General features: G+C 53.3%; 57 protein-coding genes. 26 read left to right on the forward strand and 31 right to left on the reverse strand.

The genetic code is table 11. The features are described from left to right. Nucleotides 1–399: 399 nt before the first annotated feature. From WCK51_01575 to WCK51_01590, 4 genes are all read left to right on the forward strand, one after another. Nucleotides 400–1008 carry a hypothetical protein gene (locus tag WCK51_01575; protein MEI7575553.1) on the forward strand — a complete coding sequence of 203 codons (609 nt, stop codon included), beginning with the start codon at nt 400–402 and terminating at the stop codon, nt 1006–1008. 6 nt (nt 1009–1014) lie between these two features. Further along, complete coding sequence (locus WCK51_01580) at nt 1015–1587, forward strand: N-acetylmuramoyl-L-alanine amidase (GenBank protein MEI7575554.1); 573 nt, start codon at nt 1015–1017, stop codon at nt 1585–1587. A 207-nt stretch (nt 1588–1794) separates the two neighbouring features. Beyond that, complete coding sequence (locus WCK51_01585) at nt 1795–3123, forward strand: metallophosphoesterase (protein MEI7575555.1); 1329 nt, start codon at nt 1795–1797, stop codon at nt 3121–3123. Between the two features lie 656 nt (nt 3124–3779). Then, nucleotides 3780–8069: a hypothetical protein gene (locus tag WCK51_01590; protein ID MEI7575556.1), complete on the forward strand. Its 4290-nt coding sequence runs from the start codon at nt 3780–3782 to the stop codon at nt 8067–8069. Nucleotides 8070–8179: 110 nt separating this feature from the next. Here the strand turns inward: WCK51_01590 and WCK51_01595 are convergent, their stop codons facing one another. After that, nucleotides 8180–9058: a hypothetical protein gene (locus WCK51_01595; GenBank protein MEI7575557.1), complete on the reverse strand. Its 879-nt coding sequence runs from the start codon at nt 9056–9058 to the stop codon at nt 8180–8182. A gap of 425 nt (nt 9059–9483) precedes the next feature. Between WCK51_01595 and WCK51_01600 the strand changes: the two genes are divergently transcribed. Continuing rightward, nucleotides 9484–10281, forward strand: a complete 798-nt coding sequence (locus WCK51_01600; protein ID MEI7575558.1) for a hypothetical protein — start codon at nt 9484–9486, stop codon at nt 10279–10281. A 509-nt stretch (nt 10282–10790) separates the two neighbouring features. Next, the gene (locus tag WCK51_01605; protein ID MEI7575559.1) at nt 10791–12740 is read left to right on the forward strand and encodes an alpha-amylase family protein; all 1950 of its coding nucleotides are present in this window, start codon (nt 10791–10793) and stop codon (nt 12738–12740) included. On the opposite strand, the gene WCK51_01610 is transcribed toward WCK51_01605, so the two are convergent. The 4 genes from WCK51_01610 to WCK51_01625 form a co-directional block, all read right to left on the reverse strand. Then, nucleotides 12737–14098 (reverse strand): MBL fold metallo-hydrolase, encoded by a 1362-nt coding sequence (locus WCK51_01610; GenBank protein MEI7575560.1) that lies wholly within the window; start codon nt 14096–14098, stop codon nt 12737–12739. The genes WCK51_01605 and WCK51_01610 overlap by 4 nt on opposite strands. Before the next feature lie 181 nt (nt 14099–14279). Beyond that, complete coding sequence (locus WCK51_01615) at nt 14280–14420, reverse strand: hypothetical protein (protein MEI7575561.1); 141 nt, start codon at nt 14418–14420, stop codon at nt 14280–14282. Nucleotides 14421–14580: 160 nt separating this feature from the next. Next, the gene (locus WCK51_01620; GenBank protein ID MEI7575562.1) at nt 14581–14895 is read right to left on the reverse strand and encodes a hypothetical protein; all 315 of its coding nucleotides are present in this window, start codon (nt 14893–14895) and stop codon (nt 14581–14583) included. Further along, entirely contained in the window at nt 14892–15200 is a 309-nt protein-coding gene (locus tag WCK51_01625; protein MEI7575563.1) for a hypothetical protein, read from the reverse strand. Before WCK51_01625 ends, WCK51_01620 begins: the two co-directional genes overlap by 4 nt. A gap of 224 nt (nt 15201–15424) precedes the next feature. Between WCK51_01625 and WCK51_01630 the strand changes: the two genes are divergently transcribed. Together WCK51_01630 and tyrS are read left to right on the forward strand one after the other, a co-directional pair. Next, on the forward strand, nt 15425–16567 hold the full coding sequence (locus WCK51_01630; GenBank protein ID MEI7575564.1) for a heavy metal-binding domain-containing protein: 1143 nt from the start codon (nt 15425–15427) through the stop codon (nt 16565–16567). A gap of 10 nt (nt 16568–16577) precedes the next feature. Next, nucleotides 16578–17768 carry a tyrosine--tRNA ligase gene (gene tyrS, locus WCK51_01635; protein ID MEI7575565.1) on the forward strand — a complete coding sequence of 397 codons (1191 nt, stop codon included), beginning with the start codon at nt 16578–16580 and terminating at the stop codon, nt 17766–17768. Here tyrS and WCK51_01640 read toward each other — a convergent pair. After that, a complete protein-coding gene (locus WCK51_01640; GenBank protein MEI7575566.1) occupies nt 17765–18358 on the reverse strand; it encodes a TetR/AcrR family transcriptional regulator in 594 nt (197 codons plus the stop codon). The two genes, tyrS and WCK51_01640, sit on opposite strands and share 4 nt — an antisense overlap. Before the next feature lie 180 nt (nt 18359–18538). Beyond that, a complete protein-coding gene (locus tag WCK51_01645) occupies nt 18539–19141 on the reverse strand; it encodes a TetR/AcrR family transcriptional regulator (protein MEI7575567.1) in 603 nt (200 codons plus the stop codon). Nucleotides 19142–19208: 67 nt separating this feature from the next. On the opposite strand from WCK51_01645, the gene lpxK reads away from it, so the two are divergent. From lpxK to WCK51_01670, 5 genes are all read left to right on the forward strand, one after another. Continuing rightward, nucleotides 19209–20177: a tetraacyldisaccharide 4'-kinase gene (gene lpxK / locus WCK51_01650; protein ID MEI7575568.1), complete on the forward strand. Its 969-nt coding sequence runs from the start codon at nt 19209–19211 to the stop codon at nt 20175–20177. Between the two features lie 70 nt (nt 20178–20247). Beyond that, complete coding sequence (locus WCK51_01655; GenBank protein MEI7575569.1) at nt 20248–21051, forward strand: lysophospholipid acyltransferase family protein; 804 nt, start codon at nt 20248–20250, stop codon at nt 21049–21051. Between the two features lie 59 nt (nt 21052–21110). Continuing rightward, nucleotides 21111–21983 (forward strand): glycosyltransferase family 9 protein, encoded by an 873-nt coding sequence (locus tag WCK51_01660; protein MEI7575570.1) that lies wholly within the window; start codon nt 21111–21113, stop codon nt 21981–21983. After that, entirely contained in the window at nt 21980–22420 is a 441-nt protein-coding gene (gene rfaE2 / locus WCK51_01665; GenBank protein MEI7575571.1) for a D-glycero-beta-D-manno-heptose 1-phosphate adenylyltransferase, read from the forward strand. The genes WCK51_01660 and rfaE2 overlap by 4 nt, the downstream gene beginning before the upstream one ends. Continuing rightward, the gene (locus tag WCK51_01670) at nt 22417–23157 is read left to right on the forward strand and encodes a PIG-L family deacetylase (GenBank protein MEI7575572.1); all 741 of its coding nucleotides are present in this window, start codon (nt 22417–22419) and stop codon (nt 23155–23157) included. Before rfaE2 ends, WCK51_01670 begins: the two co-directional genes overlap by 4 nt. Here WCK51_01670 and WCK51_01675 read toward each other — a convergent pair. From WCK51_01675 to WCK51_01690, 4 genes are all read right to left on the reverse strand, one after another. Continuing rightward, nucleotides 23135–24001 (reverse strand): hypothetical protein, encoded by an 867-nt coding sequence (locus tag WCK51_01675; protein ID MEI7575573.1) that lies wholly within the window; start codon nt 23999–24001, stop codon nt 23135–23137. The two genes, WCK51_01670 and WCK51_01675, sit on opposite strands and share 23 nt — an antisense overlap. A gap of 48 nt (nt 24002–24049) precedes the next feature. After that, nucleotides 24050–24931 (reverse strand): hypothetical protein, encoded by an 882-nt coding sequence (locus WCK51_01680; protein MEI7575574.1) that lies wholly within the window; start codon nt 24929–24931, stop codon nt 24050–24052. 117 nt (nt 24932–25048) lie between these two features. Continuing rightward, nucleotides 25049–25906: a sugar phosphate isomerase/epimerase family protein gene (locus WCK51_01685; GenBank protein MEI7575575.1), complete on the reverse strand. Its 858-nt coding sequence runs from the start codon at nt 25904–25906 to the stop codon at nt 25049–25051. Between the two features lie 84 nt (nt 25907–25990). Further along, on the reverse strand, nt 25991–27262 hold the full coding sequence (locus WCK51_01690; protein ID MEI7575576.1) for a competence/damage-inducible protein A: 1272 nt from the start codon (nt 27260–27262) through the stop codon (nt 25991–25993). A 227-nt stretch (nt 27263–27489) separates the two neighbouring features. Here WCK51_01690 and WCK51_01695 point away from each other — a divergent pair, with 227 nt between their 5' ends. Continuing rightward, nucleotides 27490–27972, forward strand: a complete 483-nt coding sequence (locus tag WCK51_01695) for a hypothetical protein (protein MEI7575577.1) — start codon at nt 27490–27492, stop codon at nt 27970–27972. Between the two features lie 63 nt (nt 27973–28035). Here the strand turns inward: WCK51_01695 and WCK51_01700 are convergent, their stop codons facing one another. Both WCK51_01700 and WCK51_01705 read right to left on the reverse strand, forming a co-directional pair. After that, the gene (locus WCK51_01700; GenBank protein MEI7575578.1) at nt 28036–28254 is read right to left on the reverse strand and encodes a hydrolase; all 219 of its coding nucleotides are present in this window, start codon (nt 28252–28254) and stop codon (nt 28036–28038) included. Nucleotides 28255–28325: 71 nt separating this feature from the next. Beyond that, a complete protein-coding gene (locus WCK51_01705) occupies nt 28326–29348 on the reverse strand; it encodes a GntG family PLP-dependent aldolase (GenBank protein ID MEI7575579.1) in 1023 nt (340 codons plus the stop codon). Nucleotides 29349–29373: 25 nt separating this feature from the next. Here WCK51_01705 and WCK51_01710 point away from each other — a divergent pair, with 25 nt between their 5' ends. Then, on the forward strand, nt 29374–30387 hold the full coding sequence (locus WCK51_01710; GenBank protein MEI7575580.1) for a Gfo/Idh/MocA family oxidoreductase: 1014 nt from the start codon (nt 29374–29376) through the stop codon (nt 30385–30387). On the opposite strand, the gene WCK51_01715 is transcribed toward WCK51_01710, so the two are convergent. Next, entirely contained in the window at nt 30374–30727 is a 354-nt protein-coding gene (locus tag WCK51_01715) for a YciI family protein (protein MEI7575581.1), read from the reverse strand. The two genes, WCK51_01710 and WCK51_01715, sit on opposite strands and share 14 nt — an antisense overlap. A 29-nt stretch (nt 30728–30756) precedes the next feature. Next, nucleotides 30757–31977 (reverse strand): threonine ammonia-lyase, encoded by a 1221-nt coding sequence (gene ilvA / locus WCK51_01720; protein MEI7575582.1) that lies wholly within the window; start codon nt 31975–31977, stop codon nt 30757–30759. A gap of 30 nt (nt 31978–32007) precedes the next feature. Between ilvA and WCK51_01725 the strand changes: the two genes are divergently transcribed. The 3 genes from WCK51_01725 (at nt 32008) to WCK51_01735 (ending at nt 34210) form a co-directional block, all read left to right on the forward strand. Then, complete coding sequence (locus WCK51_01725; GenBank protein ID MEI7575583.1) at nt 32008–32598, forward strand: Maf family protein; 591 nt, start codon at nt 32008–32010, stop codon at nt 32596–32598. After that, a complete protein-coding gene (locus tag WCK51_01730) occupies nt 32595–33377 on the forward strand; it encodes a hypothetical protein (GenBank protein MEI7575584.1) in 783 nt (260 codons plus the stop codon). Before WCK51_01725 ends, WCK51_01730 begins: the two co-directional genes overlap by 4 nt. Before the next feature lie 92 nt (nt 33378–33469). After that, entirely contained in the window at nt 33470–34210 is a 741-nt protein-coding gene (locus tag WCK51_01735; GenBank protein ID MEI7575585.1) for a sugar phosphate isomerase/epimerase, read from the forward strand. A 71-nt stretch (nt 34211–34281) separates the two neighbouring features. Here WCK51_01735 and ndk read toward each other — a convergent pair whose 3' ends face one another. Together ndk and thyX are read right to left on the reverse strand one after the other, a co-directional pair. After that, nucleotides 34282–34692 carry a nucleoside-diphosphate kinase gene (gene ndk / locus WCK51_01740; protein ID MEI7575586.1) on the reverse strand — a complete coding sequence of 137 codons (411 nt, stop codon included), beginning with the start codon at nt 34690–34692 and terminating at the stop codon, nt 34282–34284. 20 nt (nt 34693–34712) lie between these two features. Then, nucleotides 34713–35588 (reverse strand): FAD-dependent thymidylate synthase, encoded by an 876-nt coding sequence (gene thyX / locus WCK51_01745; GenBank protein ID MEI7575587.1) that lies wholly within the window; start codon nt 35586–35588, stop codon nt 34713–34715. A gap of 72 nt (nt 35589–35660) precedes the next feature. Between thyX and WCK51_01750 the strand changes: the two genes are divergently transcribed. The 5 genes from WCK51_01750 to WCK51_01770 all read left to right on the forward strand — a co-directional run bounded on the left by WCK51_01750 (nt 35661) and on the right by WCK51_01770 (nt 41404). Beyond that, nucleotides 35661–36515: a prepilin-type N-terminal cleavage/methylation domain-containing protein gene (locus WCK51_01750; GenBank protein MEI7575588.1), complete on the forward strand. Its 855-nt coding sequence runs from the start codon at nt 35661–35663 to the stop codon at nt 36513–36515. Between the two features lie 28 nt (nt 36516–36543). Then, nucleotides 36544–38559 (forward strand): hypothetical protein, encoded by a 2016-nt coding sequence (locus WCK51_01755; protein MEI7575589.1) that lies wholly within the window; start codon nt 36544–36546, stop codon nt 38557–38559. A 64-nt stretch (nt 38560–38623) separates the two neighbouring features. After that, nucleotides 38624–39076: a type II secretion system protein gene (locus WCK51_01760; GenBank protein MEI7575590.1), complete on the forward strand. Its 453-nt coding sequence runs from the start codon at nt 38624–38626 to the stop codon at nt 39074–39076. 163 nt (nt 39077–39239) lie between these two features. Continuing rightward, a complete protein-coding gene (locus WCK51_01765; protein ID MEI7575591.1) occupies nt 39240–39761 on the forward strand; it encodes a hypothetical protein in 522 nt (173 codons plus the stop codon). Continuing rightward, on the forward strand, nt 39731–41404 hold the full coding sequence (locus WCK51_01770; GenBank protein ID MEI7575592.1) for a glycoside hydrolase family 25 protein: 1674 nt from the start codon (nt 39731–39733) through the stop codon (nt 41402–41404). The genes WCK51_01765 and WCK51_01770 overlap by 31 nt, the downstream gene beginning before the upstream one ends. 6 nt (nt 41405–41410) lie before the next feature. On the opposite strand, the gene WCK51_01775 is transcribed toward WCK51_01770, so the two are convergent. From WCK51_01775 to WCK51_01785, 3 genes are read right to left on the reverse strand one after another with little or no spacing between them, the layout of a single operon-like run. After that, a complete protein-coding gene (locus WCK51_01775; GenBank protein MEI7575593.1) occupies nt 41411–43918 on the reverse strand; it encodes an alkaline phosphatase family protein in 2508 nt (835 codons plus the stop codon). Nucleotides 43919–43947: 29 nt separating this feature from the next. Further along, entirely contained in the window at nt 43948–44601 is a 654-nt protein-coding gene (locus WCK51_01780) for a class I SAM-dependent methyltransferase (GenBank protein ID MEI7575594.1), read from the reverse strand. A gap of 13 nt (nt 44602–44614) precedes the next feature. Continuing rightward, nucleotides 44615–45175 carry a hypothetical protein gene (locus tag WCK51_01785; protein MEI7575595.1) on the reverse strand — a complete coding sequence of 187 codons (561 nt, stop codon included), beginning with the start codon at nt 45173–45175 and terminating at the stop codon, nt 44615–44617. 74 nt (nt 45176–45249) lie between these two features. On the opposite strand from WCK51_01785, the gene WCK51_01790 reads away from it, so the two are divergent. Genes WCK51_01790 through WCK51_01800 form a run of 3 tightly spaced genes read left to right on the forward strand, consistent with a single transcriptional unit; the run spans nt 45250 to nt 47063 of the window. Then, on the forward strand, nt 45250–45981 hold the full coding sequence (locus WCK51_01790) for a hypothetical protein (GenBank protein MEI7575596.1): 732 nt from the start codon (nt 45250–45252) through the stop codon (nt 45979–45981). After that, complete coding sequence (locus WCK51_01795; protein ID MEI7575597.1) at nt 45978–46745, forward strand: SUMF1/EgtB/PvdO family nonheme iron enzyme; 768 nt, start codon at nt 45978–45980, stop codon at nt 46743–46745. Before WCK51_01790 ends, WCK51_01795 begins: the two co-directional genes overlap by 4 nt. Nucleotides 46746–46784: 39 nt before the next feature. Then, entirely contained in the window at nt 46785–47063 is a 279-nt protein-coding gene (locus WCK51_01800; protein ID MEI7575598.1) for a pentapeptide repeat-containing protein, read from the forward strand. Nucleotides 47064–47102: 39 nt separating this feature from the next. On the opposite strand, the gene WCK51_01805 is transcribed toward WCK51_01800, so the two are convergent. The 11 genes from WCK51_01805 to WCK51_01855 all read right to left on the reverse strand — a co-directional run bounded on the left by WCK51_01805 (nt 47103) and on the right by WCK51_01855 (nt 56396). Further along, nucleotides 47103–49178: a hypothetical protein gene (locus WCK51_01805; GenBank protein MEI7575599.1), complete on the reverse strand. Its 2076-nt coding sequence runs from the start codon at nt 49176–49178 to the stop codon at nt 47103–47105. A gap of 148 nt (nt 49179–49326) precedes the next feature. Continuing rightward, nucleotides 49327–49719 (reverse strand): 30S ribosomal protein S9, encoded by a 393-nt coding sequence (gene rpsI, locus WCK51_01810; GenBank protein MEI7575600.1) that lies wholly within the window; start codon nt 49717–49719, stop codon nt 49327–49329. A gap of 3 nt (nt 49720–49722) precedes the next feature. Then, nucleotides 49723–50166 carry a 50S ribosomal protein L13 gene (rplM, locus tag WCK51_01815; protein ID MEI7575601.1) on the reverse strand — a complete coding sequence of 148 codons (444 nt, stop codon included), beginning with the start codon at nt 50164–50166 and terminating at the stop codon, nt 49723–49725. Between the two features lie 61 nt (nt 50167–50227). Next, nucleotides 50228–51007, reverse strand: a complete 780-nt coding sequence (gene truA / locus WCK51_01820) for a tRNA pseudouridine(38-40) synthase TruA (protein ID MEI7575602.1) — start codon at nt 51005–51007, stop codon at nt 50228–50230. A gap of 38 nt (nt 51008–51045) precedes the next feature. Beyond that, nucleotides 51046–51495 (reverse strand): 50S ribosomal protein L17, encoded by a 450-nt coding sequence (rplQ, locus tag WCK51_01825; GenBank protein ID MEI7575603.1) that lies wholly within the window; start codon nt 51493–51495, stop codon nt 51046–51048. Between the two features lie 12 nt (nt 51496–51507). Continuing rightward, complete coding sequence (locus WCK51_01830; GenBank protein ID MEI7575604.1) at nt 51508–52497, reverse strand: DNA-directed RNA polymerase subunit alpha; 990 nt, start codon at nt 52495–52497, stop codon at nt 51508–51510. A gap of 9 nt (nt 52498–52506) precedes the next feature. After that, nucleotides 52507–52899 (reverse strand): 30S ribosomal protein S11, encoded by a 393-nt coding sequence (gene rpsK / locus WCK51_01835; GenBank protein MEI7575605.1) that lies wholly within the window; start codon nt 52897–52899, stop codon nt 52507–52509. Nucleotides 52900–52909: 10 nt separating this feature from the next. Next, entirely contained in the window at nt 52910–53287 is a 378-nt protein-coding gene (gene rpsM, locus WCK51_01840) for a 30S ribosomal protein S13 (GenBank protein MEI7575606.1), read from the reverse strand. A gap of 11 nt (nt 53288–53298) precedes the next feature. After that, complete coding sequence (gene rpmJ / locus WCK51_01845; GenBank protein MEI7575607.1) at nt 53299–53412, reverse strand: 50S ribosomal protein L36; 114 nt, start codon at nt 53410–53412, stop codon at nt 53299–53301. A 246-nt stretch (nt 53413–53658) separates the two neighbouring features. Then, nucleotides 53659–54783 carry a hypothetical protein gene (locus WCK51_01850; protein ID MEI7575608.1) on the reverse strand — a complete coding sequence of 375 codons (1125 nt, stop codon included), beginning with the start codon at nt 54781–54783 and terminating at the stop codon, nt 53659–53661. A 2-nt stretch (nt 54784–54785) separates the two neighbouring features. Next, nucleotides 54786–56396, reverse strand: a complete 1611-nt coding sequence (locus tag WCK51_01855; GenBank protein MEI7575609.1) for a hypothetical protein — start codon at nt 56394–56396, stop codon at nt 54786–54788. Nucleotides 56397–56452: the final 56 nt, after the last annotated feature.

Raw genomic sequence — 56452 nt, forward strand, 5'->3', positions numbered from 1 at the left:
GTTTATAAAAATTTACAAAAAGTGCTTGACAATTTTCTGATCGCGGGTTTAGAATTCCGCATGAGAAGAAGTTTAGTCACGTGTCTCGCTCTTTCGGCGGGGGTGCTACCGTCGCTCGTCATCGCTCAGCAAGACGAGAGTACATCCCCTCTTGCGCTGAGACTGAGGACCTCAGTTCTCGGAGAAGTTGTCTCAACTGTTCCCAGTTGCACCTCTTTATCATCGGGAGAAGTTGGCTTACATACCGCTCTTCTGGATTTGTTCCGACTCGGCAGAGATAACTTTTCTAGAAGCGTAGTCGTTCGTTTTGACAAAAGCATTCCACCGGCCGCGTTCAAAAATCAAAGGGCTTCTCGTGATAAGCCGACGTACGGAGGACCCAAAGCAAACTTGTTCAACATGCTCCCTGATCGAACAGTTGACCTATTCGTTGTGTATAGAGGAACCGAGGAAGTGAAAATTGATACTGACTCAAAGTTCCAAAAGGTTGGAGATGTGTTAGACGTCTCAACGGTGGAAATTAAGGGCGAGACCAACCTAGAAGGCGTTAAGGTAGCTCACTATCAGTGCGCCCAAGGATTGTATTACGGGGTGACGACAATCACAGTCGGCGGAAAATCTCAGTCATTCACCGTCAACGAGGCCGAGGCAATCGACGAGTTCTCCGGCTTGAAGTTGATCGCAATCTACCAAGCGGATTCCCCCGGTCGGCTGGGTTTGCGAAGTCCTATTGCAGGCATTAGTCGCTCGAGGAATCCCGCGGCTGCGTTTCTAACCTTTGACGCCATCGCGATAATCGATCCAGCGGCAAACAACCCTTCTCTGGGCGCAGGAATCACTTATAACTTCTCTTTTGGTGCAAGGCAGGATGAGAATTTGGAAGGTAGGTACGGATTCCCTCTTTTCTTCTCAGTTACTGTGGGGATCAACGGTCTTGGCTCTAGCGGTCAAGTCGGAAGTGGACGTCCCTTCATCGCCCCGGGAATCACGTTAAGATTCCGAACCTAAAAACTCATGGCAAAAAAACTATGCATTGACCCTGGACATGGTCTTGGAAACAAGGCCCCGACCGTATTCGACCCTGGAGCAATTTCTGAAGGCGTTTCTGAAGCAGACGTCGTCCTCGCCTATGCGCTAGCGATAAAGTTTGTTGCGCTTCAGCGAGGAATTCACGTCTTTCTGACTCGCGATGAGCAAAGTGATGTAACTCCTGTTGGATCGAGAGCCGGTGCTGCGCGGCAGGCAGGTTGCGACCTTTTCATCAGCTTGCATCTGAACTCTGCCTCTCCCTCGGCAAGCGGTACAGAAACCTACTACCGAGACGCGGCCGACAAAAAGCTTGCCGAAGTAGTTCAAACTGCCGTGCTCACGGCACTGCAGTTTAAAGACCGTAGAGTGAAAAATGAGAAGCAGTCGCAACATCCGAGATTGGCGGTACTGGATTTTTCCGGACCCGCGTGCTTAGTGGAACTAGGTTTTGTGTCGAACGCAAACAACAGGCAGAAACTCCTTCTTCGTTCGTCCAGACTTGCAGTAGCTCACGCGATTCTTGATGCTGTGATCGCCGCTTACGGGCCGCTGTCGTGATGCAAGCAAGTGGTCCCTCGCCGCGATTACGGATGTGCTGCTGGTTGCCACGAATATAGCTGTGTTGACTGCTATAGCACTCGGCATTTGTCGGTCACAGCACTTTCAATCGGATACTGTGTGGAGAAATGCTCTGATGCCATGAGAATCGACGACTTGGTTCAAGTTTCATGCTCAGTAGCCCTATCGAATATATGTAACTGACTTATGATCGTCTTCCTAAGCGATATTCATTTCAGCGATGGCACTGCGGGTCCACCGAACGTGCCTCCGGGGGCGTTTAGGGGTGCCTACAAGGACTTGAAGGAAATGGCACGCGATGCAAAAGCCCAGCGACTTGAAATTGTGTTTCTCGGCGATATTTTCGACCTCATTCGGACTGCAGCTTGGCAAGACGTCGTTGAGCCGATGAGGCCCTGGGGACAACCTGATGGAGTCTGGACCTCCGATCAGGACAATGCGGCATTGAAACTCCTCGAGTCGATTTCTGATTTGAACAACGAAGCTCTTGAAGTCCTGGCAAGCTCACCCATCGAGAACACGATCCGAACTTTCATCCCCGGCAATCACGATCGGATCGTCAATCTTTCGCCCAAGTTAAGAACCCAAGTATGTAAGGCCCTAGACTTAGCTCACAATCCTGCCAGAAAATTCAAGCACCACTTTGCAAACTCACAGGCTCGCACATTTGCACGACATGGGCACGAGTTCGACGCGTTTAATTTTGAGGGGAGCAAGAGTTTCGCAAAGCGAAAGTGGACCGAAATTCCTCAGCGAGACTACGACATGACTCCAATTGGTGACCTATTAGCAGCCGAGATTTCTGCCAAACTGCCAGGCGCAGTTATGAAGAAGTTGCCCGTGGGAGAAAAGAGCTACCCCGAGTTAGCCGCCAGATTACGAGATCTCTTTGACGTTCGACCAGCCACTGCGATACTCGCATTTCTTGGCTACCAGATCCAAAATTTTAATGACCCGGAGATCACAAAGGCAATAAACAGAGGATTCCAAGAAGTCGTTTCTGAGTTTCGGGAACTCACTTATGTTCAACGGTGGATAGAGAAAAAGGATCGCTTGTACAACCCATTCGATAAAGCCGACATATTGCAATTTATTCTGTTTTTGGGTAAACACGTTGACTTAAGCCAACTCGAAGCAGCGGCGAAAGGATACGAGTTTTTTTCGCGCTCGCGCTCGAGTGACAATTTAGCCCAAGATGCGGCCGAAGAGTTTCGACGGCTAGACCAATCATACGAGTTCAATGATCCGCCTGTGGAGTTCGTACTGTACGGACACACACATTCACCAGAACAGAGACTTATTGCCATTCAGGGCCACGAACCAAATGTCCGCCCCCGGTTCTACCTCAATACGGGCATGTGGCGCCCAATGCACAACCAAGGACTCCTTGACGGATTCGCGTCATGGGACACGCTGTGCTACACGGTTATCTACGAACCTGGCGAGGAATGGAAAGGTAATTTCAAATGCGATAGGCCGATGTTCGAAGTTTGGACCGGCGGGCTGGAACGATGACTCGCTGGAAGTCCGCTAGCGCACATCTTCAGCTGCGAAATCTAGAGAATCAGAGTCAGCATGACACCATCCACAACGTCGCCTGCTGGCCCGACCTGGTCAACCACATAGAATTCCGGTCCTGCCGTTCCAATGACAGTTCAATAGTCTTCATGCAGCGTTCCGAATGGCACTGGGGACAAATCCTAGGTTCCACGATCCAACCCAGGCCCCCGGTAGTGGCGGTCAGTTTGGCAATACAATCTAAGTCCAAAAAAGTGGGCCGAGGAAATCTTCGGATCGCTTTGCAGCGTTCGTTTAGTTAGGCCATGAGGGGAGAGACTTCACCACCGGGGGGACCCTCAACGATACGAGGTATCGAATACCAGATTCTCGGAAGCCTTTTTGAACTCACGGAAATGCACATTGGGACTCTTCATAAAGCTCCCGATGGAGAAGTGCTTCACGCTTCTGTGACTCTCGAACCCAGTCAGCTCGGCGGAGATTGCATCTCAAGGCGAAACGAGCACCGAAAGCACATTCAATTCAAGTCTCGAAGCTTAAGGTCGCCATGGCCCTTTAAGCTCATTCTTGAGGAGGTACTACCAAACTTGCTAAAGAGCGTAGACGTTGATCTTACAGACGACTTCGTATTCACCACAAATGGGAGGATCGGAATGTGGGCTGAAGTCGCGGATTGGATGGCCGAATTCAAGGGGCGGCAAATACCTCAAACCATGGAAGGTTTTGGAGAAGCCTGGAATCCTTCTCGCCTGATCGAACTGCCATGCCAGATCTTGCACAAGCATAAGGGCGACGTAGTAACTGAGCAAGAGTTCTTCGGGATATTAACGAAGCAACTGATAGGAATTGAACCCGAACCCAGGTTTGAATCCTATCAAAAGCTATGGCGGCTACTCTCAGGATTGGAGTTCTGCTGGAGACAAGATGACGCTTACTGGAAAGAGGTGGTCAGCAATAGCTTGTCCAGCCTAGTTCCCGATTCTGACAAAAGGAAGAACCTGATCAATCTGATGCTGAGGAGAGTGCAGGAACTCTCCCAGCAGGGAGACCAGATTATTACGAGTGAAGACTTCTTTGCTCAATATGAGTTAAATCTGAGCGCCTGGTTCGATTGGAAGAACATCATTACTGCATCTCAAAGTGCGCTTGGAAGAAAACTGCGAACGAGACGCTACCTTGAAACAGCTGATGCGCGAAGACTGGCCAACCCTCATGTGGATAACGAAACAGCAGGCAACCCGAGCCCTTTCGTGATACTAAAGGGACCCAGTGGTCAAGGTAAATCATGGGAGCTAAGTTCCCGTGCCATTGCCTGGTCGAAGAAAGTGCCTGTACTTATTGAGAAGGCCTCAGGCTCCGCTGTAAATATGAAGACAGCACTTGAGAAGAGATTTGCATCTGAGGTCTGTGGAAGGACAGAGTCACTCCCGTTTGAAGCGTATCCTGAGCTTATTGGAAGGGCACATGCAGACCACAGAGATCACTGGCTTACAATCGCCATCGATCAGGTCGAATCAGCCGATTGGATTGATGACATCTACCACCTGTTCGACCCGATTGATGGAATCCGCATTATCGTGGCTTCCCAGGATGATCCGGCGAATCAGTTTCTCACGGGCGCGCCAGATAATGTAGCAGCCTATGAAGTTGAGAGTTTTTCTGACAAGGAACTAGCATGTCTTCTAACTGACGGTGATCTGGGCAGGATTTACGGAATGGAGCCGAAGCTTCAAGAAACCCTGCGGCTACCGCTACTCGCTAGTCTCTACAAGCAAGTCGATTCGAACGAGTTTCGTCCGGAAAGCGAGTACCAACTATATGACACCTACTTCAAACAGTTTTATAAAAAGCTCAGATCAGTCGATTCAGCGGTTGTAAGAACTGCTCTGTTTAGGGCAAGCCTGGCAGTCGCTCGCAAAGAACATTATCCTTGGACTGTTTCAGACCTCACCTCGTTTGGCCTCACGCCAACGTTGATCCAAATCTTGGTCGATTCCGGTTTCCTCGTACCAACAGATCAGGGAAAGTTTGAAATTTGGCATGATCGAATTCTTGAATGGCTGTTGGCTGAAGCCAAGGTTGATCAGCTGTCTAGGTCCGAAATCCAGACGGAGGACTTCATAGACGCGTGGATATTCGAATTCAATCACGCTCCACAGCATCTGAATTTTTCTGGTTATTGGCTCATGGATACTCTCTGGATCCTGACATCATCACCTGCGGCCGGTCGAAATCTTCTAAGTGACCTCTTTGCGGAATTGGAAACCAAGATTCATAACTTCCAAGCCTTTGTTGAGAACATGCTGGGGACACTCGGGAACAAGATCTCTGCGACTGTCCTGAACAGGATCCAAGCAACTGAGGGGAATCGTCACACTCTCTGGCGACGTAGCTACGTTGATTTCTTGGCACAATTTCCCATTCCAGAGGTTGAGCCTTTCATGCTTCATAACGCAGATAGTGTCAACTCAGAAGCAAGGGTAGCCTCTTATGCCTACTTTAAGAAGGCTTCGGATACAGCGGCAATCGAAGTTCTCTGGGCAAGATATTTGAAAGTCTTGGCCGACAGCGGTATTGGATATGACAATCGCCCCGACGAAAAGCCGGACAACTACGGTGAAAGCCGAGATATTTTTGACACATTGTATCGTTGCTTACCAACGTCAACCGACTCGATTCTGACAAAACTGGCTTCGCCACAAGACCATCCGAGGGGTGTTCCGTTGCTGCTGGCCGTTTTGCGCAACATTCCAAGTGGCAAGGAACTTTGGTCGTGCTACAAAGAGCGTTTGATCGAGTTTCTGCCCGTGGACGAACGTTGGCAGCGCGCTCGAACGGCTGGAGCATTTAAGGACTCCGAAGAATTATTGTGGCTTTGCTCTGTTCTCAAAGAAGAAGATTTTGCACTCCCTGGCGAAGCATTAAAAGCATTAGTGAAGATTGATGAGCATATGGCTATCAAATCACTGCAGCATTGCGATCCTTCGAAGGTGTATATGTCCAGGAGGGAGATCATTGAGCCTCTCTGCTATCTAAGGCATCGCGAGACAATTAATGAAATTGAGCGCCTGATGACCTCAAACCCAGATCGTCTGGTTCTTTATGCTCAGTGGTTCGTTGATACACCCAACTTACTGAGTGTTCGAGCTTTGGAGCTTATCCTCGACGGTTTAGAGGCAAAGTTAGGTGGTGGGGATCCGAATCATGTTTATCGATGGATGCAGGTGCTTGAAGGAATCTCCGAGCCTGAACTACTTTCAGCAATGGCGGGTCGAAGGGGCACACTGTTTGATTCTGAACTAACAAGGATGCTTTGTTCTCGAACAAGCGTGCCTTCCCGATTCTTTGACTCTGCGCGGGCTGCAAGCTCAAATGTACTCCAGAAGGTCTCACCCCAGGGGGTTGCTAAATTAGCAAATCAGTGGCTGAGGTCAAAGGACCGATTTGTGAGAATGGCGGCCTTTGATCTGATTCCTTTTGGCTATGACTCCAAAACTCTTGAGGTCATACGTGTAAACATTTTTGATTCAAAGAATGGCACTGATGAATCGCATTCGATAGGTGGAGTTCAACACGCTTTAGCGATTGTGCAAGAGTGGGCTCTGCTCATTGAATCCTTGTTGCACAGACCTTCTGATTCAACCCAAGAAATTGCAAATTTTCGTTTGGATAAGGACCCGGTAGCGGATTCTGAACTGTCCGAGGTCCTCCAGATTTGGGAGTACGACAGCAAGAGCCGTGGAGCAATCATGGCTCTTGGTTTTGCACAACGGGCTGAGTATGCGGACGACATTGCAACGATTCTCAGGAGCCAACCCGCAGAAGATCCTCTCTTCGCGAGCTGTCTATGGAGCCTGAATATGATGCCAGTAATGTCGCCATATGCCTCCGAGATCTTGGCTGAGATTGCGGTAAACAGTGGTCATTGGCTGGCAATCCGAGCACTTGAAGTGGCCGGAGACTTGGAATCAAAACGCCGACTGGTTTCGCTGATTGAGCGCGCTTACAAAAACCCGGTGAACCTCCCCATTGGGTTGGACCGAGTTCACACAATAACTAGTCTGACCGAGCACCTGCTGTTGATTCCCGAGATCGCACCTGCAGTCCAGCGACTTTGTATCGAACTTGTAGAATCGGGCATCGAGCGAAACGTTTTCGCGAGGGAGTTGGTCAATTCTATGGGATGGTTTGCGTTGGGAACTCCACAGTTCCAGTTCCTATTTCACAATCCGGATGTAATCGAATATTGTCGCAGAATCGCTTTCCAGGCAGATTCGAGGGTTCGATTCGTCGGCAACAAACGGAACGCAGTCCGAGGACTATCGATAACCAATCCGGGTCTGGCGTTCAGCGCGACGTTGCACATATTGCAAACCGAATCAGCGCATGATAGAGAACTTGCGCCATTCGATCTGCTGCGATACGACGAAGCACGAGGAATCGAAGCTCTTTTGGCACAGTTTCTATGCGTTAGTGATGAAGTCTTCCGCACCTATATAGGCGTTGCCCTCGCTCCTCATGTAGACCGATTGGTTCTTATCCAAGATCTCAACCATGCTGATGAAGCTGTAGTCAAGCGGGCGATATTCCTACTAAGTCTTCAAGGCGAATGCGAAGAGAATCTTGCGCTTCTAACTCCACTTATACGCCACACCAGCAGAGATGTAGCGCACGATGCTCTTGTTGGTGTTTCAAAGATTAATAGAAGTATGACTGCAAAGCGCCTCGTGGACAAGTTGGCTTTGGAACAGGATCGATTTAGGCGATACATGATGATTGATTGCCTCGCCTCAACAGTTTTTCCTGAACTCGAATATTGTGGAATGCCCGATTTGCTTGACAAGGTTATCCAGCATGAAGACTATGCAATCCAAAATGCAATGCGAGAAAAAGTCAAGAAACGACAGAAAGACCTTCAGCGCGACCTGGAAAGAAAGAGCTGATCCTGAACAGCGCCACTTATCTTTGCTCGCGACCGCGTAGGGGCACTTAAAGGTATGTCCATTTGAGGAGATAAGGTGATTTTTAAGTTCATGACACGAAGATTCTCGTATTAATCATTTCGGAGAGATGGATCGCTCATCAGGCTCGATATCGCCCTCTGCGTGACCGACATCGGAACCTGAGTGTTTGCTTGTTCTCGCCTTGAGCGTTCAACAAAGTCGTCTGCTTCTGAGTCGAATAAATATAGCGTGTCGAGCTCCCCAACGTATTCGAGCGGCCAGGAAATTGGTGCATCTGGAATAACGTATATGTCCAAGGCGGGAACTTGTATCGTAAGATCGTGGCAGGAACCTATTTCACGCTCTCTTTTTGCAATCAACTCGAACGCATGACTAGTCACAATGTAAGTCGAGATTACAGATTCGGTGTATTCATCCAACCCATATTTGACTCGGTTAGGATTAACTTCCTTTAGAACGCCGATCGCCGAGAAATGTGTGTTGAGATGGGCACGATCAGGGTCGTTTAGTTTTCCGTCCTCTGCGCGACCAAACCTGATGGCAGGTTCATCCGAGTGCAGTGTGAATCTGACCTGAGGCCATCCATACAAGACGGAGGCCACTGTCCTATGGTCAATATCGGCAGTATGAGTCCAGTCGGCTACGACGAGCATGCCTGGTACAGGGCCGCATTTCCGAAACTGCTCCGACTTCCGACGAATCTTCTTCTCGAGAAATTGATAGCCTTTGCTCGGTCCGGTTCGGGTAACGCCGCCTTCGCAGTGTTCCGCCTTGGCGAAAAGCTCATCGAGGTCTCGCTTGTCCTCCTCCGTGAATAATCTGTCCGCAATCTCCCAGTAGACGATGGGTTCCCCTGAAGATGTCCAGCAACTGAAGTCCGGCTTTGAGCCTTCAATCGGCTTTTCATGTTCAAATTCGAGCCTCCAATACTTTAAATATTGCTCAAAGACACTTTCGGAATTCTTCATCGACATTTAATCTATTCAACCTCGAAGCTGCATGCCGATGTTCTACCCCGGCTTGGGAAGCAAGAGCGTCTATGGCTTGCTAGGCCCAAACGAGGTTAGCCGTACTCTGTTAGTGTGGATGATTCAGGGATGTACAATTTTGGTCTCTCGAATGACTCTCAAATGACTCTCAAATGACTCTCAAATGGGGAAGAATATGATAGATGCTCAGGCACGTAGGTAGATTCAAACGAGTGAGTTTGAACCGCCCAAAACTCCCTTGAGGTGGTAGTGCTCACAAGGCGTGAAGGTTCGAGTCCTTTCCCGCGCACCAAATCCACTTGAAACTCTTTCCGGTAATCAGCCGTGTAGACTTGTGCTCGCTTTTGTTAAGCATTCTAGTCAGAGGTAGCTGAGCTTTCCTGGCCGCTGAGTACGATGGTTTCATGAATCGCCTGTACTACTACGTCTCACAAGGCATGCACAGTGAGGTCAAAGCACTCATCGCCAGCGGAGCAGATGTCAATGGGGAGGTAGCAAACCTAACTCCGCTTGATGAAGCCGTAAACAACAACGACGTTCGGATGGTCCAGATCCTGACTGAGGCGGGGGCGAACGTGAACCATGGCCATCCAAGAACGGGGAATACAGCCCTTTCTAGCGCCGTAACGAAAGATATTCGAATTATTGAGATGCTTCTTCAAGCAGGGGCAGATGTCGAGGGGGGCAAAACTAAAGGCACTCCGCTCTGCTTTGCTGCTGCATTTCGAAAGCGAGAAGCTTATGATCGACTCATCGCGGCGGGAGCGAATCCTCAAGCTATGATGCACGGCCTGGCCGCTCGCGAGGAGATCGAAAAACCTTCTCTCTCAGAGGAATCCATGAAAGTTCACGAGCGCATGCAAGCCGAGAACCAGCGACCGGATCGACACGCTGACACCATTCGTCAAATGATGTCTCACCACCCTACAGCGGAGGAATACGCCGCTCATCGTGGTCGGGGCATCTATGTCTTCTCCCTGCACCAAGGAGTCTTCAATGATCCAGAGGTCGAAACCTGGGCCAAGCGTCTCGCCGAAATCATCTTTACCCCCGGATTACTGGCCCAAATGGAGGAGAAGTATCTCGTTGGCGAAGAACTCGACGCGGCCAGAAGAGAGCGCAATCGATTGGAGCGATGGGGCGCTCGACAGGCCGCAAAAGAGCGACGAATAGCTGAGTCGAATCAAGCATGGGAGTCCTAGCCCACTTGATGCTCTGGAGTCCTCGACTCCGCTGGCTCAAATGACTCGTCGCCTACAATCCACAATCCACAATTCACAATCCCAACCGAGAACCGAGAACCGAGAACCGAAATCCGACGAGAATCAATAAACAAGGTTGACAAAATGCCCGTGGCGTCGCCTATAAGTGATGACGAAGATTTCCGTACCGCGGCTGACACTCCGCGAAGAGATCGATGCTGTTCAACGTTGCTCGAACTTCTTTTGAGTGTGCGCGGTTCACCGCCGCTTTACACCTCCCGAGTCATCGAAAGTAGAGCTTCCAAAAACCCTAGATCGAAACCCAAAATGAGAAGCCCGGCTCAATCAATCAACTCCCAACTCAATACCATGTCCCCACTTGTCCCCACCAAAAACACAAAATGAGCTGCCCGTTGAACCCAATTCCCCACTAAAATGCGTCGCAGTTCTTTCGAACAATGCCGACTGCCACCCGCCTTCTCAAAACCCCCGGTAACATCCACCGAGCAATGTCCCACGAACTCCGTTTCCGCCAGGTCCACCTCGACTTCCACACCTCCGAGCACATCCCCGGAATTGGAAGTGAATTCGACCCAGACCAATTCGTCCATACGCTTTCGGAAGCCGCAGTTGACAGCATCACCTGCTTCAGCCGCTGCCATCACGGCTACATTTATCACGACACCAATCTGCCCTATCAGCATCCTGATCTGAAGTGCAACATGCTCATCGAGCAAGTGAGGGCGTGCCACAAAGCTGACATCAAAGTTCCTGTCTATATCACGGCCGGCTGGGACCACCTTCAATCGACTCTGCACCCGGAGTGGAACCAAGTCGATTCGACCGGGAAAATGCGCGGCCGAGAGCCACTCACCAACGGCTGGGGTTGGTACTACCTCGACTTCGCCTCGCCCTACGTTGATTATTTGGAACAGCAAACCGCAGAAATCTGCGAAATGCTCGGTGACGAACTCGATGGAGTGTTCTTCGACATCATCCACCAGCTCTATGTTCACAGCGCAGCGTGCATGGCACGGTTCGACCAACTCGGCTGGGATCCCACCAGTGAAGCCGACCAAAAGCGCCTGGGATTCCTTGTGCTGAAGGAACTCACCGACCGGCTCTACGCCGTCGTACGGCGGTACAGCAAAACTGCAACCGTCTTCTTCAACGGTGGACACATCGGTCCTGACTTCCGCGAACGTCTTGCCAACTACACCCACATGGAAGTCGAGTCGCTCCCTTCTGGTGGATGGGGCTACATGCACTTCCCGATGACTGCGCGATACACCCGCACTTTCGGGCTCGACTTCTTGGGAATGACTGGAAAATTCAGCGAATCCTGGGGTCATTTCCAAAGCTACAAGAACCAAGCCGCCCTAGAGTTCGAATGCTTCTCCGCCCTCGCTCAAGGTGGAAAGTGCTCGGTAGGTGACCAACTTCCGCCACGAGGCGTTCTCGACTCCGAAACATACAAACTGATCGGCTCCGTATACCGCCAAGTGCGCGATGTCGAGCCGTGGTGCATCGGAGCCAGGGCGCTCACCGAGATCGCAGTTGTTAACTCCGAAGGCTATCAAAAGACCACGGAACGCATAGACCCACGAAACCTTGGCGCCGCTCGAATCCTGATGGAAGGCCATCACCAGTTCGACTTCGTCGATCTCTCGGCCGACCTCAGCAAGTATTCCGTTTTGATTCTCACAGACGGCTTGGCGATAACCGACATGAAGCCGGTTGAAAAGTTTATGGCCCGTGGCGGCAAAGTAATCGTAGCTGCTGAAACTCTGCTAGATGAAAATGGTGCGGTTCACAAGGCGTTCCAATCAGCAGTGTCCAAGGCAAATGGTGACCTGCCGTACTCACCTGATTTCCTTAGGCTTGCTGGATCCGAGACGGACTACGTCATGTACGAGAAAGGAGTATTGCTTCAAGCTACCCCTGGAGCCGAAAGCTTGGCAACGATCTCGGAACCCTACTTCAATCGAACCTACGCCACCTTCTGCTCCCACGCCCACACCCCGGTGAACGAGGCGACCGACAAGCCGGGAGCGATCCGTAAAGATAATCTGGTGGTCTTTGCGCACCCCGTCTTCAGCACATACGCCAAGCACAGCATGAGCTTCCACCGTGATCTCGTGCTCGGTTCTTTGAAGACACTGTTGCCGACACCACTGCTGGAAGTCGACGGGCCAACCAGCCTCCAAGCCTCGATCACCCAACAGGGCGACCGACGCATCGTTCACCTCCTGCACTACATCCCCGAGCGGCGTGGTCTGAAGTTCGACGTCGTGGAAGATCGCATGGTGATCACGTCAACCGAAGTTCGAGTTCGGGGCACGGCAAAGTCGGTGACTCTTGTCCCCTCGGGCGAAAGTTTGAGCTTCGAGCAACGCGGCGACCAAGTCGCCTTCACGATTCCCCAGAGCGACGGAAAGCTGATGGTCTGCATCGACTAAGCAGATTCAATCTTTCCAGGACACTTTTTGGAAACGTCGCTGAGCCCACCCGGGATTTCGGCGACGTTTTCGAACCCTGCCTTTTTGAGAATCGAGACGGCTATCGGTGACCGGTTTCCTCCTGCGCAGTGAACTACAACGCGTGAATCGCGGGGAACTTCGTCGAGTCTTTGCGAGAGGTAGCCCAACGGGATGTGGTGAGCGACTTTCATGTGTGCGTCATTCCACTCGCTCTGCCCGCGCACGTCTAGCACATACTCCTCGTTCGTCACCTGACCACAGGTCGTCAGCTTGAAAGGCTCAACCTTGTCAGGTGCTGGCATCCATCCGCTCGCAACATCGAGACCGATGGTCGCCATGTCTCGCGCCACACGATTGGCTTGGCTTTGGGAGTCTGCGATCAGCACAATCGGAACATCGTAGTTGAGGAGCCAACCCGCCCAGGTGATGAGCCCCTTATTGTCTGGTAGCGCCAACGTGCCGGAAACATAACCTTCTCGAATCGCCGAGCCCGCCCGGACATCGACAATATCCTTGCTGCCTGCTGATTCGACACGGCGAACTACTGGCATCGCTCCAAGCACCGCCGGGCCGCGCTTGTTCCGCATCTTCATTTCTTTGAAGTAGAACGGTGGTTCGGGCTGTCCCTTGAGAACTTCCTCCACGAAATCATCCTCATTGGCTACGAGAAACGCCCAGTTCGCTTTGCGCTCATATCCGAGGGAGGTGACAGGGGAGCCACCGAGCGACTTTCCGCACGCCGAACCCGCACCGTGGGCAGGCCAAAGAAGCAAAGAATCTGGGAGCGCAGAAGTTCTCTGGATCGACTGAAAGAGAACCCGAGCCCCTTTCTCCATCGTGCCCGCAATATTCGCAGCTTTTTCGAGGAGATCGGGCCGCCCCACGTCACCAGCAAAGATGAAATCGCCGGTAAACAGTGAATGAGGTTCTTCGCTGGCTGGGTGGTCGGTGAGCAGAAACGACATATGCTCGGGAGTGTGGCCCGGCGTGTGAATGGCCTTGAGCGACAGGTTTCCAACTCGAATGGTGTGACCATCTTTCATCAATGTCACGTTGGGATCCGTCGAGAACTCGTAGGTCCAGTCTTGGCCACCCTCGTCGCTGAGGAAGACCTTTGCTTCCGTTGCAGCAGCAAGCTCTCGAGTTCCCGAAAGGTAGTCGGCGTGAATGTGGGTTTCAGTCACGTGGGTGATGGCCAGACCTTCGGCAGCCGCCATTTCAAGATACTGGGCGATGTCGCGCAACGGATCGATCACTATGGCCTCACCAGTCTTGGCACAGCCGACGAGGTAGCTGGCTTGAGCGAGTTTGGGTTCAAAGAAGTTGCGAATGATCATATAGTCACCTTCGTCGTTGAAGCTGAGTCGGCAGGCTACGCATTGTTCCAAGAGGGCTTGGCAAGCCCGTTCGATATGCTCTAGAGATTAGTGATACCCGCGAACCTCCGTCCGTTGCCGAAGAATGTAGCAAATCATTCCAGCGCGACTGACAATGAAGATGAGATCGAGCTGCTCAGCCTCAAGACTGTTTTCGAACGTTTAGCGCGATCTCGTGAATCAGGGCAGAGTGCTCTTCCATGACCCGAGTGGTGATGTCTCCGAACCGTTCCAGCGGCGGAGCGATACCGAGTTTCCAACTCTGGTCGTTAAGCTGATCCATTTCGAATTTTACGTGGGCGAGGCTGGCTGCGAGCTCTCTTTCGGAGTCTTCCCTGACTTGTTTGAAACGATCAAGTTTGGCTCTTCGAGCTGGATCTGGTTCGGACTGGATTCTCTTTTCCAACAAATCATGAAGCTGCCGTTGTAGCTTTTCGATTGGATTATCGCTCAAGGGTGTTCCTCCAAGAGCGTAGTGCCTCGGTCCGTGACTTGACTGCGACGAGGTCAGCGTCATATCTGGCAAGCTGCTTCGCAAGGAGCCCTAAGGAAGATTCCCGGCTTTCCTCAAGGCGTTTCGCTGATGCGATCATGTTCTCGTTCGGCTTCTTCATGATTTCACCAACTTGGAGCTGCATGCGTTCCATTGATAGCCTCATAAACTCCTCGGAGAATTTTCGTTGCTCCCGCTTGCGCTCAAGTCTCGCGATACGATCCCGAAGCATCTCATTGACATGAATCAGGTCCCCTTCGATCATTTTTGCACCAACTCCAGAATCTCTTTGAGAAGGCGAGTTTGCTCCTGATACTCAGCCACCACCGCTGCGCGAAACTCTTCCTCTTTCTTCCTTGTCTCCTCCATTTGCGCCTTCATGCGCTCCTGAGAAGCTTTGATCGATAATTCAGCGTTTTCTGCCTCATCCTGCTTCTCAATGAGCGGTTTGGAGAATTTTTCTTCAAACTCCTTTCGTGCCCGCTCGGCCTCGGCACGTTGGTCGGCCTCAAGCTGGAGCAGTTGTTTGAGGAGGGCGTGAGTTTCTTGGAGGAGCGGACTTTCTTCCACGAATTCATACTAACTGAACGACTTAACGAATTCAAGACATGCCAATCGAATCTAGTGTGAATACTTCCTTCGACTTGATCAGTTCCTAATCAGAACCGATCGCGCCAGGGCCACTTCGTGGGCTGATTCGGCAGCAGAAGTCGTTGTTGAGACCTTATCTAACTGCACTCAAGCGGTAGCCGAAACCCAATCTGCTAACCTCACCGTATCAGCAGGAAACGGAAATGGCGATTAATACGGGCTTCAACGGGAACGAGATATTCTGCTTAGCGAAGAAGGGCTACACTCCGGGAGAGTTGGTGATTGGAAACTCCGTCTGGTCTCGAGGCTTTATGGGAAGTCTCGCCCAGATCGGAAACACTCTTGCTGGTGGCGAAGTCACCCAGATGACAACCCTGATCCACGACGGTCGCAAGGCCGCCCTTGATCGCATGGAGGCTTGGACCGGGCTCCAAGGTGCTGTGGGTATTAGCGGCGTTACCAGCGAGCTCGTCATCCACGGTGGCAATATTGAGTTCCTTAGCATCGGCTCGGCAGTGCACCGGGAGGGAGTTAACGCTCCGGCGCTCGAATTCACCTCTAGTTCCGACGGTCAGGAAATCTATTGCCAGCTCGACTGTGGCTATCGTCCCGTCTCGTTTGCGTTCGGAAATGTTGCTTATTCGATTGGCCTCGGCGGCGGCATCATGGGCGGATTCCGGTCGCTGGTTCGGGGCGAGATTCCGGAGTTCAGCGATATCTTTTATCACACTCGGCACCTTGCTCTGGAACGCATCCAGAAGGAAGCTCGGGACAAAGGCGCGAACTGCGTGATCGGGATCAAGACTAACATCATCAAGTTCCAGGCACTTCAAGAGATGGTGATGCTCGGTACGGCCTCGCACCACGAGGCCTATGGGCCGGAATACAACGAACGGCCAGCCACCAGCGACATGACCGCCGAGGAAACTTGGAACATGATTCACTGCGGCTATCTGCCGCTAGAGCTTGTCCTAGGGGTCAGCGTCTACTCGCTCGGCTTCGTCGGAGGAATCACCTCCGCCTTCAAGTCGCTAGTTCGCGGCGAGATCGAGGAGCTGACGACGATGGTTTACGACGCCCGCGAAAATGCTCTTCACCGCATGATGGAGCATGCCGTGGCGGCAGGTGCTGACGATGTTGTCGGAATCAAAACCTACGTCTACTCCCTGGGCTCAGGGATTATTGAGTTCTTGGCCATTGGCACTGCGGTCAAGAAGATGCCCGGTCTCAAAACCGTGAGCGATACTCTTCCTCCGCAGGCAGTGATGACCGACAAGGATACGTTCATCAACCTGGCGGACGAGCGCATCGGGATGAACCTCAACGAAGGGCGCAAGTCTCGGTAAACTTGACTCCATGAACCTCGACTCCCAGCTCGCAACCATCCGCCGTGGAACTACGGAAGTGATCGGGGAAGAGGAGATTCTTCGTCGGATCAAGGAAGGCAGGACGCTCCGAGTCAAGCTTGGAGTTGATCCTACGGCTAAGGATGTGACCCTTGGCTGGGCGGTTGTTTTGCGCAAGCTGAGGGACTTCCAAAAAATGGGGCACATTGCTTGCCTGATCATCGGTGACTTTACCGCCCAAATCGGCGACCCAAGCGGGAAAAGCAAGACCCGGAAGCAGCTGACAAGAGAAGAAGTTCAGGCGAACGTGGACGCAGTTTCGAGCCAAATTTACAAGATTCTCGACCCTGAGAAGACTGAGATTTACTACAACAAGGACTGGCTGGGGAAGATGACGTTTGAAGACGTCATTCGCCTCTGCTCACGATACACAGTTGCACGAATCATGGAGCGGGACGACTTTACCAAGCGGTTCCAAACCAACCAGCCCATCGCCATGCACGAAATCCTTTACCCGCTGTGCCAAGGCATGGACTCGGTCGAGATCAAGTGCGACATCGAGATCGGTGGAAATGACCAGAAGTTCAATAACCTCGTCGGCCGAACCCTCATGGAACAGTACGGCCAGGAACCCCAAGCGGTCATCCTCTGCCCGCTCCTGGTTGGAACCGACGGCAAAGAGAAGATGAGCCAATCGCTGAGCAACTACATCTCGATCATGGATACGCCGAACGACATGTTCGGCAAAACGATGTCGATCCCTGATGAAATCATCGCGAACTGGTTTGAGCTCTGCACAGATGTTTCGCTGGATGAAGTGAAGGAAATGCTGTTGCCGGGCAAGAATCCACGCGATGCTAAGATTCGCCTTGCCCGCGAGATCGTCTCACTCTATCACTCACTGGAGGCTGGCGAGGAGGCCGAGCGGTTCTTTATCGAAACCTTTTCGCAACGCAAAGTTGTGACCGACGCCGAGGAAGCATCAATCCCCGAGGAGTTAGTACAGGACGGGATGGTTTCTATTCCAGCGCTAATCACATCACTCGGGCTTGCAGCCAGCAACGGGAAGGCAAAAGAGCTGATCTCGAGCGGAGCAGTGGCGTTGGACGGAGACAAAATCAGTGAACTCCGAATGAGCAGAGAAGATCTAGCCGGGAAAGTCTTGAAGGTGGGCAAGCACCAGTTTCGAACGCTTGTTTAGGCAGCAAACGCTGGGGAAGCTTTCATGACCGACTCAACCATCTTCCTGGCTGGGACTCGGGGCCCTGCGCCGATGGAGGCGAGGTGAGTGGCATAAAGGCCCATCAAAATCAGCATCAGTTGGGGCACAACGACCTCAGGATCCCCATTACCCGAGACTGCCACGAGAGACTTTAGGGTTTCCTCGATATCCTCGAAGTGGCGGTGAATCGCTTCGCCAATCTGCGAGTCGTCTTTTCCGAATTCAGCGACGGCGCGCATGTAAATATCATTGAGTTCGTGTCGAGACAGACGTTCTTCGAGAACTTCAAAAATGGCACCGATGAGCTGCTTGGTGTCCTTTTCGCGGTTGACTGCCTCGCCCTGAACACCGTTCATGCATTCTGCGTGAGACTCTTCGAGAGCGGCTACGACTAGCTCTTCCTTGTTCTTGAAGTGATAGAAGATGGTCATCTTGGAGACGCCTGCTTCCGTAGCGATCTGATCCAGACTGGTCTTTCCAAAACCTTGCGACGCGAAGACATGCCTTGCGGTGTCAAGGATATGCTGTCGTGTCGAACCAGTTCTCACAACAGCATGAGAAACGCTCATTTCTTTCATATTTCCCAATTGTAACCCTATCCAACGAAAGCTAGGAGGGTTTCGTTAGTCCAAGGCAAAGAAGTCTATATAACTCGGCATTATTGCGGCAAAAGGCGCAATTTCTAGTTCAACTTCGTGACGTGGAGCAGCATGATGGGAATAAACCCGGCACAGGCTAAGCACCCGCATCTATGCCGCAAACGCTGGAGACACACGGATAACGCAGTCGGCCATTTTCTTGGCGTTGATGGAATAGACGCCGCCTGCAGGGCACAACTGAGTGGCATACACAGCCCGCAGTATGGCCATTAACTGGCGCACGACATCGTGCGGATCCTGAAACCCTGCTTCGATTGCCAGTGAGGAGAATCGCATTTCGACTGAGCGAACTTGGGTTGCGATCACTTGCCGGATCGGCGAATCATCTTCGGTGAACTCCGCAGATGCTCGCATGTAAAGATTCGGGAGCTGGCCCGAACCCGAGAGAAGCTCCACGGCTCCAAAAACTGACGAAATGTATGACTTGGCATCAGAACTCCTCTCCACTGCGTACTCACGGATGCTAGCCATGCACTTCTGATGCGTATCATCCAAAGCAGCAATCACAAGTTCTTCCTTGTTCTTGAAGTGGTAGAAGATTGTCATTTTCGAAACGCCAGCTTCGAGAGCAATGAGATCCAGACTTGTACGATGAAAGCCATTTGATGAGAACACTCGCACTGCGGTCTCGATCAGCTGTTGCCGGGTAGAGACAGTCCTCACCACGGCTTTGTCTTGTGAATTCGTATTCATAGCTTCGCTGTGCAGCACGTTATTGGACTGCGGTCTCGTGAATAAGGTTCAATCAAGTTCCACACGGATGCGAATTGAAAACCTCTGGTTTGGGCAAGGACTGAGACCCTTCATTGGGCGAATACTGCTTCTGCCGCTCACGGCACTCTATTCACTTGCCTGGTCATTTTACCTATTGATGTATCGATATCGCATCAAGCGCTCGGTAGCCGCTCACCCCCGCGTGCTGTGCATTGGTAACCTCACGGCGGGGGGATCGGGCAAGACACCGGTGACTATTTTTGTTGTCGAGTGCTTGGTTCAACTCGGGTTCAAACCGGTGGTGAGCTGCAGTGGTTATGGAAGCCCTAAATCTGAGGCGGCGTCGGTCACTCCAAACGGGCCCCTTGATCCCATAACATGGGGTGACGAACCGGCGGAAATTCGGGACTTTAGACCTACTGATAACATTATCGTGGGGCGTGATAGGGTTATCGCGGCCTCTCTAGCCAGTAAGGAGTTTCCGGGATCGATCCTGGTTCTTGATGATGGATTTCAGCATCTTCCTCTACATAAACATATTACGATTATCCTTGATTCTTTAGACCCTTTGAACGCCCTTCCTTTCCCTTCGGGACCGTATCGGGAGCCGCGTTGGAACCGCGCACGCGCCGATCTTGTGTTGCCAAGCGACCGGTTTCGCGTGGAGTACTCGCCGCTGGAATTCACGGATATGGCAGGGAATCGGGTCGAAACTCCTCTTCGAGCCTCTATACTCAGCGCGATTGCCCGCCCGGACTTGTTCGAGGCATCGGTTCGTGAGGCCGGAGTTGAGGTGGCGAGCGTACACGTTCTGCCGGATCATGACCCACTTGATGCCTCAGATCTGTTTTCGCGCCACAATGAAGGAGCCCTCATCGTAACGATGAAGGACTGGGTGAAAATCAGAACGCGCTCCGATATTGATCGAGTTAGCATTGTCATCGCTAAGCGGAGAGCCACGATTGAGCCCAGAGAAGAGTTTTTGCAGTGGTTAAAGGAGCGAATCCCTGAATAAGAAAGCACTCATCCACCGCCTCGGGCTAGGTGTTCTCAACTTTGGCGAGAAGTGGTTCCGGATTCCGGACATCGCAAAGTCCGAACGGCGCGGCGCGGCGCTCGGAATGCTCCTGTGCCGCCTTGACAAGAAGCATCGAACCCAGACGGCGGATAACATTGCGCTCGCGTTTCCTGGGCTATCGGACGCCGAACAGTCTCAGATGGCCAGAGGAATGTTTCAGCACTTCGGCAGAACGGTTGCCGACTTCCTCCGCTCCCCGCTCCGTAAAGCAAGTGAGTTTCCAACAGATACGGTCATCGAAGGTCATGAACACCTACAGGATGTTCTCAAAGAGGGCAAGGGCGTTCTCTTGATCAGCGCTCACCTTGGCAATTTCGAGAGGATGGGTCATTACATTTCGTCCGAGGGAGTCAAGGTATCGGGCATTGCCCGCGATGCCAACGAGTCAGCAATCACCGACAAGGTGAACTCTCTGAGAGGTCGATACATGGAGATCCTCAGTAGAGGCAACGCCGCCAGAGAGACGATCAAGCGCCTGAAAGCAAACCAACTCGTTGTGATCCTCCCCGATCAAAACGCCGACGAAGCTTACATCCCTTTCTTCGGCAAGCCGGCCGGCACCGTACTCGGACCGGCGGTGTTACATCTCAGAACAAAGGCCCCGATCTTGCCTTGTTGCCACCTGCGAACTGGTCCAGGCACGTACCGACACGTCTATCTTGAGCCGATTCGAGCTCGAGAAGGTGAGAAGCCGGAGGAGTTGATGACCCGAGTGAATAGCGCTATCGAGGAGATGATTCGCCTTGCTCCCGAGCAATACCTGTGGATGCATGACCGCTGGAGATACGCTCGTCGACGAGGGCTATTGTGAACATTCTAATCTCACGGCTATCAGCGCTCGGGGACTGTGTCTGCACCCTACCTGTGGCAGTGGCTCTGAAACAGGCGTTTCCGGAATCGAAGATCACATGGGCAGTTGATCCGCGCTTTGCGGGGATTATCGAATGCTGTTCCTCGGTCGATGAGATTCAGCGAGTTAAGACAGGGTTTAAACCCGCCAGTTGGCCTTCTTTCGACACAAAGTTTGAACTGGCTCTCGATATGCAAGGGCTCTCGAAGAGCGGGCTCGTTGTTGCACGGGCAAAAGCAGACAAGAAACTGGGATACCATTGGCAGCGGGAGTTGGCCCCGCTCTTTTCGGCGGCGGTGATGCCAGACGCAAGTAGCTTACATGTGGTAGACCAATACGTTGATGTGGCTAGGGCCGCCGGGGCCGAGTGCGATCGAGCAGAATTTGGAATGGCTCCTTTGGAGGAAGATCGTGATAAGTGCAAGTCTCTTCTTGCCGAGCATGGCGTAGAGGGACCTTTCGTAGTGATGAACGCCGGAGCTGGTTGGGCATCCAAACGGTGGCCCTCTCTGCACTTTTCCAGACTGTCGGACATGATATCGGCGAAGGGGATTTCTCCCGTTTTTATCGGCGGAAAAGCCGAAGGTGACCAGCAGGCGTTCCGAGAAGTCGAACAGGAAGCGAAATCGGGAGTTGTTAACTTGCTCGGAAAAACCTCGGTCAGGGAGCTGGTCTCTCTCATCTCGCTTGCCAACGCGCATGTTGGCGGTGACACCGGAAGCAGCCATGTGGCTGCGGCTCTCGGGGTTCCGGCGGTTGGTTTGTATTCGATCACCAAGCCAGTTCGTTCATGCCCTTATGGGCAGATCCATCGATGCCACTACGCCGAGCGTAAGCTCGGAGATATCGAGCCAGAGACGGTTTTCCGGACGGTTTGGGAGGCAGTTTCGTGACGGTTAGAGAATTGCAGTCTTGCCGAGCCGGGAAGACGGTTGTGTTTACCAATGGGGTGTTCGACATTCTGCATGCTGGGCACGTGGACTACCTGGAGAAAGCCCGGGCACTGGGGGACTACCTGGTCGTCGCGGTGAACACCGACGAGACGGTGCGACGGCTTAAGGGAGAGACTCGCCCGGTCAACCAATTGGAGGATCGAATGAGGGTGATCGGTGCGCTTCGGTGCGTTGATTGTGTCGTTTCGTTTTCGGAGCACACTCCGGAGACGATTATCGCCGAGATTAGACCCGACGTGCATGTCAAGGGCGGAGACTATACCGAGGACGCATTGCCTGAGGCAAAGGTTGTTCGGAGCTATGGCGGCTCGGTGGTCATCATGCCCACTCTTGAGGGGCGCTCGACAACCCGCATCATTGAACGGATGCAAAAATGAGCCTGATCGATTTCAACAAGCCACAAACGTGGCTTTTCTGCATGACCCATCCAGACGACGAAATCTCGGTTTGCGCGACGATGCGTCGGCTTGTTCAGGCGGGGCATGATGTGCGGATTAGCTGGACTCACTCGCCGGAGTTTCGCCTCAAAGAAGGAGTTGCGGCTGCGGCGTTGGTCGGGATCAGGGAAGACAGACTCTACCATCACAACTCGACAGATGGCTCGACATGCGACGAGATGGCGGATTTGCTCCCAAGTTTTAGGGCAATGATACGCCATTCGAAGCCCGACTTTGTGGTCTGTGGGGCGTTTGAGCAAGGACATCTCGATCATGACGCGACGAATTGGCTCGTTAACCAAACCTTCGGGGGCACGGTACTCGAAGTGCCGTTTTATCACACTTACATTCGCCCTCAGTTGCAACGGATCAATCAGTTTTCAGACCCAAAAGACCAAGAAGTGATCGTGTTGGATCGCGCCGAGCAAAGGTTCAAGCTCGACTTTGCAAAGCAGTTCCGAAGTCAAAACATTTGGCAGGTACTGCTGACGTTCGAGATTATCTCGGCATTGTTGCTCCAGCCCGCCAAGCTGCGAAAGCGAGAGCTAATTCGGCGACAGACTCATCGTGACTTTCGAAAGCCCAACCACCCCGAACGACTCGCACGGCGAGTCGAGAAGACACCCCAGTGGCAGCGCTGGCTGGATGCGGTTGCTAGGACCGAATCGCTACGCTGATGGTTCGGACTGGACCGGCGAAGAGTTTGCGATCTGTGCCCTTGATCCAATCTCCGATGTGCAATTCGTTCGTCGTCACGGTACTGGAACTCTTCGGAGTGAGAGGCGATTCAATTTCCTTTGAGCAGTAAGCGAAGGTCGGTCGACCTTCCCAAAAATCGAAGTCGATCACATGCCCAAAGAGCACTCTAGGCTTCTTCTTGGACTCCAAAATTAGAATCGACTTCAAATCCCCATTGGTCTGGTCTTCCCTCGCCGTCGCAAGTAAGAAGAGCCGCTTAGTGCCGGAAGTCGAGTGCCAGCCTCGGTGAAAGAGGAACTGTCGCTTATCTTCCCTGCTCATGCCCGGTACAACAATCTGCTTTCCACTTTCCAGAACGAGTGGTGCTCCATCAGGATCCGTTGTCGTGTATTTGTCGTCTTTCCAGTCCAAAAACTTTGGTGTTTTGGAGAAATCGATCGGCTGAAGTTTCATCGTCCTCGGGTTCAGCACGGCACCTTCGCCATCTTCGTACTTCGAAAGTGACAGTGTGCCTGGAGCGGTGATTCGGCTAGTCGCATCCGAAATTTCGTAATACGCGGTGGCGTCGATCAATTCTGGTTTCCAGTTTTTGACCGAACCGACATACACCCCGACCTGAGTTTGTACGGCTAGTCGATCTTTGCCGAGCCAAGCAACGCGGGTGGGCAGCTGCTCAAGGGGCAGCCGACGGCGCTTGGTGCCATCCAGCGCACTCAGATAAAGCTCAAGCTTGCTAGAAGCCGTCCCCGGCTTGTAAAACCGGGAAACAAATGCGAGCTCGTCCGGTTGAGCGGCGGCCAGGAGAACAAGAGCTGAGATCATCTGCCTTTCAGACGGAGTTTCTGGACGATTCGATTCAGATTAACGATGTTAAGGTCGGATGGAAACACTGGCCACGTGGACTGCTCCAATGTAAAGACGTTTCTGCGGAGTTGTCTGGGAGAGCCAGTTTCCCGCAACAAGCTCGCTCGACCAGACCTGGATGGAGTTCGGATTCTTGGGGTCGAGAGGCGAAGTTGTTCGCGGTGTGCAATAGGCAAAGTAGCCCCTTGACTCATGAAAATCGATGTTGTTGGCTTCAGAGATAAGGGTCCTCGGAGGTTGAGACTTCTCGAAGAGCAAGAGCGAATTGATCGATCCGGACGTGGAACTGTGCGTTCCCGTCATTACAAAAAGTCGATTGTTGTCACGCCATGCCCGTTGGAACTCGTATTCCGACTCCACTTCCTTTGATCTCGCGTGGTAGCTGAAGGACTGAAACGGCTCGACTTTCAGCTTGCTGCCATTCGGCTCGTCGATGTCCGTTGGGCCTTCCTCAGCAAGCTTGACGTCGTGATTCGTCGAAATCTTTTGCGTCTTGAATTGAGATGCTGCCGGGTCAAAAATGAAGTAGCCAGGCTTCTCATCGATAGAGAACTCTGGCTCTCCGGGCTTCCAAGTTCGATTCCTCGACTCGATCAAATTGTAGTCACCTGAGTCTTTGATGAGCTTTGGCTTCCAAGACTTCACGTTTCCTAGGTACCAACCTAAGTCGGTCTGTACGAGGAGGGCGAACGGACTTGCCCACACCGCCCGATGAGGTTCCTTTGGCATCGAGAGCAACCGTCGTTTCCCGCCAAACTCGCCATCTAGATACAGCTCAAATCGACTCGCGGCTTTTCTGGGCTTGTAGAAACGTGCGACGACGGCCAGATGATCTGCTGAACTCTGGGTATTGGGATGGGTGGCTGGAAGTGCTAACGACAGAAGCATATTCACTCTCTGACGCGTTTGTTCATCGTAACGATTCTACGAAAGTTGTGGGCTGACAGCTGAGGGCGTCTGTTCTTAAGTCCAAGATCACACGCACGATCCCTTGATCGAATACAACTAACGCTTGAGAATAGCGTCCAGAGCATTACTCGTATTCGCTACGCGCACCATTGGATAGCGAGGATAGTGAGGGATCATCTCGGCTACGAGAGCCCCATCGAACCCGATCTCACCCAAAGCCTTCACGACTTCCTCAAAGTTCACATCCCCTTCGCAAAGGTCGCAGAACCCCTCGGCCGTACCCACAGCGCGTTTGAAGTCTTTCACATGAACCGCAACGATTCGATGCTCTAAAGCTCGAATCCACATCTCGGGGTACCCAAAGGGGAGGATATTCCCGACGTCGAAAAGACACCCGACGAACGGAGAATTGAACTGGTCGATGAATGCCTTCATCTCACCAATCGTGATGAGCATCTTGTTCCAAACGTTCTCGATCCCCATTGTCACCCCGCACGCCTCGGCGTGGGGAATCAGGGCCGCCATGCCTTCTGCGCCCCACTTCAGGCAGTCTTCATAGTTCTGAACAGGTCGGTCGGGCAGAAAGAAAACATCCACTGCCGCCGGAATCGTGAGGTGAACTTTCGCCCCGAGCCAACTGCTAATCTGGAGCATCTTCTTAAGATCGTCCGAAGCCGCTTGCCGAACCTTCGGGTCCGGATCGCCCAGCGAGCGACCCCAATAAAGCCCGCTCGCCGTGGTCTTGAGCAGAATCCCCTCGTTTTTAGCCGCATCCAAAAGGCTCTTACACTTCGCCTCAGTCGCGTCCGTCCCAAACTGCGTCCCTGGTTCCCCGATGCAAAGCTCCAAAGCCTCATACCGGTGCTCCTTCGCGAGTTTGATGGCGTCAAACGGATCGACCTTATCCTCGAATGAACCCGGAAACGACCAATAGTTAATGCCTTTGAGCAACATGCTGCCGAGTTTATCTTGTGCTGGCTATGCGTTTGCCGCTCATCGCTTTTAGGAGATCAGTCAAACGATTGCGAGCTGCACCGGTCACAACAGTTGCTCACGTAAAAGCCGCAACGCAGTCTGCTCCGCTCTTGCTCGAATATCCTCGCGGATTCCTCTGAACTTGCACTCCTCAACTGAAGTTCCATCGGGCGACGCAATCGCGATGTAGACCAACCCAACCGGCTTCCCGTCGACATCGGCGGTTGGACCGGCATTGCCAGTGATGGCAACCGAGTAAGTGGTTCGTAATGCGAGCCGAATCGACTCCGCCATCCAGGACGCGGTTTCGGGAGAAACTGGTCCGTTCTCTCGGAGTATGGAGTGCGCGGTAGAAGCCGCGCTTTCGCTTCCGTATTCTGAAACATTTGGGGTCGAAAGGAGGGCCGCTTTTGCATCTACCGAGTAAGTGACCACACCGCCCACATAAGCAGCACTCGCTCCCGGAACCATCGTCAGCCGCGAACCCAAGCCGCCTCCGGTAATCGACTCCGCTGTCGAAACTGTCTCTCCCCTGGAAATCAACAAAGCCAACACGGCTTCCTCCAAAGTCGTCTTGTTAAGCCCGTACACCGCCGAGCCCAACTCGGCTCGAATCGCGGCTTCAACGGGGTCAAGCAATCCCTCTGCATCAGAAAGCGAAGAAGCCTTGGCGGTCAACCGAAGATGAACCTCGCTTGGCTGAGCGTAAGGCGCAACCGTTGGATTCTCGTTCTCCATCAGGTGCTTGATCCGCTCCTCGACCGCGCTCTCGCCAACCCCCGTTATCCGTAAGACCCGCGAGTGGATCACCACACCGCCGCCCAAGGTCTCTAGCATCGGCTTCACCGAGTCGTACGCCATCGGGTCAAACTCCCCGCGGGGTCCAGGGAGCGCAAAGACCGTCTTGCCGTTCTTCCGCGCGACCAGCCCCGGCGCGGTGCCGTTCGGGTTTGGGATGATCTCGGCGCAGGTCGGCTTTTGCGCTTGCCTCGCGTTGGATTCGACCCAGGTGTAGTTCCTCGCGGCGAACCAGCGGCGGAGGCGCGTTTCGATCTCCGGCACCGTCTCCAACGTGTCGTCAAGGGCCAAAGCAATCGCGTCCCGGGTGAGGTCATCCGCTGTTGGCCCAAGACCACCAATGCAAACCACCACATCCGCCCGGCTCAGGGCCTGGCGAAGCACCTCGACAATCCGGTCCAAATTGTCGCCCACCGTCTGTCGGTGCCGACACCCAATGCCGCATTCGGCCAGAATCCGCGCCATCGTCGCCGAATGCGTGTCCGTTATCTGCCCCAATAGCAGCTCAGTTCCGATGGCAACGATTTCGGCGTTCACAGCATCTAGTATGGAGTGCGGAGTTTTAACTCCGCTTTAAATGCGACGAGCTCTGCTCGAGCAGAGCTCGTAATCCTGGCACCAAACTGCTGAGCGATCCGTTACAATGCCAAGAGGTCGAAAGCGTGACAAAGATTGCCAAGATAGGAATTGCCTCTCTCTTTTTCGTCTTGCTAGGTGCGTTCTTGTGGCCTGTTTGTGCCTGCGGTTCACCTCGAACAGCGTGCATGAGCCGACTCAAACAAATCGGAAACGCGGTCTCGCTGTACGCGGCCGATAACGAAGAGAAGCTGCCGTCGATTTACTCGTTCGACCCAGACCCAAAGTCAGGTGAACGTTTCATTCAAGCAGTTAGCGGCTACTCCAAGTATCCAAATTCCTCAAAGGAGTTCACTTGCACTGAAGACAAAGCGGACGTACACCAAACCAGATTGGCCCAAGTTGAAGGCTCGGGACCGCTTGGGTTCGAGCACGATCTAGAACTCCGTTCGAGCTATCGGCCGCATACCAAAACTATTGACTTACAACAGATCGAAGACCCACAAAGTCGCATCTACTTGCGGGACCCGATTCGAAGCGTGGCGGTGGAAAGGGGGCGCACAGTCATGAACTCACCTCACGGCGAGGCATTCGTGATTCTGTTTCTCGACAACCACGTGCGCGCCCTCCACCTCGGACCGAACGGCTTCTACAAGCCGAATCCGAAGTAGCGCTCGTTGATCTGTCCCAGAGCCTTGTATTGCAGTTGATCAATTCAATGAAGTGTCAATCTATTACACCGAGTAGGGTAATTCATGGTGCAAGTACCGCCATTCGCTTGGGTGTTGGTCGTCAACCAACAGCGTCGGCTTCGGCAGAAATCCTTTGAACAACTGAGCAATCCCCAGTTGCTCTGCTACCTCACGGGCGTAGACCGAACCACCGCTACTCCATAAGTACATCTCAACCGACTCCGCTGCAAGTTCCTTCACTCTTGCAACCATGCGTGGCATCGGGATGCGTTTACTGCCAACGGTTCGAATGATAGTGTCGTCAACGTCGACGAAAACGATCTTGTCCAATGCTAAACCGCCACCGACCGAAAGACTCCTAGCGCGAACTCCAAGTGCTCGTCGGCAAAGTCTGCGTGAGTCACGAGGCGAAGACGGTGAGTCGCCGCTGGCATCGCCCAGACTCCCTTCTCGTGCAAAGCGGTCGCCCACGTCGCTGCAGGCTTCTCGGTGTTCAACATCACCAAGTTCGTCGGATTCGCGTCTGGATCACATGAAATCCCGGGTAGTAAACCCAGCTCCAAAGCCAACCGACGAGCTCGAGCGTGATCCTCAGCGAGCCGATCCACCATCTTCGTCAACGAGACAATCCCACAAGCTGCGAGCAGACCCGCCTGACGCATCCCGCCGCCCAGCCGCTTGCGCCAGAAACGAGCCGCGTCGATGAACTCGGCAGGACCTGCCAAAATCGATCCGACGGGCGCCCTAAGTCCTTTCGACAAGCAGAAATTCACTGTGTCCACATGCTTCGTAATCTCCGAAACATGCACGCCCTGGGCCACCGCAGCGTTAAAAATCCGCGCTCCGTCAACGTGAATCTTGATCCCAAACTCGTCCGCAACTCTACGATACTCAGCGAGAACATCCAAAGGAATGACGGTTCCGCCTGCCCGGTTATGGGTGTCTTCAATGCAGATCAGGGTCGTTCCCGGAGTGTGGAGGCTTTGCTTTGTCATCCGCCGTCGAATCTCTGATGGAGCCATTACACCCCGATCCGAAGGTAGGGTCCAGGTAAGAACATTGGCAAAAACCGCTGGAGCACCGACTTCATAGAAGATCACGTGCGCCTCCTCCTCGACGATGATTGCATCCCCTGGCTTGGTGTGCGTGGCAATCGCCATCTGGTTCCCCATTGTTCCGCTGGGAACAAACACCGCCGCTTCTTTGCCGACCATCTTCGCGGCAAGCTGTTCGAGTTCGATGACAGTAGGGTCGTCTCCCAGAACGTCATCGCCCAGGGCCGCCGCCTGCATCGCCTCAAACATTTCGGGGGTTGGCTTGGTGACGGTGTCGCTGCGAAGGTCGGCGATAAGCATGGTCTCTAGGTTACACTCTGCAGCAATGAAGCGAGCGATTCTGGTCGGTGCAGGCGGAATGGGCCGAGCCTGGGCGAAGAACCTTTTAGACCATCCGGAAATCGAGATTGCAGCCTGGGTCGACGTGATGCAAGGTCAAGCTGCCCGCTCGGCTCAGGAACTGAATCTTCAAGTTCCGTGTTTAGAGAATCTCGGTGATGCCTTGCGAGCAGGAGGGGATTTTGTGGTTGATGTCACGATTCCCGAAGCTCATGAGGCGGTGACTTTGGAAGCCCTTGCGGCAGGTTTCCCTGTTCTTGGCGAAAAGCCGATGACGATTTCGATGGAGTCAGCTCGCCGGTTGGTGAAGGCATCTGAAGACGCGGGGAAGCTCTACATGGTTTCGCAGAGTCGCCGTTATGACGGTCGTCAAACCGCTTTCAAGTCTCTTGTAGAACAGCTTGGAGCGGTCGGAATTCTCAATGCTGACTTCTACATTGGCGCCCATTTTGGAGGTTTTCGGGATGTGATGGATCACGTTCTGATCCTTGATATGGCGATCCACACCTTCGACCAAGCCCGCCACATCTCGGGCCTTGACCCAGTCAGCGTCTACGCCGAAGAATTCAATCCGGACTGGTCGTGGTACAAAAACGGCTCGTCGGCAACCTGTCTGTTCGAGATGGAAGGCGGGGCAAAGTTCAACTATCGAGGCTCCTGGTGCGCCGACGGCCTCCACACGAGCTGGGAAGGCGAATGGCGCGCTTGCGGCCCAAACGGGACGGCCAAATGGGATGGGCATAGTTCGATTCAGGCCGAGCTGATCGAAAGTAACGAAGGCTTCCACCGCCCCGTCCGTCACATTGATGTAGAACCTATCGATGAACCCAGCGGCATAGCAGGTTCCCTGCGCGAATTCCTGTGGGCTATCGAAACCGGCGGAATTCCGAAGGGTGAGTGCCACGACAACATTAAGTCGCTAGCGATGGTTTTCGGCGCCATAGAGAGCGCGAAGCGCGGTGCTAGGGTGCAAATAGCCGAGTTACTCAGCCGACCATAGCGCCCGCGAAAGGGCGAACTTCAACTGAGCCTCGACAGGCAAGGGCAGCCTTGCGCCCCCACTCAACTGCTTCCTCCTGACTCTCGCACGCGAGCACCCAGAATCCATCCACGTATTGGTCCGTCTTCAAAAACGGACCTTCGGCGATTTCAGTGGAGCCGTCTGCCATCAGCAAAACCGACGTTGACAACGAAAGGGATTGCAGCCCTCCGACAAAGATTCGAACACCGGCGGCAACCATTTCGTCGTTAACCTGATCGATGGCCACTCTAACGGATGGGCCAAGTTCCTTGTCATGGTCAAAGTCCGTCGGCCGGTGGATGGAAACTAGAAACTTCATTTGACTCGCCGGACAGATACTACTTCTCTTTAGAACAAATCGCAAGGCATTCCCGATTCCTCTAGATGGGCGATCAGCTCCGAGGCGTGGGTTTTGTCCTTTGTCTCAACGATACAGGAGATCGTGACTTTGCTGAAGTTGGGCTGACCGAAGGTCCGCTCGTGCGAGATTTGTTTGACACTGGCTTTTTGTTCGGCGATGGCGCGTGTGAATTTTTCGAGACCTCCAGGTCGGTCAGAAATTACGGTCCGGAATCGCACAAGACGCCAGTCACAGCGGAGGCCATAGTTGATCACCCGTCCGAGGACGGCCGGATCGATGTTTCCGCCGCAGAGGACAATCACGACAGTTTTGCCTCGTAGCTCTGGAAGCTTGTCTCCGACCAAGGCGGCTAGACCGGCGGCTCCGGCGCCTTCAACGACGCCTTTCTCAACTTCAAGAACCCGCAGGATCGCGAGGGCGATGTCTTGCTCGGAAACAGTGACGACTTTGTCAACATGTTCGCGAGCCAGCGCGAAGGCGTTGTCACCTACCCGAGGCACCGCGAGGCCATCGCCTAGCGAGTCTCCCATCTCGATCATCACTGGTTCGCCCTTCGCTTGGGCGGCGAGGTATGAAGCGCACTGGTCAGGTTCGACACCAATCACTTTGACCCCTGGGGCCTTGGTTTTGACGGCAAGCGCGAGACCGGCGATGAGACCTCCTCCGCCAACGGGAAGAACGATGGCATCGGGAACGATCTCCATCTGCTCCAGAATTTCTAACCCCATCGACCCAGCTCCGGCGATGACATCGATGCCGTCGAAGCCGTGGATGTAAGTCATTCCGTCTCGTGCGACGTACTCATCCGCACGAGTCTTGGCTTCCGCAATGTTTGCCCCAAAGAGCTCCACTTCTGCCCCGAATTGCCTGGCTCGTTCCTGCTTGACGAGGGGTGCGATTGTTGGCATGACAACCCGGACCGGAATCCCGAGGAGCTTTCCGTGGTAGGCGAGGGCAAGGGCGTGGTTCCCAGCCGAGGCGGCGATGACGCCTTTCTGCTGTTGCTCTTCGTTAAGCAAAAGTAGCGCATTCCGCGCACCGCGTTCTTTGAAGGAACCCGTCTCCTGCAAGTACTCCATCTTGGTGTAAACCCGGCAGCCAAACATCTGGGAGAGAATAGGCGAGTGGCTACAGGGGGTGCGCACGATGCCGTCCGAGATGCGGGCGGCGGCGGCAACTACTTCGTCGTAAGTTGGCCGTAGAGACATGGCGAACAGTTTACTGTGCCAGAATTTCGTGTGGCCCACCGTATCGTATTGGCCAGTGCTTCGCCCCGGCGACATGAGCTATTGAAGAAGGTTGTAGCCGAGTTTGTCGTCGATCCGGCGGATCTGGATGAGGACGCTCTGACTCTGGACGATCCGTTTCAGACTGCTGAGAAACTCGCCTTGGCGAAGGCTGAGTGCGTTGCCGGAAGACATCCTGGTGACTGGATGATCGGGAGCGATACGGTCGTTGCTTTGCCTTTGGGTGATGGGATTTTCAGGCAGTTCGGGAAGCCCAAAGACTCTGATGAGGCGTTCGAGTTCTTGAACGAGTTATGTGGGAAAACCCACCTGGTGATCACCGGGGTCGCAATCGTCACACCGTCCAAGTCGGTATGCGCTCACGCTGTTGCAGAGGTTGAGTTCAACGTCGTGAGTCAGGCACAGCTCAATGACTATGTTCATACCCAGGAACCGATGGACAAAGCGGGCGCCTACGGCGCGCAAGGGATGGGTGCGTTTTTGGTGAAGGAGCTTCGCGGAGACTTTCAAACGGTTGTTGGCCTACCGACTTTCCTAGTCCGGCAGATGCTTCAGGAGTTAGACTATCCGTTCGAGCCATGATAATCCTTTGCCCCGCCAAGCTGAATCTGTTCCTCTCGGTCGGGCCAATCGACCACCGCAAATACCATCCTATCCGTTCGATCTTTCAGGCTATTTCGCTGTACGACGAGTTGGAACTGACTCCGTCTTCCACGCTAACTTTTGAGTGCAATGACTCCTCGGTACCGGCGGAGAACACCGTCACCAAAGCTTGCCGGCTATTGATGGAGGTTGTAGATTTTCCTCCAGTTCACGCGAAGTTGACGAAGCGAATTCCCAGTGAAGCCGGCTTGGGCGGCGGGAGCAGCGATGCGGCGGGGGTGCTCCGTGCTTCGAAGCACTTGATGACGATGGCGATGCCGGCTTACGAGCAGAAGGCGATTGCCAAGGCCATCGGCGCGGATGTGACGTTCTTCCTCACCGGAGGACGCGCCAGGGTCGAGGGTTATGGCGAGCAAGTGACCAAGATCGGTTCTCCTATTACACTCGAATGGTACGTGGTGGCCCAGCCTCCAGATCGGTGCTCGACAGCTGAGGCTTATGCCAAATTGGACTCGTTGTCTTATGAGTGGTTAGATTTTCCCACCGAGGATGTTTTGTATAACGATTTCGAGCGCGCGGCTCCTTGTGGTTCGCTTGAGCTGATGGAACGGCTAATGGTTCATGGAGCGAGAGACTCGGGTCTGACGGGTTCCGGATCGGCGGTTTTCGGTCGCTTTGCCTCGGAAGAAGCCGCAACTATCGCGGCGGGGAAGCTAGAATCTGAGGCTCCTTTCGTGGCAGTTGCGCACGGCTTGTAAGTTCCCTGTACTCGGTGGGCGAGTAGCTTCATTCTGCATAACCTCCTAACTGCGCAACTCCAGGGTGTTGGGAGGGTAAAACTTCCTGGTCCATGAGCCTCCCCATCAGCCTCCAACTCTACTCCCTGCGCGACGATGCCCCGAAAGACTTCCCCGGAATCCTTACAAAGGTTGCCGAGATGGGTTACGAGGCAGTTGAGTTCGCTGGTTATCACGGGCATTCCGCCGCTGATTTACGGTCGGTATTGGATTCAAACGGGCTCAAGTGCTCGGGAACTCATACGATGCTCAAGGCACTTGAAGATGACTTTGATGGCACGCTCGAGATTCATGCGACTCTGGGAACCAAAAACGTGATCATCCCATGGCTTCCTTTAGAGCTTCACTCGACTGCCGAAGCGACTTTAGAGCTTTCAAAGGTTCTCACCGAAATGACTCACAAGGTCGAAGCAGCCGGTTTCCGCCTCGGATTCCACGCTCACGACGCCGACATGAAGCCGCTCGACGACGGACGCTCAACTTGGTACATCCTTGGTGAAAACACGCCTTCGACGTTTATTCTACAGTTCGATACCGCGAACTCGATGCACGGCGGAAGTGACCCTGTCCAGCCTTTGCTAGATTGGCCGGGTCGAGGCGTGACCGTTCACCTCAAGGAGTATCCATTTGACGGTTCCGCTCTAGGTGAGGGCCAGGTACCGTTCGCTGAAGTCTTAAAGGCTCTGCCGACGGCCGGAGCTGAGTGGATCGTGGTTGAGCAAGAGCAGTACGGCAGTCGGACTCCGCTCGAGAGTTGCTCGGTGAGCTTGGCGAACCTGAAAGGTCTGCTTTGAGCTTTCCGCTAAATGACTGCGCCCCGAAAGACAAATCTTTTTGGGGCGCAATTGATGATTGGTCGAAGAACTTAAACTGTTCCTTCAGGGAACCAGAGCTTTAGCTCATTAGCAGCCGCATCGGGGTCGCTGGAGCTGTGGACGAGGTTGTCATCAATGGTCAGCGCGAGGTCTCCGCGAACCGTTCCGGGGGTGGCGTCGATGGGGTTGGTTGCGCCCATCATGGCTCGGATAGCTTTAGTCGCATTGGTACCGCTGACCGCCATGGCGACGATCGGGCCGCTGACGAGGTAGTCGCAGACATCCTTGAAGAAAGGTCGCTCGCTGTGCTCGGCGTAGTGTGCCTCGACGGTTGCGCGCTCGGCGTTGATGAGCTTCAGTCCAGTGACTTTGAGGCCGCGTGCCTCGACTCGGCGAGTGATCTCACCGATCAGATTTCGGCTTACTCCGCCTGGCTTAATGAGTACAAGTGTCGTCTCCATTTTCCCTTAAAGGGTACCCGCTATGCCGTCGGCGGAACGAAGTCATCCGGAGCTTCCGCCGGGGCGGCTGCCTGCAGTTTTGCAAGTTTCTCCTCGAAAATCTTCATTGGCCTTTCGTCCAACCCAGCCTCGCCGCCAGCGAGCATCCTTGCCAAAGCTGCGGATTCTGCACGGGAGAAGGAGATTGAACCCACGATATGCTCCTCAAAGGCCTCGTATGCCATCGGCGCAACCGCCTTGGCGCACTGCGCCAGAGCCTCGGCGTAGGCCCGAATCTCGTACTGAGCGTGTGAATCAGCGCGCAGTCGGATGAAGTGAAAGAGGTTGTGCAAATCAATCTGCCAGTACCACTCGGTGTACAGCGACAGTGGCAAGTTGGTTCTGGCCAGTTCTCGCGCTACCCCCTTATCAAGCATTTCTGTGTAGCCAGCGTAGGCTTCCTTTTGCTCGCGTTCGAGCTGGGCAATCACGCTCATGGCTTCGTCTAACGGCAACACACCGCCCCGACCCTGCTTGTTGTCCGAGCTTTGATACGACACCTTTTCTGGTTCCGGGACGTAAAACTCATCCTTCATCACTGAGTAGCGGCCACTGATTTCGTTGAGCCGCGCCGTTCGGTGACGAATCCATTGCCGGGCGATGAAGATTGGCATCTTGCAATGGAAGGTTAGCTGCACCTGCTCGAATGGAGAGGTGTGCCAGTTGCGGAGAAGATAGTGGATTAAAGCCCGGTCTTGACGGACCGTCTTAGTCCCTTCGCCGTAGCTCACGCGGGCTGACTGGACGATCCGCTGATCGCCGCCCATGTAGTCCACAAGTCTCACAAACCCCTTATCAAGAACCTTGATCTCTTGGTCAAGCAGGGCATCGGCTTCGGGAACTGTGGTGCGTGGCATAGGAACTGCTAATTTTACTGAGTCCACAATGAGGTTCATCGAATTGTCTGAATGTTGGGTTAATATATGGGCGTGCGCCGTGCCTTTACTCTCATCGAACTGCTCGTGGTGATTGCTATCATCGCGATTCTCGCCGCTATCCTTTTCCCGGTTTTTTCACAAGCGAAGGAAGCCGCCAAGAAGACGAAGGCTCTCGCTCAAATGAAGCAGCTCGGCACTTCGCTGTTTATCTACGCAGCAGATTCTGATGACTTCCTGGTTCCAGCTTCTCTTCGAGACGGAACTGCGGCTAATCCGATCATCTGGACCCAAGGGCTGTTTCCCTACGTGAAGAACACGGAAATTTTTGTCGCTCCTGATGCCCAAGGCTCCACATTTGCCATCGATTGGAACGGTCGCCGCAACCAGAGCATCGGCTACTCGGACGCAACCGGAGTCGATCCGCTCAGCACTGCAGTTCCTGGGGCAGCCGCACCGGGAACCGAGGGCTTCACTTCTGCCGCAAACTTCTCTGCCGCCGAAGAGTCGGCGCGAACCGGACTGATCGTCACTACTCCGAACTCGGCGATCACTTCTGACAAGGAAAGGGGTTACGTTTTCAATCCTTACAACGGCGCAAAGCCGACCACGACCGATCCCGCCGCAGACTACACAAACGGTCTGCCTTTGATCGCAGATCGAAACTTGGTTAAAGAGGCCGGAATCGTTCCTCAGCCAGTTGCTGGATGCACATCAGTGCCCACTCAGCCTGGCTACTTCAACTGCACAACCCTTGCTGCGGGAGCATTGAAGCCGGTTTACGCACGCTACAGCCGAACCGGTCGGAACGACGGCTCAACGCCCGTCGTCTTTGCTGACAGCCACGCCAAGTCGTTCACCGCGGCTTCGCTCAACAGTTTCGGCAAAGTCATTTGGCGATTCCGCTAAGCGTATCAGCTGGCGCATAATGGGAAGCATGGTCGCCGCCATGCTTCTCGCCTTTTCACCCTCATGGACCCCAATGTTCATGATTTCGGACGAGATGCTCGCCCGAGGAGTCAAGGGCGGGGAAGGTGGTCAGTGGCCGAGAACAATAGCCGCTTCTGGAGACGGGAAAACGATGTTTCTCGGAATCGATGTGGGAGGAATTTTTCGTTCGCTTGATGGTGGCGAGTCCTGGCATCAAGCATCGGTCGGATTTTCTCCACGAGGCGCTGTATCGATCGCAATCGACCCAAAAAACTCCGATCGAGTGATCGTTATCGGAGCGAACTCTCTTCCCATGGACCACCATGGGGTTTGGCTCTCGACAAATCGCGGCGCGAGTTGGAAGTCGGTCCATCCGGTTCGTATGAGCGGACTCTCCGACTTTCGAGATCAGATCGCGTTCGACCCTAACTCTTTCGATACAATCACCAAGCGATGCAAACGGGTCATCTGGTCGCGCATCGGTTTCGATAAGCCGAATTGGGGCGATACGATCGATAAGCCGGCTCTTTATGAGTCGAATGATGGCGGGGATACGTGGGCTGAACTTCCGAATTCAGGCAAGTATGCCGATGGTTTCGTCCGGTTTTCCCCCGGGATCAAAGGGGTGCTAATTATTGGTAACAAGCACGGGCTTTTCTGGCAATCTAACAGCAAATGGAATCAGACATCGACCGACGGAGTCACCGGATTGGATGTCTCCGACTCGGCGGTAATTGCCACTACGCGGGATGAGATTCGCACTTATGCGGTTTCAGCTTTGGGGTTAAAGTTACTCGGAAGCTCTAAGAGCCCGGCTCCGACCAACTATGAACTTCGGAACATCAAAGTATCGCCTCGGGAGCCGAATCGAATGGTCATGTGGACTGAGCCGGTTCCAAACAACTGGGACTGGCGACGCTACTCTTCAGATGATGGAGGCAAAACTTGGCAACAAGCCACCCTGTCTCAAGCCGATTCTTTTCTTCCAGGTAATGCTCGACAAGGGTTGTTTGCTTGGAATCCGGTTAACCCCAAAGTCGTGTTCTCACTGGGCGGAGATTGGATTACGAAGTCCACAGATGGAGGACTCACCTTCAAACGATCGAACGCGGGTCAAGGCGGAATTCTCGCCGGAGGATCTTTTCAGTTCTGTGCGAATGATCCCGATGTCTGCTTCTTCGGTTCGCAGGACTATAACGGAGCGATGACAACGAATGGTGGAAAGTCTTGGAAGTATTTGAACCCGAGCGGGAACGGCTGGGGTGGATTCACCTACGGAGGATACGCGCTTGACAAGTCAACCCTTTGGGTGGGTGATGCCCCAGGTTGGGGTGGGCCCAGAAGATTGAAAGTCTCCAAGGACAGTGGAAAAACTTGGACAGACACGGGACTCGACTTGAAAGGGATGGACATTTCTAACGGAATTCCCGGATCGGCCGAGATTGGGTTTGCAAGCGATCTTCGAACCGGAGACGCCGGGAAGACCTGGAGCCGGATGGTTGGTTGCCAAGGCGTCGTGAGTTACTCCGCAGCAACTAAGCAGGCCGTGGGGATCAATAAAACCGGGGACAGTTACGAGGTCGTAGTATCCTCCGACCAAGGCAAGACCTGGAAAGTTGCGGCTTCCACCACGGCCCAGATCTACGATGCGTTGATCCACCCGACGACCAAAGAACTGCTCATCGCCGCTGGCGATCTCTACCGCCTCAGTGGCTCTCAGCTGGTCAAAGTCGAAACTCCGAAAGATGAATTCGGCAATCGCAACGTGAAAACCGTCGCGGTCGATCCAGCGAATCCTAACCTGATCTACATCGGAAACAACGCAAACGTTTACAGTCCCAACAATGCCGTCTGCCGATCCGTTGACGGCGGCAAGAGCTGGTCCGTTATCTCTCGCCGAACTGCCCTGGAAGCCGGGGAGCAAGACGGAGGAAGAGAGACATTCTGGATCCGGATCCACCCCAAAACGCGCGAAGCGTGGTGTGCCACAAGCTGCTACGGTTGGTGGAAAACTGGGCCCTAGACGTGCCCATCCTGGCAATCTGACGGTATTTCAGAAGCATCCATCTTGGAATAGTCCATGTGGGATGGAGCGAATTCGCGCTAGGGGATTCTCGTTGGTAGAGCTTCTCATCGTGATCATTTTGATTGCGGTGCTCGCCGCGATTGCCATTCCCAAAATCGGAGATCGATGGAGGTTTACCAGCGAACTCCGTTGGAAAGCCCAACTTGATGTTCGTAGAAACGCTATCGAACGGTTTCACGCTGACACAGGACTGTGGCCTGTAGCGTACGATGATGTGAGGAAAACTTCAGCTCCACCCAATGGTTTGGACGATTTGGGAAACATCGTCGCCATAAAAGCCTCAGAGTGGAGAGGGCCATACCAAGGAACCGCGGATAGTAATAACTCAAGCGTTCTCCACCCTTACGTTCGCAGCCTAGGATACACATACACGATCCAGCCCCCAGGAGTCGGGACGCTCAGGTTAAACACTTCGAAACGAACCATTGACGGCTCCAATATGGGTGCGTGGTAGGCCGCCGAGGTCGGAAGCAATGACTTCCCTTTCTCGTGCCTTCAACATCGCGAATTTTAGTGCCTCTCCGGAAATAAAAATTCATCGAGGAGTGCACGTCAGTTTCCAACTACCCGTTGACCCTCTTAACTTCTGATTGGCTTCGGCGTAAAATAGCTCTGCATTGAAGGCTTCACCTTTTGTTTTTGCCGCATTACTCGCCGCCATCATCGGCTGCGGAGGTGGCGGAGGGACCTCGGCGGCGGCGACCAGCGGTGGAATAACGAGCACGGCGAGCACGACTGGCTCAACGGCAGGCGGCGGATCGTTCGCCTCTCATCAACTCGAAATCGCATCGACATCTGCCCGGATGGAAGATGGAGCCTATTACGGTGAGTCAACATTTACCGCCACGAAGACTGGAATGGCTTCCATCGAGGTCAGTTCGACAGATATTGATCCTATGGCGACAGTCGAATTCTCAGGTTCGGGAGGTGAAGTTGAGACACTTGTGGAGGACGATGACGCTGGCGGGGGCACGACAGCGAAGGTCAACTTCTCAGCAGTGGCGGGACAGAAATACAAACTGATCACCTGTGATCAAGTCGCAATTGCCACCGGAAAAGTGACTGTCAAGTACAGTTCGGATGTGCTCACCCTCGACCTCCCTAAAGTATGGGTTCCCGCGAAGGAGTCTTCAAAGTGAGAGTGCCTCGGCTTCTTTACATTCTGGTTGGGCTTTTCGCAACGCGCACGGCAACGGCTCAGCTACCGGACACCGGATACATGGGGCATAACAAGCAGTTTGGGGTCTCGGATCCGAAGGACAATGTGGGATCCACCCGTGCGGTAAAGATATGGGGAATCGACATTTCTCAATGGCAGGGGAATGTTGACTTTAACCAAGTCAAGACAGCTGCCTCATTTGTCGTGATTAGGGTTACTCGCGGGGCACCCGATCAAGGGCAAACCAGCCAGCAATACGTTGACACGAAGTATTTGGTGAATCGTCAGCGAGGGGAAGCTGCCGGAATTCCGCTCGGTTTCTACCACTTCGCCTATCCAGAGTTTAACTCTCCGGTTCTGGAGGCGAATAACTTCTGCGACAACGTTGGGACGCTCAAACCGGGCCAGTTTGTGGTTCTGGACTATGAATCGCCTTGGACCGGAGACCCAGTCGCTTGGTCGAAAGCATTCTTGGATCATGCTACACAGCGACTCGGAATTAAGCCACTCATTTATCTCAACCTTTCGACGGCGCGTGGCTACAACTGGTCACCAGTGATCAACGCCGGATACGGCTTGTGGCTGGCTCGCTGGGACTATGATAAGAATGCTGCCGCTCCGACCACTCCCTGGCCATTTGTAGCAATGCGCCAGTATAGCGACCGCGAAACAATTCCCGGAATCACCGGCGCGGTGGATGGCAACGTTTTCTACGGTGACCTTCAAAGTCTGCTCTCATACGGTTACAGTAGCCCGGCAGCGGTAATTTGGGCAAGTCCCCTTCCAACTCAAAATCGCTGGTACCGCTCGAACGAGCGAGTACCTTACAGTGTTTCTGGCGGAAGACCAAACGTGGTGAAGGAGTACATCGACGGCTCACTAACCGCGACCAAGGATACTGACACCGGATTTTTTGATTTGAACCTAACCCAACCCGGCTGGCATAACTTCGAAGTCACCGCCTCTAACACTAGTAACCCTAACTCACCCAGTACCACGGGCAAGTGGACAGGGGGATGGGACCCTGTGCCGCCAACCGTCGCGCGAACCGGTGGAGCGTCGCCTAATACTTGGTACACGACTGCTGCCAGTGTCGACTTGCTTTGTTCGGACACACATTCAGGTGTGAGGCATTATCGGTTCAAATGGGGCCAGGTTGGGACATTCAGCGACTGGATAACGGGGACAACCGCATCTCTCGCGCTACCGGAGGGCAAGAATCGGCTGTTCGTCGAAGTCGAAGACGATGCATACCAAACAACAACAGCGAGCGGGAACACTGCCACAATCGACTTGGGAGAGTTTTGGAAGGACTCCACACCTCCCGCGATACAGGCTTCAAATCGATTCATCTCGACAAATGCAACTTCGACCAGTATTGAGTTTGCATTAACAAATCCAGGCTCGGCTCCTGTGACAAATGTAGCGGTCGATTCCGCTCAATTCGGAAGCGCGAAATCAGCCGAAATCTGGTCGCCGGGTCCGATCGGAGGACTCGTGACAGTCCGCAAGACATTCGTCTTCCCCGTTGGAATGGCAAATCGAAAAGTGATGCTGCTGTCGGTGAACTATCGGTTAGGGGACAAGAAGTTCCGTTATCGGGCTCGGATCCTAAAGCCCTGATATGAGCTAGTCTCGTTCAACCAACAATTCAGGAAACAGCCCGCTACGTCCGCCTTTAGGTCGTTGCGTGTTTGCACCCCGGATAGCTCCCCACAGGATATCGTTCAGGTGTTCGTCGATCTCACTCTCCTCAGCGTCGATGGAGACGAGGCTTGAGTCTTTTGAGCGATATGCAGAACGTGTGTTTGCTTGGCACACAATTTCTCTCGCCGGCTTGATCGCTTTGTAGGGCTCCATATTCGAGGCAACTGTGCCGAAGAACTTGAACGGCGGCGCAACCGCATCGAACTGGCTCATGGGAGGCATTCCGAGTAAGAGCTCCATCGTGCGAAGCATCGAGTCCGTGTTGTAGAAGTTAGAGTCAACGGTCCCCTTCTTAATGTATGGCGAAATCACGTAGGCCGTCGAGCGGTGGGAATCGACGTGATCGTAACCGGCCTGGCTGTCATCCTCTAAGATACAGATCGCGGTATCTTTCCAAAACGGGCTGTTGGAGATCAGTTCGACTAGTTGGCCGACAGCGTAGTCGTTGTCCGCAACCATCGACTGAGGGGTCGGCTGGCCATTGGAAGTTCCCGATGTGTGGTCGTTTCCGAGTCGAACCATCATGAATTCTGGCATCTCGCCTCGCGTCACGAATTCAGAAAACTCCTTCTTGAACTCGCCAATTCGGCTTGTCGAACCTTTCGATCCGTAGTTCTTTCTACGTCGAGGCGAACTCCACCCGTACTCGTCGTAAATCTCTGAATCGGCGTAGGTCAGGTCGTAGCGCAAAAAGTCGATATCTGAGTTTCCTTCGAGTAACTTCTTCGTCGGCCGGCTATCAACCGTTGAAGGTAGCGGGTTGAATCGCTTGTCCTCTGGATCGGCGAACTGCATGAACATGCCGTAATTCCGGTAAGTAACTCCGTGCTTGGCGCAGTGCTCCCAAATGTAGCCACTCGGTGGGCGGGTCACGTCGTTCATTCCGAGAAGGTCAATCGGGACTCCGTTATTCGAACCTTCAGTATCATAGGCTCGTCCTCGACCCGAATAGTTGGTCGGGGTGTTCCTCGAGGCATAAGCATTCACCATTCCGGCCGTCGACCATGACCAGCCGTCCTGGCTGCACTCCGCGCACACATAGAAGTTATCCATTAAAACGAACCGCTCTGCCAGGGCGTGCTGGTTCGGGGTAATTTCGCGGGGAAACAGGCAGACACCTTTGTCGCCGTTCCCTTGCGGAAGATCGGCTAGAACATTATCGTACGTCCGGTTTTCCTTTACGACGTAGATGACGTGCTTGATGCCCGGATTCTTGAAGTTCGGGTGATTCTCTGTGCTCAGACTCGATCTTAAGAAGTTGTTCTTTGCCACTTGAGCGGATAGCTTCTTGATGTCCTTTAGCATTACCATCGGGATGCGGGTCAGACTTCCGTCGATAATGTCCTGCCCGTACTGTCCCCACGTGCCGACGGGCTTGTGATTCGGATTCATTGCCTTCACACCTTTGGCGCAGGTGATATAGAGGTCAGTGTTCGTGGCGACTGCTTTGGTGGGAAGCCAGCCGGTGGGGACCAGTCCCCTGAGGGAGTTGGTCTGAGTATCCACTACGGCCACTGCGTTCATGTCCATCAACGTGGCATAGAGCGTCTTCCCGTCTGGGCTGATCGATACGGAGTTGGGACCTGCCCCGGGTAGCCCGCGCATCTCGTTAGGTCTCAAAACAATAGTGTCCACAACCGAGTCGGTTCGAGTGTTGATGACCGAGATAGTATCGCTGCCGTAATTGCTAGCGTACAACTTTCCCTGGTCAGGGCTAAGTACCAACCCATTTGGATTAGCCCCGGTGTGGATCGTTCGAATGACGGTTTTGCGATCCAAGTCGATAACCGAGACCTCATCGTCCCGCTCGTTTGTCACATACGCGATCTTGTCTTTCTGAGGTCCTTTCGTCAGAGTGGCGACGGCAAGCGGGAATCCGCCGACTTCAATCTTTGATTCAGACTCGCCGGTCCCGGTATTGAAAATGCTCAAAGAGCCTCGGTAGTTGGTCGCCGTCGTCGTTTGGTTGTTCACCACCAGCAACTTGGAACCCGTTGAGTTGAATGCTAGTCCCGCCGGATAGGCTTTGGGATCGGTCTTAATCGTGTCTCCAGCTTCTGAAAGTAGACCCGATGAGCCAACACCGTGGACCGATATCATGTCCTGATTACCTCGGCTGACGAACAGCTTTGCTGCCGTCGGATGGTAAGCGAGGCCGTAGTACAAAGCCTCCTTAGGCGTCGAATTCTTCTTGCCGAAATCTAGGTCACTCAGCACTTTTCCAGTGACGGCATCAACTGTTGTGAGGTGCTGCCGATAGCCCGAATCCGTGATCGTGATCGCCTTCCCGTCCGGCGAAAGAACCATATTCACCGGGTAGCTGCCGACCGATGTGTGCTCTCCAATCGGGGTAATGAGCTTTCCGTTGACCAACTGCTGCGGTGTTGCCATCTGCAGGGCGAGCATTGTGCTAAGAGCGGTGACGATCATGTTGCCAGCATATCTGACCGTAACGCTAGTTAAAGGATTCTTGACAAACTTAACCCGTCTCCGATCGGCAACATCACCGTTTCGACCCTGGGGTCCGCAAAGAGCTTCATGTTGTAGGCGCGAATCACTTCGGTATCGGCGTCCTGTTCCGTAGGGTCGATCACTCTTCCTGCCCAAAGGACGTTATCGCTCATGATAACTCCTCCACGCCGAACGAGCTTGAGGCACCGCTCGAAGTAGTGCGGCATGTTCGGTTTGTCAGGGTCGATGAAGGCAAGATCGAATGGTTCAACTTTGGCTTCGATGAGCGCGTCAAGAGTTTCCAGCGCTGGGGCAATGGTGAGGTTCACTCGATCATGGAGACCAGCCTCGACCCAATACTTTCTTGCGACGGACGTGTATTCTTCGCTCACATCGCACGCAAGTGTGAATCCACCTTCACCCATCCCGAGCATCACACTGAGGGACGAGTATCCGGTAAACACTCCGATTTCGAGATACCGCTTTGCCCCAATCATTGCGGCAAACTGTCGCATGAACCAACCCTGATCTGTGCTGATTTGATATCTAGATTGTTCATGAGACGCAGTCTCTTCCCGAAGGCGGCGCAGGATATCGGCTTCTTTTACAGAATGAGAAGAAACATAGGACTGTAGTTCGTGTGAAATGAATGATTTGGACATTTGATGGTCTCGTTTAAAGTGCCTTTTCGATGCCTTCAACGCGGGCGAACTCTTGAAGTTCTTCTCTTAGCGCGAGCGACGGCATCGCGTCGTTTGGAATAACAAAAAACATTCCTGCAGTGAACCAGAGTTCTACCCAGTTTGGCTTCAACGAAATCCGTTGGATCAAGTTCCACGGAACAAACGACTCGATTCCTGATGTCAATGTCTGTCGCAAGCCCTCATGAGTTGAGACCACGATTCGATCATCCTCGAATACGTATCGATTGGACTTCTTTCGGGCATTCGCGTAGTTTCGATAGCCGATGAGAAGCAAGATGAAGGCGAAGTAAATCAAGACTCCAATGACTGAGAACGGGAGCCTTGCCAGTGCTCGATCCGGGCGACCTAATGCGATTTCCAGCCCAGGGATGAGCAAGGCAATCACGGCGACGATGAGTGTGAGCCGACCCCACTTCAAGTTTCGGAACACGAGTCCCTGCTGTAATTTGGAATCGAGCAGAAAAGGCCTCGTCACAAACTCAGGGGGCCGTGCCGTCAAAACTCTTCCTCTTGGATAGTTGGACTGTCTCATCTTTGAATTCTACAGGAAACCTTCAAGACCCTGATCCGTCTTGAATGACTGATATGTGCGATAGAATTCTGAGTATGAAACGATACTCCTTGGCGATGCTTTGCCTTTGCGTTGCGGCTACGGCCCTTCCACAAGAATCGATGCCCAAGACGAGCAAGGCAAGCGAGGTTTACCGGGCGCATCGAGAATCTCTCACGATGCCGAGCTATGGTTTGAGCAAGGTCAAAGCCCTTATCAAGAAATACAAACTCCGCGATAAAGAAGAGGGGGTTCTGCCTCCTGGCGAGTACAAGAAGTTAAGCACAGGCGAGAGGTTCACCTATCACATGATCTATGGCGAGGTGTCTTCACAAAACTGTGACGCCATGCCCACTTTTGTTGACGAGGAGAAGCACATCTATGCCTACCCTCCGGGCGCATTCCAAGATGAGCGCGGCTGGAGCGACTCGCAGATGGCGACGATCAAGAAGAACCGTGCGGTATTTATACCTCTGCTCAAGCAAACGATCCTCATGGGGAAAATAGGATGCAACCTCAAGCAGGCAATCCTTGAGCTCAACGCAGTCGAACTGATCCCAACGATCTGTGAGGTTTACAAAAGGAAGCGATACGATCACGACATCCTCTCGGTCCTAATGATCCTGATGAAAGAAGGCAAGTACGCGCCTTTCCTGGAGTCTGCATCGTACAAGAAGCTCTACGCAGATGAGAACGCCTCTTACCAATCCTTCCTAGTTGCGAACAAGGAGAACCAAGACCTAATCATGTCGCGGGCGATGGCTTACCACGCGTCAAAGAAGAAATGATCTCGTGGGTGGCGATTCCGGCGGGGAGCTATCAGGTCGGGGCGACCGAGCTGATTGATAACCCCCGACGCACCGTTGCAGTTGCGGCGTTCGAAGTCTCGAAGTACGAGGTGACGAACCAACAGTTCTACGAATTCGCCCGCGCAACAGGTTACATTACGGACGCAGAACGCGCCCATAACGGTCGTGTTTTTGAGCCGGGTCTGAAGGAGTTCCGCTGGATCAGCGACCAGACCGCCAACTGGCACTTCCCAAACGGCCGTTCGCGAGGCGGCATTCAGGGCAAGATGAACCACCCCGTCACTTGCATCTCGTTCCGCGATGCTCTCGCCTATTGCTCATGGGCAGGAGTCAGGATGCCCACCTTGGATGAGTGGGAGGTCGCCGCCCGGGGAGGCACCGACGGACGATACTTCTGCGATCCTACCTCACTCCGCCAGTACGCCAACATCTGGGGCGGGCGCGACCACCTCAAGCCAGACGATACCGATCCGTTCCTCACCACCGCCCCCGTAGGCTCGTTTAAACCCAACCCAATCGGCCTTTATGATGTTTACGGAAACGTCTTCGAGTTCTGCACCGGCCGATTGCGCTCCGATTCTCGTGCTACCCAACGCCACTCCCGCGGCGGCTCCTGGTGGTGCAGCAAGAACTCCTGTTGCTTCTTCAACTCGGTGGATGTTGGAACGGTAAACGTAAATGCGAGCTTTAGCAACCAAGGCTTCCGCGTCGCTCGCTCACAGCAACGAGCATCGCTAACCTAGGGTGGGTCCCTCCTAACTTTCTGCGGTAATAATGGGCAAATGATCGAACATATCAAGTGCGACCTCGCGGGCTCCAAATTTGACGATGTGAACATGAAAGGCTCACTCTTCAATAACATCAACCTTTCCGAGTCAGCCCTTACCGACAACAACCTGAGCGACACCCGCATCAAAAATGTGAACGCAAGCAACGTCACATTTCACTACGTCAAATTCACCGGAGCGGCAATTGATCGCTGTCTCTTGGAAGGAATGACGATCGACGGAGTTTTGGTCACCGATCTTATCGCGGCTTATCAACAGTTGACCAGCGGCTGAGCCTCTGGTCAACTGTTCAAATTCCCTGAATTTGTGAAATCAAAGACTCCAAGCTTCTTGGATCTTTTTTGTTGTTGTCCGACCACCGATTTGCCAAGTCACGGGCAAACCGAGACTCGTTGCCCGATTAAGCCAATAATCGTCTGTAGCAGATACCGGCACTGAAAAGTTAAATGTCTCTCCATCCTTCATACTCGGTACCGGAAGATTCTTGTAAAAGAGCTTTTCGGTCGAAGGATAAAGTGTCCCCAAGTTTGAGGGATCGGGCGTGAATGCTGCTGAGGCAATAACATCGAGATCAAACGCCTTCGAAGGTACGGGGGACATGTTGGAGCCGAAGCCATTCCACTTCGATTTTAGCGAGAATTTCAGGAACCCTGGTTTGTAATCAAAATCACGATCAGGAATGTAGTAAGGCGCACCGGGAGGCGGATCGCTCAGCATTTTCCCCATTTCCTTCAAGCCATCTTTCATCGTATCTTTGACGAAATCGCTGTCTGGTAGCCCTGCTGCTTGCACGGCCTGAGTCACCATGTAGTCGAGGCCCTGATTCATCAGCTGATCAAAGTTGGGAATTTGCGGTGGCAATCCCACGGCACTCATTGCGCACTGGAGCGCAAAGTTCACCACGCTAGGAGGCAATCCAGTTGCATCGGCAACTGCAGAGACTAACGCGACCTGCAATTTGGCGTACTGCTCGCTTGCATAGTCAACGATCGTCTTCAAGACGTCAATCGCAGTCTTGATCGCCTCTGTGACCGTTTCCACCCAGTCCTTCTCAGCGTTACCAGAGTTCGCGAAGAACACTTTGGTGCCCGCAGGATACTTAAAGTTTGCCGGGCAGGGTTTGCCTGGATTTAAATAATTCCATAGCACAACCGTCTCGAGCGGTCCGGATTCACGGCTCGTGACCATGTGCCGTTCGAAATCCGCCGCACGTGGTACGGGCGGAATGTATGTAACATTCCAACTGACCTCCATCTTTGGAGTTGGTGGCATTGACTGGCTAGGCGACTTGCCCTCCGAGCCAGAAACCACGATAGGATTTCCTGGCCCGCCAACCCTTACAACAACAGCATTCGACGGGGCTCCGATCAGGCCACCGGTTGCGTCGAGAATCACCGTTCGCAGGTAGAGTGACTGTTCTTTCGGTCCGCTTTTCTGGAAGAGTCCGTTCAGGTCGATTGATTGCTCAAGATAAGCGCTCGGAGCCGTACTCTTGGCTGGCGAAATCTTGATGGGCATCGCGTACCACCTCTTATTGAAGACTGGCGCCAACCAACGTGACGAGTTTTCCGGGAAGGGTGATCTGGAAGCTTGGATCCCCACCCTCTTTGCAGTTCCAGAGGTCGTGTAGTATCGGACGGTTAGGTTCTTCGGCGGCTCGACATAGAACTTTTCAGTGGGAAAATCCTCGAATTTCAGCTCACCTCCGCCGCCTCGATGAACCAGACTGAATGTAGCGACTTGTGTGGTTGGAACCGCTTCTAATAGTCTTAATCGAATGGAGTTAGACCGATTGAGTACATTGCCTTTCGCGTCCAGCGCCAAGTAGCGAATGTATAACGTTGCCGAACCCGTATCAAAAATCTGCTGATTTAGCAACTTCGTTGGATCACTCTTCTCCGGCTTGGTTCCTGAAGCACGTTGAAGATTAAGCGCCCTTCTCGGCTGAGCTTTCGTAATAAACGGTGAAGTGAATGGCTCCTGGATTTCGGAGGGGTCTGGAAGGTTTGGCCAACAACCAGAGAACGAAATGCTTTGTTTTCCGTTGAGGACTGTTCCAGAGGCGAAGACAACGCCCGGTAGCTTTTCTGCTCGCACCGAATTGCTTAGCGGTACGAGGCTGACCTGATATTCGTAAACCGTAGCCTTCGGCGAGTTTGGCTGAACGTAGACCAAAATCGATTGCTGGTTTCGTGCGCTTATCGTTGCATCGAATTTATCGTATGGTGGCGCGAATTGAAGCCGGTCCATCAGCTTCATTTCTTGAGCAAAATCAGGTGTCTTGGGGGCGGCTACCTTGTTCGGATCGAACTTGATGAGTTGACCATCGCCAATTGAGACAACGGCAAGTAGGGTTGTCAACCAAGCAAAAGTGCGTGCTGAGCGCATAGACAGAGTGTAACCATCCACACATATTCTTTCAAGTGGGGCTCGTTTGATATGTATCTCTTTTTTGGCGCGAGAACCCGAATCCTGAGAAATAAGAAAAGCCCGCCGGAGAATATCCAACGGGCTTCGGAAAACGGAGATTGAGTTCTCAGCGCTTAACGAACTGGAAGCCACGTCGTGCTTTCTTGCGACCGTACTTCTTGCGTTCCTTAACTCGAGAGTCTCGGGTCATGTACCCGGCTGCTCGGAGTTCTTTCTTGAACTCTTCGTCTACGGTGACCAACGCTCGTGAGATGCCGAGTCGGACTGCGCCGGCTTGACCGGTGATTCCGCCACCCTTGGTGGTAGCAACCACGTCGTACTTGCCTTCAAGGCCAAGCGCGACGAACGGGCTCATGACGAGAATCTCAAGGACAGGTCGTCCGAGGTATCCCTTGAAGTCCTTGCCGTTGATGGTGATCTTTCCTTCGCCTGGCTTGAGCCATACGCGAGCGATCGCACATTTGCGGCGACCTGTTCCATAGTTTTGACTTGTAGCCATGCGTTATTTCTTCTCCTTCGTAATGTCGTAAGGGGCTGGGTTCTGCGCCTCGTGCGGATGTGAGGAACCGGCGTAGACCTTGCACTTACTGAAAATCTGCTTGCCCAGCTTAGTCTTTGGGCACATTCCCCAAATCGCCTTTTCGACGAGCTTAGCTGGATCTTTCTCGAGCATTTCGCCTCGAGCAACGTTTCGGAGTCCGCCGGGCCACATGGTGTGCCAGTAAATCAGCTCATCCTTCTTGTTACCGGTAAGGACGGCCTGTTCGGCGTTGATAACGATGACGAAGTCACCGCAGTCTCGGTTGTATTCAAATGTGGGCTTATTCTTCCCACGTAGAAGCTGTGCGACTTGAGCAGCGAGGCGGCCTACTGGGATGCCTGCAGCATCCACAACATACCACTTGTGATCAAGCGAGTCTCCTTTATTCGTAAATGTTCGGTTCATTATCTTGTTCCTATCTTTATTAAAATCGTCTTTCTTGATCGAAGCTGTTAACATGGCACACCTACTCCCCATCTTGGGTGAGCCGGTGATCCCGAGGGTGTCTTCCATAGCGAATTTTCATGAGACAAAGTCCCTTCGCCGGTAGCACCTCTGGCCACTGGTACTTGAGCCGCTCCTCTGGTTGGAGGAGTCTACTGACCTCTACGACATCACGGCTTCCACGTCCTACTTCTAGGATCGCACCCGACATTCTTCGCATCATTCCGCGCATGAACGCCGTACCCACAATGTCCACCCACACCTCGTTTCGTACTTCCTTCACACCAACACTGAATAGAATTCGTGTGGTGTTAGTTACCGTAGGCTCCAACTCCTCGGTAAAGGCTCGAAAATCGTGTTCACCTTGAAGGATGCTTGCCGCTTCCTGCATTTTTTCCAAGTCGAGCTTCACTCCGCAGAAGTGCGCGAAGCGCTCCTTTTGGGGATCTCGTTGTTTGGTAACGAAGCGGTAGCGGTAGTAACGATCCAAAACGCAGAATCGCGAATTGAAGTCGTCGCTTACCCTTTGAGCTTTCATCACGGCGATGTCGTGTGGCAGTCTGCGGTTCAGAGCGTATGGCAACCTCTCGATGGGAATCTTACAATCCCAATCCAAGTGGCAAACCTGCCCTTTCGCATGTGCCCCGCTATCGGTGCGGCTGGCTCCGGTGATTTCGATTTCCTCGCCCGAAACTAGGCGAACAGCTTCTGTCAATGTGCTTCGGACAGTTCTCTGTCCTTTTTGTAAGGCCCAACCTCTGAAGTCCGTGCCATCGTAGGCAACGGTGAGTTTGATCCTCATTTTTCTTGATCCCCGACCCATGTCGGGGAGAAAATCGTTTAGACGAGTTCGATGACGGCGGTTTGGGCTCCGTCGCCACGTCGGTTACCGGTCTTCACAACCCGAGTGTATCCGCCGTTTCGGTCCTTGTAGCGTGGGCCGATGTTGTCGAACAGGTGCTTCACCAGGTCTTCGCCGGTTAGCTTGTTGAACTGGGCTTTGAGCTGAGTGACTTCGAGTTCGGTCTTGCCAGCGGTCAGTTTCGCCGAAACAAGGTTGCTGCTGCTGTGGCCGACAAGAATCTTGCGGGCTCGGCGGCGTGCCTCAATTCCGTCCTCAAGCTTGGTGAGGGTGATGAGCTTCTCAACCATGCGTTGCACTTCTTTTGCCCGTCCGAAGGTCGTTCGCACATAACCGTGCGTGACGAACTGCCGTGAAAGGTTCGTGAGAAGGTGCATCCGCTGATCGGATGGCAGGCCAAGTTTACGATGGTCTACTTTATGTCGCATGGTTTTGTATCCTTAGAAATCGTCGTCGTCGTCATCGAGCAGGTCGATGGATCGGTAGCCGCCCTTGCTCGGCTTCATCTCGAGGCCGTGCTCTTGCAGCTTGTCTCGCACCTCAAGGAGGGACTTCTTACCGAATCCTCGGATTGCAGTAAGGTCAGCCTCGGTAACGAGGGCGAGGGCGCGGAGGTTGAGAATTCCGGCTCGGCGAAGGCAGTTGAATGTTCGTTGAGAGAAGTCGAGCTCTTCGATCTTCACGTCAGGAACGTTCTTAAGAATTTCGTCAGTGCTCTGCTCTTCGGTTCCAATTTCGGCCTGGAAGCCAGCGGCTCCGAGTTCGAAGAAGAGTCGGAAATACTTATCAAGAATGTGAGCGGACTGCGAAAGCGCATCATTCGGAGCAATCGAACCGTTGGTTTCGATTTCGATAACCAGTCGCTCGTAGTCGGTTCGAGTTCCGACGCGGGTTGCTTCGACGGTGTAATTCACCTTTCGAACTGGGGTGAACTGTGAGCCAACCGGAAGAAGTCCAATCACGCCTCGATATCGCTCTTGCTTGTCAGGAAGAACGTATCCGACGCCCCAGTTGACAAACAGTTCAATCGAAAGGGTGGCTTTCGGATCAGACAAGGTTGCGATGTAAGCCTCAGGATTGACGATTTCGACGCCTTCGGGGCAGACAATGTCGGCTCCGGTAACTCGGCCTGGGCCGGTGGCTTCGATCTTAAGCACGATCTCATCAATCGGCTCTTCGCTGGTCACCTTGACCGCGATGTCCTTGAGGTTAAGAATGAGCTGGGTGGTGTCTTCCTTCACTCCGACGATTGGAGCGAACTCATGGAACACCTTGTCGATTCGGATTGCGGCGATTGCTGCACCTTGAATCGAGCTGAGAAGAACGCGGCGAAGCGCGTTACCGACAGTCTGTCCGTAACCGCGATCAAGCGGCTCGAAAACAAACTTTCCGTAATCGGCAGAGAGTTGAAGAGAGGAAATAGCAGGCATGGGTGATTCTTAGACTCGGCGTCGCTTTGGAGGTCGGCATCCGTTGTGCGGAAGCGGGGTCACGTCAACGATGTGGGTGACTTCGAGGCCGGAAGCAGCGAGGGCGCGCATTGCGGTTTCTCGACCCGATCCCGGACCGTTAACCTGAATGCTGATCTGCTTAAGACCGTGCTCCTGAGCGATTCGCGATGCTTTATCAGCAGCGACTTGCGCGGCGAACGGGGTGCCCTTTCGGCTGCCCTTGAAGTTCACATTGCCAGCGCTAGCCCAGCTAATCGTGTTACCGTTTGGATCGGTGATCGTAATGATCGTGTTGTTGAATGAAGCATGAACGTGAGCCACTCCAATCGGAATGTTTTTCTTCTCTTTCTGCTTTCCTCGGGTCGTTGTTTTGCGTGCCATTCTTTAACTCTTACTTCTTGGCCTTCTTCTTTCCGGCAACGGTCTTTGCCTTACCCTTTCGAGTTCGGGCGTTGCTTCGGGTTCGCTGGCCACGGGTCGGCAGGCCTCGCGAGTGGCGGATACCGCGATAGCAGCGGATTTCCATCAGTCGGCGAATGTTGGTTTGGACTTCTCGGCGCAGGTCGCCTTCGATTTGGTAGTCCGCATCGAGAACTTCTCGAAGTCTCTGAATCTCGTTTTCGTCGAGATCCTTGATCTTCTTTCGAGGATCAATTTGTGTCTTCTCCAAAAGCTCAATAACGTTGTGCTTACCAATCCCATAGAGTACGGGAAGGGCATACTGCGCCATCTTTTCGCGCGGAAGGTCGATACCTGCAATACGTGCCATAAATTCTCTTCTTAACCCTGTCGTTGCTTGTGCTTAGGAACACTACAAATCACGCGAACGACTCCGTTTCGCTTGATGATCTTGCATTTATCGCAGATCTTTTTAACGCTTGCTCTCACTTTCATGATCTGAATGTCCATCGTCGGTCGTCTATGATGAATACGGGTCGCCGAAACGGCGGATTGCTTCACCATCAACCAAGGCTGACGCAATAGAGAATGATACTCAAGTGTTGCACCGTTTTGCAACCTCCAACCGTCTTTGTCTGTTTCGGGAGCGATTCAGCGATGCGTCTGTTCATCTCAAACCGCCCCTACTCGTCGATTCCACCGGATGCGCTTGGTCTTCAAACTCACTTGTGTTTCACTTTATCAGTAGGAAACTTTGTAGGGCTGAGTTCCGAACACCGCGTATGCGCCATCCTTGGTAAGACGAACTTTGTACGCCTTCTTTCGAGTGAGTAGCAGAGTTTCATCGAGTTTCAACGGCCCTAGAGCCAGGTTGGTTATGGGTGAGAATCCCATTTGGGGCCGCCTAGATTTTTTCCCCTTCGCCTCTAGAGTTACCTCGTTCAGCGTAGCTGGCAAAGTGGGCGAGCTACGCCGGACACTGCTACCACCTGGTCCTCCTTTTAGGGTCGCTATCACAGAACCGTCTGTGGCACTGATGAGGTAGGCAGAAAGCGGTCGCGATTGGGTTGAGTCGTTGATCTGGGCATCCTCATGTTCAATGAAGACTTCGTAAGTAACTTCTCCAGTATCCAGCTTAACTAGCCTTTGTACGGCTGGATTCGACTTCTCGAATGCGTAAACCATCTGACTACCGTTCCCGGTGATCCACTTTTTCGGTGGACGATTGACCGCGACCAAGCTCGATTTACCAGATCTGAGGGTCTTGGACATTGCGACCGAAACTGCCTCATCGGGGGTGAGCCTAGAAGAACGCAAGTTGCGAACATCAAACATCCGCCTGGCCGTCACGTAATTGCAAATCCCCGTGCTTCCTTCCAACGTAACTTGGCCAATCCCACCGGGACCGACGGGTACGTTTCGATGTATCGGACGAAAAAACCTGTGCCAGCCACCATCCTTAAGATTCCAGAACATTCCGGACTCAAACTCACCTTCCAGGCCGCTCAAACTTGGCTCGAAGGCCGCTAGGAACTTGAGCGCGGAAGAACGTAGGCTTGCTTCAGGCAAAAAGGGCTTCTTAGGATCTAGGCTAACAAAGTGAAAAAAGCTATGCACGACACCGTTTGGAGAAATGTCTACGGAATCTCCCAACGCACTGTCAATCATGTACACATCTTCACCCGAACTCTTCAAAAGCCTATACGGCTTGAGGGATTGCACGGCACTGCTCTTCGCCTGAGGGCTCAAAGCGCGAGCCATTCGCTCATGTGTTGCACTGGCAAGTTCGATAAGTTTCGGTTCAGATAACCTGCCGAGGTTGCTTTGCAGGTTCTGTGCGGCGACTAGGAGAACAGAGTGAATCATTTTTATGGTCTCGATGCAGGGTAGACCCAATACCAACTAGTTGGATGGGGAGTGTTGAATAGTTGGCTTTCGGAGGCATCCCTTAGATACACACCTCTAGCCGTGAATCGTTGATCGCCGACCATCAGTAACGGATTTGCCGAAATCGGCGAGTTTGAAGTCGGCGAAAACGAGGCGCAAGTGAACGGACGGTAAGCCTGATTAGCTTGCTGAATGGCGCGTTGCAACGATTCCCCAGAGGTAAGGAGATCCTTAACTCTCTGATAATGTAGCGTCAAGTGCTTCGCAGAATCGATTTCTCCGTAAGTTGCAGGCAACACATTGACCCCGACCGTCGAGTACACATCATGAGCGAATCCGGCATAGGCTCGACCCGTTCCATCGGAAATCAGCTTTGCGCCTTCAGGCAAGTCGGAGGACGCCTTGAGGGTTGAGCATGCGTACATCAGAAACAGGTTTGGTTCGTTGGGAACCGAGGGCATCGTCAGTCTGTTGTTTATGCGGCTCGATATTGGAATTCGAGCCCAGGTAGGGTTTTGCCCTTCGCCGCCCGAGACGGTTCCCGTCAAAGCGATGTTACTATTGCCGTAAAAGAAACTGGAAGGCCAGAATTTTCCAGGAGCACCGTGTGTAGCGAAGACATACAGACTCGCAGTCGTCATAGAGTCGAGTACATTGACATCCGACTGGCTCGAAGGATCTCCACTCGTCACCTTGGTGCAGGAGAACCCAGTGAGTGTTGAAGTCAGAAGCGCGTCTAATGAAATCTCCGAAGCGACTGCGGGGTAATCCGTACTGTAGTAGGGCGTGTAGCCTGTTGAAGTCACTTGAGTTGACATTGCATAAAGTCGGTTGAACACATTCCTCTCGACTGGCATTGAATCAATTGATTTACCGACCGGCTGACCTCCACCGGGAGGCGTGACTTGAATCCCCAACCTGAGCTTCATCGATACTTTGGGGTTACCTGCACTCAAGCTGTCTGCAAAATGAGTTGAATCCAATCGAATCTCCCATCCACCGTTACCAGCCTTGGTCGGGTTGAGCAGGATTCCAGGCTCAGAGTTGACTAAGAGCTTCACCTGCGTCACCAAATAGGTTGCACCCTCAGGTGGTGTGACTTGAGCATCGAACTTGATCTCATTTTTCGTCCCCGACAAGATCTTTGGCGCATCTAAACCCACCATCGAAACCGTGGGATCGGGAAGCGGATCTGGCTCAGGATCAGGGTTTGGACCGCCAGTTGAACCTCCAGCGGTGCTTCCCGAGTTGCCGCCACCCGTGATTCCTACTCCCGTTGTCGAGCCCGTTGTGGTGCCTGTGGTTGTACCGGTAGTTGTGCCTGTAGTTGTACCCGTCGTCGTGCCAGTCGTGGTTCCTGTGTTGGTCGTTCCAGTGGTAGTGTTGTTCGTGGTGCCGGTTGTGGTACTCGTCGTCCCGGTCGAAGCAGTGGTTCCTATACCGCAGTCGCCGATCATGATGATCTCGCCGGTATCCGGGTCAAAGACAAATGTACAGGGGAGCTTCGGATTATTCCGAACCTTGATTGAACCACCGCTCGACAGAATTCCCATCGCCGCCGCCAAGACCACCGCATAACTCACCCACTTCATGACTTTTGAACATCATAAGCCCCCCCCCCCGAAAATGTCAAGACACTTTTTGAAAG

The sequence above is a fragment of the Armatimonadota bacterium genome, from assembly GCA_037138755.1.
Classification (GTDB): Bacteria; Armatimonadota; Fimbriimonadia; order Fimbriimonadales; family Fimbriimonadaceae; genus Fimbriimonas.

Bases quoted from the DNA above. Each gene is read 5' to 3' on its own strand.
- WCK51_01755 (MEI7575589.1), top strand. From the start codon at position 36,544: ATGGTCGCCGCCATGCTTCTCGCCTTTTCACCCTCATGGACCCCAATG.
- tyrS (MEI7575565.1), top strand. From the start codon at position 16,578: ATGAACCTCGACTCCCAGCTCGCAACCATCCGCCGTGGAACTACGGAA.
- WCK51_01785 (MEI7575595.1), bottom strand. From the start codon at position 45,175: ATGAGACAGTCCAACTATCCAAGAGGAAGAGTTTTGACGGCACGGCCC.
- WCK51_01710 (MEI7575580.1), top strand. From the start codon at position 29,374: ATGAAGCGAGCGATTCTGGTCGGTGCAGGCGGAATGGGCCGAGCCTGG.
- ndk (MEI7575586.1), bottom strand. From the start codon at position 34,692: ATGGAGACGACACTTGTACTCATTAAGCCAGGCGGAGTAAGCCGAAAT.
- WCK51_01795 (MEI7575597.1), top strand. From the start codon at position 45,978: ATGATCTCGTGGGTGGCGATTCCGGCGGGGAGCTATCAGGTCGGGGCG.
- WCK51_01780 (MEI7575594.1), bottom strand. From the start codon at position 44,601: ATGTCCAAATCATTCATTTCACACGAACTACAGTCCTATGTTTCTTCT.
- WCK51_01685 (MEI7575575.1), bottom strand. From the start codon at position 25,906: ATGTTGCTCAAAGGCATTAACTATTGGTCGTTTCCGGGTTCATTCGAG.
- WCK51_01775 (MEI7575593.1), bottom strand. From the start codon at position 43,918: ATGATCGTCACCGCTCTTAGCACAATGCTCGCCCTGCAGATGGCAACA.
- WCK51_01640 (MEI7575566.1), bottom strand. From the start codon at position 18,358: ATGAGCGTTTCTCATGCTGTTGTGAGAACTGGTTCGACACGACAGCAT.
- WCK51_01850 (MEI7575608.1), bottom strand. From the start codon at position 54,783: ATGATTCACTCTGTTCTCCTAGTCGCCGCACAGAACCTGCAAAGCAAC.
- WCK51_01700 (MEI7575578.1), bottom strand. From the start codon at position 28,254: ATGCCACGCATGGTTGCAAGAGTGAAGGAACTTGCAGCGGAGTCGGTT.
- WCK51_01600 (MEI7575558.1), top strand. From the start codon at position 9,484: ATGAATCGCCTGTACTACTACGTCTCACAAGGCATGCACAGTGAGGTC.
- rplQ (MEI7575603.1), bottom strand. From the start codon at position 51,495: ATGCGACATAAAGTAGACCATCGTAAACTTGGCCTGCCATCCGATCAG.
- ilvA (MEI7575582.1), bottom strand. From the start codon at position 31,977: ATGTCTCTACGGCCAACTTACGACGAAGTAGTTGCCGCCGCCGCCCGC.
- thyX (MEI7575587.1), bottom strand. From the start codon at position 35,588: ATGCCACGCACCACAGTTCCCGAAGCCGATGCCCTGCTTGACCAAGAG.
- WCK51_01620 (MEI7575562.1), bottom strand. From the start codon at position 14,895: ATGATCGAAGGGGACCTGATTCATGTCAATGAGATGCTTCGGGATCGT.
- WCK51_01580 (MEI7575554.1), top strand. From the start codon at position 1,015: ATGGCAAAAAAACTATGCATTGACCCTGGACATGGTCTTGGAAACAAG.
- rplM (MEI7575601.1), bottom strand. From the start codon at position 50,166: ATGAACCGAACATTTACGAATAAAGGAGACTCGCTTGATCACAAGTGG.
- WCK51_01735 (MEI7575585.1), top strand. From the start codon at position 33,470: ATGAGCCTCCCCATCAGCCTCCAACTCTACTCCCTGCGCGACGATGCC.
- WCK51_01730 (MEI7575584.1), top strand. From the start codon at position 32,595: ATGATAATCCTTTGCCCCGCCAAGCTGAATCTGTTCCTCTCGGTCGGG.
- WCK51_01790 (MEI7575596.1), top strand. From the start codon at position 45,250: ATGAAACGATACTCCTTGGCGATGCTTTGCCTTTGCGTTGCGGCTACG.
- rpsM (MEI7575606.1), bottom strand. From the start codon at position 53,287: ATGGCACGTATTGCAGGTATCGACCTTCCGCGCGAAAAGATGGCGCAG.
- lpxK (MEI7575568.1), top strand. From the start codon at position 19,209: ATGCGAATTGAAAACCTCTGGTTTGGGCAAGGACTGAGACCCTTCATT.
- WCK51_01575 (MEI7575553.1), top strand. From the start codon at position 400: ATGCTCCCTGATCGAACAGTTGACCTATTCGTTGTGTATAGAGGAACC.
- WCK51_01855 (MEI7575609.1), bottom strand. From the start codon at position 56,396: ATGAAGTGGGTGAGTTATGCGGTGGTCTTGGCGGCGGCGATGGGAATT.
- WCK51_01630 (MEI7575564.1), top strand. From the start codon at position 15,425: ATGGCGATTAATACGGGCTTCAACGGGAACGAGATATTCTGCTTAGCG.
- WCK51_01705 (MEI7575579.1), bottom strand. From the start codon at position 29,348: ATGCTTATCGCCGACCTTCGCAGCGACACCGTCACCAAGCCAACCCCC.
- WCK51_01585 (MEI7575555.1), top strand. From the start codon at position 1,795: ATGATCGTCTTCCTAAGCGATATTCATTTCAGCGATGGCACTGCGGGT.
- WCK51_01805 (MEI7575599.1), bottom strand. From the start codon at position 49,178: ATGCGCTCAGCACGCACTTTTGCTTGGTTGACAACCCTACTTGCCGTT.
- WCK51_01680 (MEI7575574.1), bottom strand. From the start codon at position 24,931: ATGCTTCTGTCGTTAGCACTTCCAGCCACCCATCCCAATACCCAGAGT.
- WCK51_01595 (MEI7575557.1), bottom strand. From the start codon at position 9,058: ATGAAGAATTCCGAAAGTGTCTTTGAGCAATATTTAAAGTATTGGAGG.
- truA (MEI7575602.1), bottom strand. From the start codon at position 51,007: ATGAGGATCAAACTCACCGTTGCCTACGATGGCACGGACTTCAGAGGT.
- WCK51_01675 (MEI7575573.1), bottom strand. From the start codon at position 24,001: ATGATCTCAGCTCTTGTTCTCCTGGCCGCCGCTCAACCGGACGAGCTC.
- rpmJ (MEI7575607.1), bottom strand. From the start codon at position 53,412: ATGAAAGTGAGAGCAAGCGTTAAAAAGATCTGCGATAAATGCAAGATC.
- rpsI (MEI7575600.1), bottom strand. From the start codon at position 49,719: ATGGCTACAAGTCAAAACTATGGAACAGGTCGCCGCAAATGTGCGATC.
- rpsK (MEI7575605.1), bottom strand. From the start codon at position 52,899: ATGGCACGCAAAACAACGACCCGAGGAAAGCAGAAAGAGAAGAAAAAC.
- WCK51_01605 (MEI7575559.1), top strand. From the start codon at position 10,791: ATGTCCCACGAACTCCGTTTCCGCCAGGTCCACCTCGACTTCCACACC.
- WCK51_01645 (MEI7575567.1), bottom strand. From the start codon at position 19,141: ATGAATACGAATTCACAAGACAAAGCCGTGGTGAGGACTGTCTCTACC.
- WCK51_01800 (MEI7575598.1), top strand. From the start codon at position 46,785: ATGATCGAACATATCAAGTGCGACCTCGCGGGCTCCAAATTTGACGAT.
- WCK51_01615 (MEI7575561.1), bottom strand. From the start codon at position 14,420: ATGGATCAGCTTAACGACCAGAGTTGGAAACTCGGTATCGCTCCGCCG.
- WCK51_01760 (MEI7575590.1), top strand. From the start codon at position 38,624: ATGGAGCGAATTCGCGCTAGGGGATTCTCGTTGGTAGAGCTTCTCATC.
- WCK51_01830 (MEI7575604.1), bottom strand. From the start codon at position 52,497: ATGCCTGCTATTTCCTCTCTTCAACTCTCTGCCGATTACGGAAAGTTT.
- WCK51_01670 (MEI7575572.1), top strand. From the start codon at position 22,417: ATGAGCCTGATCGATTTCAACAAGCCACAAACGTGGCTTTTCTGCATG.
- WCK51_01695 (MEI7575577.1), top strand. From the start codon at position 27,490: ATGAGCCGACTCAAACAAATCGGAAACGCGGTCTCGCTGTACGCGGCC.
- WCK51_01610 (MEI7575560.1), bottom strand. From the start codon at position 14,098: ATGATCATTCGCAACTTCTTTGAACCCAAACTCGCTCAAGCCAGCTAC.
- WCK51_01770 (MEI7575592.1), top strand. From the start codon at position 39,731: ATGGGTTCCCGCGAAGGAGTCTTCAAAGTGAGAGTGCCTCGGCTTCTT.
- WCK51_01590 (MEI7575556.1), top strand. From the start codon at position 3,780: ATGTGGGCTGAAGTCGCGGATTGGATGGCCGAATTCAAGGGGCGGCAA.
- WCK51_01715 (MEI7575581.1), bottom strand. From the start codon at position 30,727: ATGAAGTTTCTAGTTTCCATCCACCGGCCGACGGACTTTGACCATGAC.